Consider the following 57,671-nt stretch of genomic DNA (forward strand, 5'->3'; position numbering starts at 1 on the left):
CACCTGGTTGATCCTCGGTTCGGTGCTGGTCTTCTCCGTGGCGCTGGCGCTCGTCCTGCCCCGGGTGATCGGGGACGGCGGCGGCCCGGCTGGTTCGGACAGTGGCGATCCGGGTGTGGCCCACGCTCACGGGCTCGGGATCGACCCGTCCGACGGGACGCTGTACGCCGCGACGCACTTCGGTGTCTTCCGCATCCCGGAGTCCGTGACGGCCACCCGGATCGCGGACCGATACCAGGACACGATGGGATTCACGGTCGTCGGTCCACAGCACTTCCTCGGCAGCGGGCACCCCGACGAACGCGAGAACAAGCCGGCCCGCCTCGGGCTGATCGAGAGCGCCGACGCCGGGCAGACCTGGCAGAACCTGTCGCTCGAGGGGGTGGCCGACTTCCACGCGCTGAAGGTCGCGCACGGTTCTGTCTACGGCTTCGATTCCGGCACAGCACGGTTCATGGTGAGCAACGATCGCCGCACCTGGGAGGACCGCAGCGGCACGCCGATGCTCGACTTCGCCGTCAGCCCCGCCGCTCCGGAAACAGTCCTTGCCGCCACGGAAGAGTACGGCCTGGCGCGCAGTACCGACGGCGGCCGTTCCTTCGCTCCCGTCAAGGACGCGCCACCTGTCGCCTATCTGGCCTGGCCAGCAACGCAGCTGCTGTACGGCGTAACCGTCACCGGCGCGGTGATGATGAGCGCCGATGCCGGTGCGAGCTGGCAGCAACGCGGCTCGCTGGAAGGCCAGCCTCAGGCACTGGTTGCTGACGGCAAGCAGAGGGGTGTACGCCGCCACCGATTCAGGAATCCACGCGTCCACCGACGGCGGACGCACGTTCGCCCTTCGCTACCGCGGTTGAGAGAGGTCGTGTTGTCGTGAGCAGCAAAGGCAAGCAGTCCCGTCGGCAGCTGATCGAGCAAATGCAGCGCGACCAGGCCCGCTCCGACCGACGCCGTACGATCCTCATCATCGCTGTGTGTCTGGTCGTCGGTCTGGGCATCGTTGCCTATCCCGCCATCAAGCTCGTCCAGGACTCCCGCGCCAAGTCGACGCCGACCGCCGAAATCGGCGTCCCCGCTGACCAGGCCTCCTGCGGTGACATCGTCGAAAGTGCAGCCAGCGGGAGCAGCGACCACAAGCCCGACGGTACGGCGATCGCGTACGCGACCTCGCCGCCTTCATCCGGCCCGCACTACCAGACGTGGGCGCCGTTCAGCCGGAAGTTCTACACCGCCGACGACCGCCCGGCGCTGGGCAACCTGGTCCACAACCTCGAGCACGGCTACACCATCCTGTGGTACAACGACACGATTGCCGGCGACAGCGAGAAGACGGCCGTGATCGAACGCCTCGCAAAGTCCTTCGGCGACTCGCAGACGCAGGCCGGCAAGTTCATCGCCGCGCCTTACACCACCAAGGACGGCGGCGACGCCTGGCCCGCCGGCAAGAACATCGCCTTCGCCCACTGGAGCGGCGGACCCCCGGAAGCCCAGAAGGCCAATCGCCAGTACTGCGGCGACATCAGCGGCGCGGCCCTGAAGACATTCATGGACAAGTATCCGGCTGACGATTCTCCAGAACCGAACGCCGGCTGACGGTCGCCAGCCGGTCGTCACGTGCCCAGCTACGACGGAAGTTAGTACATGCACGGCGACGGATCCACTCCGAAGCAAGGGCGAGCCGGGCAGATGACTGGGATCATGCATGGCGACATGTGGGCATGGATGCTCCTATGGGCGGTAGCCGGCGTGGTGATAGTCGTGGCCGGTGTGGTGACGACGGTGTGGATGGTGCGCCGTGCGAGCAACGCCGTTGACGCCCCTCCCGGCCGGCCTGAGGTCGAGAGTCCCGAGGACATGCTGCGGCGCCGTTACGCCGCAGGTGAGATCGACGAGGACGAATACCTGAAGCGCATATCCGGTCTCAACCAACACGGGTGATTCAGCGCTGTCAGCAGGTCCCAGGGGGTGCCCGGCACGGCATCGCAGCCTCTGTCCCTGGTGCTCCCTCGTGCCCGAGCGGCTTGACTCTCCTCACCCTACTGCCCGGGCCTACCTTCTTGAAGAGGACCGTTAGTCAGCGCCTTGACGACCTACCTGGCGTCGCGTGACACGCCGCGCAGCGTGTCCGTCGCGACCGTTTGGGCCGTCAGCGCCGTTCTTGCTGGAAACCCCTGGATCCCTTGGGGTCCGACAGATCCTTGCGGTCCCGAGGTTCAGTGGGTGAGACCTGACTTGTGCCAAGTTAGTGCGCACTGTCGTGGCCGTGGATCGTTCGCAGGATCTCGCGCAGTTCATTGGGTCGCGGGTCGGCGGCAGTGATGGTGTGAGCGCCGGCCTGGATCTCGATGGTGCGGTAGCGGCGGGCAGTGCGGACGAACTTCTTGATCGACCAGCCCGTGGTGTCCTCGATCCAGCGCGAGACCGCGGGGGCGGCGAAGACGATGGTCAGGTGGGCCTCGATCGAGTCGCGCTTGTGGTGATAGATCGGTTGCGCGGCGAGGTCACGGTTGACCTTTCTTCGTCCCGCCGGTGACGCTGACGAACCTGTTGCGCTTCACCGAGGCTTTGCCCGCGACGGTGACGGCGCTCGTCTGAATCTCCCCAGACCTGCTCACTGAATTTCCCCACCCCGTGTGGCTCCACCGGATGTGGTGGGGCCCCTCGAGATTGGCGGTCTCTGACCACGCGCCGGCTATTCGAAGGGGCCTGGCCGGGAAAGCGACGCCCGTTCTCACCCGTGTAGTCGGCTCCCGCCCATTCGGCAAGCGAGTCGTCGCGGCCTCCTCCCCGCGAGCGAAGGGAAGATTTGACCGTGGATCTGACGAGCGCACAGCAGGCCATCAGCCTGTCGGCGGCGCTCTAACTCTGGTCGTTTCCGGCGGTTGAAAAGTGAGCGGTTGCGGCCAGTCTAGGACTCGGTTCCGCCTCGCCCACGACTGGAGCCAGCGCGACGCTGCCGACCAATGGAACCAGCACTGGCCGGACGACCCCAAGACCTTCAAGAACTTCTCCTGCTGGGAGCAGTGGCCCGCGTCGACCGGCTGCGCACCCTCCCTCGACGTCCTCACCCGCCTGGCCGAGTTGCACCAGTGCTCCGTCGCCGACCTCGTCATCGATCTGGCCGACCACTCGGACCTCGATACAGCGCGCGCCACCAGCGGCAACCTCAGCGGCCTCTGGCTCTCCCGGTACAGCTACTTCTCCTCCGGCCGCGACGCCAACCTGCAAGGCGAACACACCATCCGCCTCCACCACACGGACAGCCGGCTCCACGGCACCAACGATCCCGCCGACGGCGAATCACGATTGACACTCGACCTGTCGGTCAGCGGAGCCATCGCCACCGGAACCTGGAAAGAGCGAACAGCATCCACCGGCTACTACCGCGGCGCAGTCTACCACGGCACCATCCAGCTCGTCGTCAGCCCGCACGCCCGCGGCATGAACGGCCGCTGGCTCGGCTTCGGCAAGAACTTCATCGTCAACTCCGGCGACTGGCACCTGGAGTGGCTCGAAGCCTAACCAATGTCCGGCACGTCGCCGGACCCGCTGATCAACCCCACGATCGTTGTACCCCGCGGGAACACGCCGCGCGCCACCTGATCGACCAGCGCGTACATCATCTTCGCCTCGTACACCCAGTCCAACCGCAGGCCGTGCCGCGCCTCGAAGTCGTCAACGAACTCGTCGAGCTCCGGGGTCCGCTTGGCGTAGCCGCCGAAGTGGTAGTCACACGCCAGCCGCCACGATCCGGTACGCGCGCCGTACACCTGCTCCTGCAGCCGAACGATCTCCTCCTCCAGGAACCCGCCACCCTTCAGTACCGGAACCCCGACCACCAACTGATCCGCGCGCACCCCGGCCGCCACACCAGCGAGCGTCCCACCGGTCCCCACCGCGCAGAACACGACGTCCACGGACGCGTCCAGCTCCGCCGGCAACTCCGCACACCCGCGTACGGCGTCCGCGTTGCTCCCACCTTCCGGGATCAGGTAGAAGTCGCCGAACTCTCGATGCAACGCATCGATCACAGCATCCGACGTCTTCGCCCGGTACGTCGTCCGGTCCAGATACGTCAGCCGCATCCCGCACGAGACCGCGTACTGCAGCGAGGAGTTGAGCGGCAGGTGTTCGTCGCCCCGGATCACTCCGATCGTCTCGAACCCGCAGTACGCCCCCACCGCAGCCGTCGCTCGGATGTGATTCGAATACGCCCCACCAAACGTCAGCAAAGTCCCGAACCCGCGCTCCCGAGCCGCCGCGATGTTGTACTTCAACTTCCGCCACTTGTTGCCCGGCACTTCCGGATGAATCAGGTCATCCCGCTTCAGCAGAACCCGCACGCCCGAACCCCGCAGCCGGTGATCCGCAATCTCGACCACCGGCGACGGCAACCGAAGCTCCCCGAGCACGCCATCCTCCACCACGCCAGCATCGCATGTGAGGACGAGTTCAGGGCCTCGAACGCACACCACCTCGTCGCCGGTCAACCAGGTCTACCTCAACCCCCTCCCCCTCGATGGCCGCACCACGACTTTCCCGCCGAGCCGAGCAGGGTGACCACCGGCACAGACCCGTGAATCAGATGTTGGAGCGCAGGCACGTCAGCGCGTCGGGCTTGCCCGACACGCTTTGGGGTGGCTGGGTTATGCGATGGGGTCGAGTTGGACGCTGTGTCCGAGTCTCTCGAGTTGTGCGACGAGGCGTCGAGTGTGCGCTTCGTCGTTGCGGCGGCCGAGCCAGTCCGCGCCGAGATCGCGGTAGGGCTCGTTCCTGGCGAGCATGTGGAACACGGCGACGAGGATGGAGTGCGCGACCGCGATCTGCGCTCGACCGGCGCCACGACGTTTGGTCAGCCGGGCGTGCTGCGCGGCGAGATAGTTCTTGCCGTGCATCCGGCCCACCGAGCCAGCTGCCTCGACCAGCATCGCGGTCAGCCACTTGTTCCCGTGCCGCTTCCCGGTCGGGGTGCGCTTACCGGCCGACTCATAGATCCCGGGCGCGACACCGGCCCAGGCCGCGAGCTTGGCAGCCGAACCGAACCTCGACATGTCCGCGCCGGTCTCGGCCACGATCACTTGGGCGGTCCGCTCCCCGACGCCGGGGATGGTCTGCAGCAACTCGATCTCGTGCGCCCACGGCCGGCACTCTGCCCGGATCGCCTCATCAAGGTCGGCCAGCGCGTGCTCGACCAACTCGAGCCGATCCAAGATCGCGCCGGCCATCCGTGCATGGTGACCATCGAAGTGTCCCTCGAGCGCTTGAGCCAGATCAGGGATCTTCGAACGCATCCTGCCCTTCGCCATCTCGGCCAGCACCCGCGCGTCGCGCTCACCGTCGATCATCGCCCGCAACATGGCCCGCGCCGAGACCGTCGTCACCGACGACGCGACCGCTGACAGCTTGATCGAGGCGTCCTCCAACATCAGCTCCAACCGAACGGCCTCGCGGGTCCGGTCGCCCATCAGCTGCATCCGGTAGCGGGTCAGCATCCGCAACCGACGGATCGGAGGCGGCGGCACGAACGACGGCGACAACAGACCGTGCTCGAGCAGCTGGGCGATCCACTCCGCATCACGCACGTCGGTCTTGCGGCCCGGCACCGCCTTCATATGCGCGGCGTTCAACAGCCAGACCTCCATCGACTCCTCAAGGCAATAGAACGGCGGCTTCCAATACGTCGACGTCGACTCCATCGCCGCGACCGTCACCGCGTTCTCGAGCAACCAGTCGCGCATCACCTGCAACGACCCGGTCGTGGTCTTGAACGTCCGCGTCACCGACGACCGGCTCCCCTGCCGCTTCCCCGGAATACGCACGCAGACCGTGACCGACGCCTTGCCGACATCCAGACCCGCCACCCGTTCGAACAACACCTCCATCGAGCACTCCCTCCGGCACAAACCCCCGCCGCGACACCCGCGACCTGCGCCGTCCGGAGGGCCCTCTGCCAGGACACAGACCCACGTGCTCGCAGCAACAATCCACCGGCACCCGAAGACCCCGCGCCTTACACTTCTGCGGGCTCACCCGCACCAGTGTGACTCGACGTCGCCGAACGGCACCCACAATTCTCATCCCGCCGCCGCAGCGACGAAGTCGCAAGCCGTTACACTTCTGGCACTTGAGGAGCTTCTGTCGCCGAAACGATTAGATGCGATCTGGCGACGGTGTGAGATGAGGCGGGTTTCCGACGTTCCCGCTGGTCAGCGGAGAGTCGATTTTCCGCGGTGCGGGTGTGACGCTATCGGACTTCGTACTGATCGGGAACCGCGATCCTTTGCTGGGTTGGGGTCTTCACAGCGGCTCGCATCTGATGCGATGATCCCGCATCCGATGCGGGCATGTGGAGAGTGGTTTCGGTGGACGATCGCGGTGACATCCCGGGCGCTGCGGGCTTGGTTCTGGTCGATGGGGTGTCGCTGTTTCGCCCTGAGGATCAGGTGTTCGAGGCGATGCTGGAGGGGTTCGCGAACCAGCAACTGGCGAGGAACCTGGCCTACTCGACGGTGCAGGCCCGCGAGCATCAGTTGCGTGCGTTCGCCGGTCATGCGGAGGCGTTTCCGTGGCGCTGGTCGGCGCATCTTGTCGATGAATGCTTCGGTGATCTGCGCGCGGTGCGCCATGTCGCACGTTCGACGGTGCGCAGCTACCAGGTCGCGATCCGCGGCTTCTGCAGCTACCTGACCGACCCCGCTTACGGCTGGGTTGCCGAGTGCGAGCGACGGTTCGGGACGCACCCGATCCAGGTGATCCACGAGGTAAACGCGGCCGCGCACGTGGCTGATTCCGAGGCCGAACCGACGCGACGGGCGTTCACTCGCGACGAGTTGCAGGCGCTGTTCGACCACGCCGACGACGAGGTCGCCCGCAAACGCGCCCTCGGCCGGAAGGGCTGGCTGCCGGCGTTTCGGGACGCGACGATCTTCAAGATCGCCTACGGCTACGGCACCCGCCGCACCGAAACGGCGATGCTGGACGCCGCCGATTTCGGCCGCAACCCCGACGGCCCGGAGTTCGGAGAGTACGGCGTCTGCTACATCCGGCACGGCAAAGCACAACGCGGCTCACCACCCAAACGCCGCTCCGTGCTCACGGTCTGGGCCTGGACCAGCGAGGTCCTCGAGCAGTGGTTCACCGAGATCCGGCCATGCTTCGGGCTGCCCAACAACCCGGCCGCCTGGCCGTCCGAACGCGGTCTGCGGGTCGGGCCACAGCAACTGAACAAGCGCCTGGCCGGCTACCGCGACACGCTCGGAATGGACCCCGCGCTGGAGTTCCACTCGCTGCGGCGCTCCTACGTCACGCACCTGATCGAGGACGGCTGGGACCCCCGGTTCGTGCAGGAACAGGTCGGCCACAACCACGCCTCGACCACCTCGATCTACACCTGCGTGTCGTCTGACTACCGCACCCGCATCCTGCGCCGCGCCCTCGACGCCCTAGTCGCCGACGCCCTGAAACCAACCGAATCGAACCCCACGGGAGGCACGCGATGAGCGGCCAGAAGCGGCTTGTCAGCTACCAGTGGCGGCTGCGGGAGGTGATGGCCGAACACCAGATGTTCGCCACCACCGAACTCGTCCCGCTGCTCCACGAACGCGGCATCAACCTGTCCGCCTCCCAGGTCCACCGCCTCGTCACCGGCACCCCCGAACGCCTCTCCATGGCCGTTCTCGCAGCGTTGTGCGACATCTTCGCCACCAACCCCAGCGAGCTCATCACCACCGACGCCGTCAATCTCGGCGTCCGCAAAACCGCCACCGGCGAACGCCCACCAGGCAAGACAGCCACCGATCTGCGACCGCGACGCGCCCGCATCACCGACCAGACATGAACCTCAACCCGCCAAAACAGCGGACCCAGACACCGAACCAGACACCGGACCAGACACGGTGCGCACGCTGCCACCGGCCCCTTCGCGGCGCCACCCCGCCCCAACCAGGCGAAGCACCGCCCACGGGCCGAACGGTCGTGGCCACCAAACACTGGCCAGAAGGCCCGATCTGCTCAGGCTGTTTCGTCAAAGCCTGTGAGACCTACGGCGCCTGCGCCAGTTGCGGCGTCGACCGGATGCTGCCCGGCATCAGCCCCACCGGCCAAGGCTTGTGCACCGACTGCGCCGGCGGACTCGGTGACTACATCTGCACCCGCTGCGGCCAGGAGGCATGGCGCCACTACGCCGGCATCTGCGGCCGCTGCGTCCTCACCGACCGACTCACCGCAGCCCTCAACGACAGCACCGGCACGATCCGCCCCGAACTCCAGCCACTGTTCAACTCGATCCGCACCATGAACAGACCACGCTCCGGCATCCTCTGGCTGTCCCGACCCCACGTCCCAGCCATCCTCCAAGCCCTCGCCACCGGCCGCGTCCCGCTCACCCACGACGGCCTCAGCACCCTCACCCCCTGGCGATCGGTCGTCTATATCCGCGACCTGCTCATCGCCTGCGGAACCCTGCCACCCATCGACCGCTACCTGTTCTTGTTCGAGCAATCGCTCCCCCGCTGGCTCGACACCATCGACCACCCCGAGCACCGCAACCTCCTCCACCGCTTCGCCACCTGGCACCTCCTGCGGCACCTGCGAACCACCGCCCAAACCGGGCCGATCGGCCACTACCGCAACCAGAGCGCCCGCACCCAACTCCGCACCGCCGCCGCCTTCCTCACCGACCTCGCCGCCCGCGCACACACCCCGCAACCCACCCTGCAGCACTGCACTCAAGCCGACCTCGACCGCTGGTTCGCCACCACCAACAACACCGCAAAGCTGAGCCTGCGGGCGTTCCTGCGCTGGGCCATCGACCACCACGCCATGCCCCGCCTCACCCTGCCACCAGTGGTCACCGGCCACCGCGCACCCATCAGCAACAACCAACGCATCGACCTCATCAGACGGATCCACACCGACCCCGCCATCGCTCCGATCGACCGAGTCATCGCGATGCTCATCCTGCTCTACGCCCAGCCACTCCCACGGATCGTCGGCCTGACCCTGGCCGACATCGTTTACAACGGCGACCAGATCCTGATCCGGCTCGGCGACCCGCCCGTCCCGGTCCCCGAACCCTTCGCAAACCACATCACCACCTACATCGCGAGCCGGCCCAACCTCGCCACCGCCACCAACCCCGGCCGCCAACTGCTGTTCCCCGGCCGCCGCGCCGGCCAACCCATCCACCCCACCAGCATCCGGCTCCGCCTGCACAACCTCGGCATCCCCAACCTCAACGCCAGAACCCGAGCCATCCGCGAACTGTTGCTCCAGGCACCAGCCCCAGTCGTCGCAACAATGCTCAACTACACACCCCACAGCGCAGAACGCATCGCCGCCCACGCCGGCAACACCTGGAAGACCTACGCCACCGGCGACCACACCCGCCGACCCACACCACCACAGCGGCCCTGACAACAACCACCACCAACGCCAACCGTTGAGCACCGACGATTGACGACAGACGAATAGGACTCGCTACCGGTCTAGCCCGGCTGTGCGGGTGCGATCTAGCCTTGCAGGGCTGCTTCGTTGAGCGGCCATGGGAGATCCAAGGTATCGCACGCAGCGCCCTCTGACCGATGTGCAGCCATGCTGAGCATCCATCGGTTGACCGCTGGGGATGGCTATCAGTACCTGCTGCGCCACATCGCGTCTGGCGACGTCGACCGCCGTATGGCTACGTCGCTGACGGCGTACTACACCGCGTCCGGATACCCGGCAGGGCGATGGATCGGCAGCGGTCTGAGTGGGCTCGGCGGTGGTCGACTCGTCCCGGGGAGCGAGGTCGACGAGGGGCAGATGGCGGCGCTTTTCGGGCGGGCTCAAGACCCCCTGACCGGCCATGCGCTAGGTCGCCCCTACCCCACTTTCAAGAGCCCGTCGGAACTGGTTGACGAACAGATTCGCGCGCTCGACCCGGCCCTGAGTGAGTCCGAACGGGAGGTGGAGATCGAGCAGATCCGCAGGCGCGTGATGCGTCGGAAGACGCAACAGGCAGTCGCCGGATTCGACCTCACCTTCTCCCCCGTCAAGTCGGTTTCAGCCCTCTGGGCGACCACGGATGTCGGCACTCAAGAGCAGATCGTCGCCGCGCACCACGAGGCGATCCACGACGTCCTGGAGCTGATCGAACAGCACGCTTCCTTCACCAGAACCGGTGACCAAGGCGTCGTCCAGCTCAACGTGCGCGGCCTGATCGCCGCGGCGTTCGACCACTGGGACACCCGCAGCGGCGACCCCCAACTCCACACCCATGTCGTGGTCGCCAACCGCGTTCAGGGCCTGGACGGTGAGTGGCGCACGCTCGACAGCCGGACGCTTCATCGCGCGATCGTCGCTATGTCGGAGGTCCATAACGTCCTCCTCGCAGACAACCTGAGCCGCCGTCTCGGCGCGAACTGGGAGTTGCGCGAGCGCGGTTCCCAGCGGAATCCGGCGTTCGAGATCGACCTGATTCCCGACGAACTGATCCGCGAGTTCTCGGCAAGAACCGAACAGATCGAGGCCAATTTGACCGCGCTTCTGGACGAACGGGGCGACGATCTCCATCCACCGAGCCGCCGCGAAATGTACGTCCTCCGGCAGCAGGCCACCCTGATGAACCGCCCACCTAAGCACCTGTCCCGGCCGCTTGCAGCGATGATGTCGGAGTGGCGAAGCCGCGCCGAGCGGGCCATCGGGCTCGTGTCGATTGCCGCCATTGAGCGTTCACTCGATCACTCCGGCGACCGGAGCCTGGTCGCGGCGGACCTCAGCCCCGAGACCATCGAGGCGTACGGCGCCGCAACCGTCCTCACGATCCAGACCAAGCGCGCGACCTGGAATCGCTGGAATCTACTGGCCGAAGCCGCGCGCCAGACGCGGATGCTGCGCATCGTCTCATCCAGTGAGCGGTTCGCCGTGCTCGAATCCGTCGTCCAGTGCGCCGAACGCCACTCGATCAGCCTCAAGGCACCCGACCTCGTCTCAGCGCCCGTGGCGCGGACAGACGGCGAGAGTGTCTTCACGATCCACAACGGCCAGATCTACACCTCACCCGTCATCCTCGGCGCAGAGTCTCTCCTCCTCGAGGTTGCCCGAGACTCGGCAGGACCGAGGATTCCGGCACCGCTCAGCGCCGGACTGAGCGCCGATAAGGTCCGGGGCCTTCACCGCATCGCGACCAGCGGCCAGAAGCTCGAGGCACTGGTCGGGCCAGCCGGAACAGGCGAGACCAGCCTCCTGTCCGCGCTGACCTCCAGCTGGGAGATCGCGTACGGCGAAGGCTCTGTCATCGCGCTGGCGCCGTCCTCGGCCGCAGCGACCATCCTGTCCGACGCCATCGGCATCCCCACCGAGAACATCGCGAAGTGGATCTACGAATCCGCCGGTCTCGGCGCCGAACAGCGGCGCGACATAATCCAGAAGACCGAGTACGCCGCCAACCTTGCCCACCGAGACCGTCGCAAGCGCCGCCACGCACGCCTTACCGCTCAACTGGCAGCAATGCACGCTGAGCACGACAGGTGGAACTTCCGCACCAACCAGCTCGTCATCGTGGACGAGGCCTCCATGGCCAGCACCATGGAACTCGCCACCCTCGCCCGCGCCGCCAACACCGCCGGCGCCAAACTTCTCCTCGTCGGCGACGACGCCCAACTCGGAGCGGCCGACACCGGCGGCGCCTTCCGCCTCATCGCCCAAGACACCCAAGCCGCCGAACTCACAGACGTCTGGCGCTTCACCAACCCCTGGGAACGCGACGCCAGCCTCGCCCTCCGCGCCGGAGACCTCGCCGCCGTCGACGCCTACGACGACCACCGCCGGCTCGCCGCGGGCTCATCAGAGGAGATGGAAGACGCCGCCTACAAGGCCTGGCTCACCGACACCAACAACGGCAAAACCAGCTTGCTTATCGCCGCCGACAACGCCACCGTTGCCCGCCTCAACGCCTGTGCCCGCCTCGATCGCATCACCACCGGAGAAGTCGAACCCGACGGCATCGAACTCCACAACGGCAACCAGGTCGGGCTCGGCGACCATATCGTCACCCGCCTCAACAATCGCCGCCTCCCGTACGGTCACCGTCAGTTCGTGAAGAACGGCGACCACTGGACAGTCATCCACCGCTGGCTCGACGGCTCCCTCACAGTCCAGAACCACATCGGCGACACTGTCACGTTACCTAGCGCCTACGTGCAGGAATCCGTCGAACTCGCCTACGCCACCACAGCCCATCGAGCCCAAGGCGCCACTGTCGACACCGCCCACCTCCTCGTCACTGAACAGCTCACCCGAGCTCTGATGTACGTCGGTATGACCCGTGGCCGCGACACCAACAACGCCTACATCGCCACCCACCAAACGAGCTCCGATCTTCACGAACCCCACCCCGAACAGACCATGCAAGACGTCCTCGAAGCCATCCTGAACGACCCCGGCGTCGAGCAATCCGCCCACGAAGTCATGCGCCAAGAACTCGACAACGCCACCCGGCTAGACCGGCTGATCCCCATCCACGAACACCTCTGCCAACTCGACGCCAAGAGGCGCTATCAGCCCGCCATCAGCGCGTCCGGCCTCGATCGAGCTGACCAGGCAGCACTTCAAGCCTCCCGCGCCTACGGCCCACTGATCGCCGAACTCCGCCGCGCCGAAAACGCCGGCCTCAACATCACCTACGTACTCCACCGCGCCGTCACGCAGTCGCCCCTCGCCACCGCCCACGACATCGCAGCAGTACTCCACGGCCGAGTCGAGCACCTCGTAACCCGCATCGCCCGCCGCACCACGACGATCGCCGGTCTCGTCATCCCGGCAGCCCGAACCACTGATCCGACGCTGCTCCCCGCTCTCCGCGAACTCGAAGGCCAAATCGCCGACCGCGCCGACTGGCTCGGCCGCCAGGCCGCCATCAAACACCCGATGTGGTACGAGGCCCTCGTCGAGACCACTGCTGGCTCCCCGGTCCCGAGCACGCTGGTACGTGAGATCGCCGCCTACAGAGAGCACTACAAGGTTCGCGGAGACACGGTCCTCGGCACGGCGCGTCCCCAGACCGCAACCCGCCAACACCAGCACTACACCCGCCTACTCATCCAGCTTCAGAGAGTGGCCCGCAGTCCGATGGAACAAGCCCCGCACTCCACCGTCAGCATTGGAGATCAGCACGCTAGAACCCATGACCCCGGCGCCGAGTAGCAGGCAGATCGACCGCGGGCGGCGAACTGGCCGCGGCACGAGAGACCAATCGCGAGCTCATGCCCACCTCAACACACAGTAGAGCCGACCAGAGTTCACGGCAACAGCTCAGAGGTCGATCTGTGCGGCATTCCTGAAGGCGATCAATCGAACCTCAAGCGCATGTCGTAGTTGGGAAGATTTTCGCCGCGAATCCAATTCTGATCGTTCACCCGCTCCACCTCGAAGCCGAAACGCTCGAACGCGGGCCGCGCCGTTCGACTCGCGTGAGTGTGAAGTTCGGTCAGACCCAACTCGCGGGCCCTGGCGACGACCGACTCGACGAGGGCCTTTGCAACACCCCGGCCACCGACATCCGAGTGCACGAAGAGCATGTCGAGCAGGCCACCATCGGTAACGTCGCTGAATCCGACGACCCGCTCCTCGATCACCGCGACGAAGGTATGGGCGGCCAGCCGCCGTTCGTTCCACTCCACCAGATCGACCGACTCCGGCGCCCACGCGGCAACCTGCTCTGGCGAGTAGTGCTCCGAGGCTGTGTCGCGAATCGCCCGGAAGTACGACTCCCAGGTCGGCTCCGCATCGCCAGGTTCATAGGCGCGCACGCTCACACTGACACTCACAGACACGACGATACCCATGACCTCGGCCAATTCCTGCCTCGCTTTCCAGGAAGTGCGAAAGCAGACAAGCTCAGTGCAGGTGGCCGTCCTGCTTCGATTCACGCTTCGACCCACCGGGCAACGCGCCTTAAGAGGCACCGACTCAACGGCCGTCCCAGCTCGACATCGACCGACCCAGACATCTCCGTCACCACGCCACAGTCCGCGACACCCGTCGCGCACGACGGGCGAACGCCGTGCAGCGCGCTGGCCCGGCACAACGCTCGCACCCCTACAGAACGGACCTTGGCCCAGTCGCGGCGGCCTGGTTCGTACCTGGTCGACGCGCTCTGGCGATCAGGCCCTCGATCCCGCTGGCCTTGGACGCCGCGAGCCATTCCCGCGCCTCGGCCGGGTCGTCGGTGGCCCGGAGCTGTAGCGTCGGACCGGCAACATCCCACCTGGTGGGCCAACAACCGCTCGTCGAGGTCGAACTGCTGAGATGATCGTGGTAGGTCAATCGATGGAACGGATCCCTGCTGTGCCGCAACACTTTGTCGTCTTCGATGCCATGGGAGTCCTCTACCGTCATGGCAACATCGTGCGACGCATGTTCCTCCCCGACCTGCATGACTGCGGCTGATGTTGCCCGGCCGATTACCCGGCGGGAGCGGCTCAGCGAGCGCTGGGGGGGAGCCGAAACGCTACGGCGCAACCGCTCAGCCACCCGGTGCGTCGTAGATTGGAGGCTCGACAATCTTCAGGATGGTGGCTCGTGGGGCAGATCGATGGGGAGCGGCCGTGGGACGCCCAGGACGTCACGCCGGCGCTCACGATTCCCGCGTTGCCCTGGAGTCCAGGCTTTGAGGGCAGCGGCGCGAGATCGTGGCCATGGGTTTCGATACTCATCAGCTGGCCACTTGGGCTCGCCTACTGTGCGGTCACCGCCGTGCCATGGTGGCTGACGCTGGGCACACTCTTCTACTTGTGGCCCCTGTACGCCGAGCTACGAGGTCCCTGCGATCAGCTCACGGTGACGGCAGTAGGTTTCGAGATCCGTGGCGTCCTCCGCAAACGCGCCTTCCCCTGGTCAGCGATCGAGCGACTTCAGGTGCGGCGATACGAGATCAGCGTTGGCCTTGGCTGCTACGGCCGTGAGATCTGGCGATTTGACGGTCAACATGGACGACCATCGGCCCTAGAGGTCGCCGCTGTGCTCGAACGGCTCCGGCTCGAGGGCCGGAGCACAGCAACGCCTCGCCGGACCACTCCGTCGTGGGGTGCTGCGGTGCTCTTGGCAGGCACCACAGCGAGCATCGCTGCCGCAGTAGTCGGCCTCATCAACGACCTCGTGTAACCGGGCGCCGAACGACCCGCGGTTCGACTCGGACATGCCATTCGGGCGAACCCGTCTTGCCGGATGACGCCCCGCCGCCGACACGTGCACATGGCGCCGGATTCGAGGTCGATGGGTTGTGACCTTCCCGGCGAGCACCTCTACGCCGTTCGCCGCGAGGATGCGCCGAATGGCCCGCTCACGAGTCGCCACGGTCTCGGATCGTGCCGCTAAACTTCTTGGTGGTGCACGCCGACGACGCGCACTGCTGAGAACGACAACAGGTGCCGGCTGCCAGCAGCGACTTCGTGCTGGTGAACCTGTTCCAGCGCCACTCGGCGCAAGGATGGGGCCAGCAGCGGTGACCGAGCTGCTGGCCGCGCTGTCGCGCCGAGCGGGGACTCAAGCGGCCGACTCACGCGTTCGCGAGCAACGTGCTGGTTGCTGGCGGCACCTTGGACGAGGCGCAGGCACTGCTGGGACAGGCCAGCCTGGCCTCAACGCAGGTCTACGCATACCCAGCACCAGAACGGCTAAGAGCGGCGGTCGATTGGCTCGCCCGGCACTCCAGGGGCGCCGATGAGCAGCCCGCGTCCCGCACTCGTCCCAGCCCCTACTGTCAGCCCGGACGAGCTGCGACTGTCGCTGCTGGAGACCTTGCTGGATCCGCTGTTCTTATCCGAGGCGGGCCTTCGGACTGTTGCTCGGGTCGGCTTCGTCTCCGCTTCCATCCCCCATCGCTTCGGATAGTGCGTAAGTCACTTCTGCGCCACGGCGAGGTCTGCGGTGACTCGGGACCTGAAGCGGCATATGCATCCGCAGGATGCAGGGATGCAACCCCGGCGTCTCCGGTTTCCGTATTGACGGAGATCAAGAGAGAGTGGGAGGCACGATGGCGGACCGTGACCAGGGTTATGTCGAGTTCGTCGAGGTGGCGAGTGCATCGCTGCGGCGGACGGCCTTCCTGGTCTGCGGGGACTGGCATCGCGCGGACGACGTGGTGCAGGACGCGCTGTGCAAGCTGTACCTGTCCTGGTCGAAGGTAGATCGCGGCGGGAACCCGGTCGCGTACGCCCGCCGTATGGTGGTCAACGCGGCCCTAGACAGCGGTCGGCGCCCCTGGCGCCGGGAAGTACCGACCGATGTCCTACCGGCCGATCGGGTCCACCAGGACGACTCAGCCGTAGGCCTCGCCGACCGGGACGAGCTTCTCAGGGCACTGCGCTCGCTCGGACCGCGCCAGCGCGCCTGCGTCGTACTGCGGTACTACGAGGACCTGTCGATCGAGCAGACCGCCGAGATCCTCGGCTGCTCGGCCGGCACGGTGAAGAGCCAGGCGGCCCGCGGTCTCGAAGCTCTCCGGGACACCATCGACCGGGCCCAGCAGATCGGCCGGACCAGATGAAGGAGAACCAGATGGACGACGTCCGGGATCTCGGCGCCCAGCTGCACCGGTTAGCCGCTACCGACCCCTTGGATCCGATCGACGCGACGGCCCTGCTCGAACGAAGCCGCCGACGAAAACGCCGCCGCAGGCTCCGCTCGATCGGCGGCGTGACCGCCGGCGTAGCTGCAGTCGCACTGGCAGCAAGCCTGATGCCGAACCTTAGCACCGCGAACGACGACCCCCGCGTCGCAGGCTCCGTCACGCCGAAGCCCGTCACCATCACGAAAGCCGCAGGCGACTCCTTCACCTCGGTCCCCGGTGTCCCTCGCGGGGAGGCCGGACTGGCAGGACCGCTGCCGATGGCCGAGACCATCCGGCGGTGCACATTGCGCTACCCACAGAACAAGCGCCCGCTGAAGCACAAGGGCCAGTGGGCGGTGGGGGAAACGCTGCCGTACGTCCTGCAGCCCGGAGACCGCCCGATGATGTGCACGATTCCCGGCGGTGACAAGCCGTCGGACCAACTGGTCGCGGCCGCGCGGCGCGATCCGATGCCCAGCTCGCCGGCCGCGCAGTTGCGGAACTGTTCGGTGCTGTTCTGGTCGGACCTGACCAACTGGCGGGTGGTGGCGTCGGAGACGGCGCCGGGAGTCGGAACCGCACTGATGGCGTTGTCACCGTCTGGCCGCAAGGTGCTCAACTGCCAACTAGGCCCGAAGACCGGCGACAATGCGACCCCGCTCGGAGCGGGGCCTGGAATCTATCCCGCTACCAACTACGACACAGCGAAGATCGAACCATGGATTGGCGGCCACCTCGACTGTCCGACGTACGGCGTGCCGTGCAGGGGATTCGCCTACGTGGGCGCGGGACGCGTTTCCCCTAAGGTCACAAGGATGCGGATAGAGCCGACCAACGGCACGCCCGGCCATGACGTGATGGTGCGGGACGGATGGTACGCCGTCGCCTGGTTTGCCAAAGGCAACTTCACCGAATGGGGAGCCCAGCTCACGGCCTACGACAGGACCGGCAACGTGCTCAAGACGATCACCCGCTGACCGCGACCCGGTAGTTGGGAGCTGATCATCGGTTGAGTGTCGACAGCCAGATCGAATGCCCGGCTGTCTTGTGAGTACTGCGCCCAGGTGTATACGGTTCTCGGAGAGATCCCGAACAGGTAGCTGATCACGATCGCGGAAGCGCGCCCACCCGAGTCCGGCTGCGGCCCACTCCCGTTCTCTGTGGAGAAGCCAACCCGCACTACCACCGTCCGAGAGCTCATCGCCTTGGCCTCCCACCAAAGCACAATAGGCACGTACTTCGCGGCTTCGCAGACCACAGGCGCGGCGGCGGGCTGAGACGGTCAACCTAGATTTCGGGGCGGTGGTTCATCCGACTGCATCCCAGGAGCGAGCTCCAGTCGCGGAGGCGGCGGAGGGCGAGGGTTAGGTCTCGGTGGAAGGCGAGGGGGTCTGAGGGTGCGGCGTCGGGTTGGTAGCAGGCCTCCCAGAAGGTTCGGAGGGCGGAGAGTTCTTCGACGATGGCGCCGTGGTGGGACCAGCAGGGTGGGATGACTTTGTGGTCGAGGTTGTAGCGGGTGGTGGCCCAGGTGACCCAGTCGGCGAGGCGTTCTAGTTCTTCGGTGGTGCTGGTGGGGTCGAGGTCGCGCCAGCAGATGACGCACGGGTCCGTGGGTGGGGTGAAGGCGAGTGCTCTCGCGAGGTCGTCGTCGGGATTCATCGGAGGAGGGCTCGGCCGATGCTGTCGCGGATTTGGTCGGCGTCGGGGCGGCCGGTCCAGGGGGTCATGGTCAGAAGGATGGGCGGCGCGGTGCGGGCGAGCAGGATGCCGGTGCCGAAGGGGAGGGTGCGGATGACGTCGGGCGGGAGGATGGGGATTCGACGGGTACTGGTGGACGTGGTGCGGCCGCCGTCGGGTCCGCGACTCCAGTTGCGGATCTCTTCGTCACGTTCGCCACAAACTGCGGCGAGGTCTTGGAGGTCGCGGGGCTGGGCAGAGCCTCCGAGGATGAGGCGGAGGGTGGCGGCGTCCCACATGGCGGCCGCGGCTTGTTCGCCCCAGCATTCGCGGGCTTGAGCCAGAGACTGGATGACGACGTGCGTGGAAATGCCTGAGCCACCGCCGTCGGCCATGAGCCCCGGCAGGGACGGTACGGCGCACAGGTTGGCGATCTCATCGAGTACGAGTGCCAAGGGTGGTTCGAGGCGACCGCCAGGGTTGTGCGCGGCGAGTTGGCGAGCGGTCTCGGTGATGTCTTCGAGGAGGGCGGCGATGAAGGCTGACGTTGCGCTGGCGCCGGCTCCGGTTCCGAGGAGGTAAATGGTCCCGCGTTCACGGATGAACTCCGCAGGTTCCAGGCCTTCGCCTCGTGGTGGGTCGAAGGAACGGCGTACGGCGGGATCGGCGAGCGCTGACAGTGCGGAGCGAACGCCGGCCCATATTGCGTCGCGGGTGCGGCCGTCCATGCGGACGATGCCGTCGAGGGTGTCGCCCCAGCCTTCGGCGGCGTCATCCGAGCGGTTGAGGATGGTGACGGCTTCGGTGGCGGACGCTGGCTCCAGGCCCCAGCGGTAGAGCTGGGCGATGCCCGCATCATCGATGGCCGCGGCGTGGAGCAGCCCTCGCAGCGCCATTTCGGTCTGGCCATGCCAGAAGGCCCCGTCAGTCACACCACCCTTCGTGAAGCCGGCGCCAGCGGCGAGACCGCTGGCACGCACCATCGCGGTGGTTGGGTTCTCGCAGCCGCGGACAGGAGACCATCTGATCCCCTCGACGCGTCCCAGGCCTTGCGGATCGAAGACGGCGACTGGCCCGATCTTCCGTCGGAGCTCCAAGGTGGCGGCGAGATTGTCCGGTCGGGTCGACGTGGTGACGACAGCACCTGGTGCGTCGATGATCGTGCCGATGATCTGGTGCAGGCCTTTCCCGGAGCGGGGTGGTCCGACGTCGACGCGGGAGTCCTCAACAGACGCCCAGCATTCGCGGCCCCGCGAGGTGCCGAGGAGCGTTCCGACCTCGGCGGGCGAACTTGTCGGCGCTTGCGGTCGGGCTGCGCGCCCTCGTCGTACGACTTGTCTCCGCCCGACCGCGGCCTCGACCTCAGCCGCCGTAGCCAGCCCAGGTCGCCCGGCGAGGGCTCGGCGTCTGCTCGCGGACGTCGACCTGCGGGTTTGCCACAGCCTCGCGCCGAACAGGCCGATGGCTACCGGCATCGCGACGACGACGGCGAGTGCTGTCCAGTAGGCGACGGGCCCGAACTGTGCGGTGGTCATGCCAAATGCGATCGCTGGATCGCGTGGGTGCAGCATGACCTTGGCTGCGTCGATCCACGCCGACTTGGGCCATCGTCCGGTCGCGAACAGCGACGCTAGGCCGCCGGCCGCGTACAGGACGCCAGTACAGCAGAACAGGACTCCGGCGACGACGAAGAGGATCTCAGTGAGGTCTCGAGGTGGTCGTTGGCTCACGGGGCTACATCCGGGCGTCAGTGTCGAAGAGTTCCGCTTCACGGGCGTGGCGGATGAGTTGTACGACGAACGACCGGTTGGGCAGTCGCCAGAGTGCTCGGCCCTTGGGGAGCTTGGCGATTGTCGCGATCTCGACGTCCGTGAGCCCTAGCAGGCTGGCAGTTCGGGAGAGCTGGTCGGGTTCCTGCCGGAGCATGATGCGGGTTGAGCAGTCGGCCAGCAGACCTTCGGCCAGAGCTCGGGCTTCGGAGCCGAGGTCGCCGACAGCGGCGAGGTCGGACAGGCGGTGGACGATGAGGATGTTCGAGACGCCCCAGGCTCGCGAGAGTTTCCACTGCTCCTGCATCCGTCGGAGCAGTGCGGCGTCACGCATGACACGCCAGCCCTCGTCGTACACGATGTAGCGATTGCCGCCGACGGGGTCGGCTACCGCGGCCTCGAGCCACGAGGAGGCGCACGCGAGCGTCAGGCGGAGTGCCTCGTCGTTGCCGCCGCTGCCGAGCCACGAAGAGTCGAGCGTCACCATCGGCAGAGTTGGGTCGAACTCGGTCGTCGATGGCCCATCGAACATCCCCGACAGGTCGCCGTGCACGAGGCGGCGGATCGCGTGTGCGACGTCGCGGCCGTCCTCGGTCAGGCTGGCCGGCTGCAAGCCGGCGCGTTCGGCGAACGCCGGGTCGGGTGTGAAGAGGGCGACCACGACATCCGGGATGGTGGGCGCCTCGACTTGGGCGGTTACGGTTTCTAGTGCGAGGTCGAGGGCAGTGTGTTCTACGGCGGCCATGGGGCGACCGAGGGTGGACTCGGCGAGTGTTCCGAGTAGGGCACGGCGGCGGGACCAGACGATCCGCTGCCACTCCCCTGCCTCGACCGTCGAAGGTCGTGTCCCCGCGTCCAACGGGTTTAGCCGGGTGGGCAGGCCAGGGCCGAGCTTGATCGTCGCTCCCCCGATCGCCTCGGCTACCGAGGTCCACTCCCCCTTGGGATCACACGGAACGTAGGCCTTGTGGCCCAGGGCAACCGATCGCGTGATGAGGGCCTTCGCCGTTGATGACTTGCCGCTGCCGATCACGCCGGCGAGCAGGATGTTGGGGTTCGTGATGACGCGCGCTTGGTAGAGCACCCAGGGGTCGTAGACGAACGATCCGCCACTGAAGACGTCCGAACCGATGTACGTGCCGTCGGCGCCCAGTCCACCCTCGGCTAAGAACGGGTAGGCCACCCGAAGGATCCTGGTCGTCGCCCGGTGGGTGTCGACGCGCAGGCGTCGCGCTCGTCCGGTACCCGACTGGTCTTCGAGAGCATCGATCCGCGGCTTACGCTGTTCATTGGGCGTCGTACGCCGATTGGCACGCCTAGTGGACCGGTCGCTGCCGTCGAGCTCGAAGTACGCCGAGTGTCGTGTCATCCGAGTCCAACTCCAAAGGGAAGCGCGGCGGCGATGAAGCCTTCCAGCTGCTGACCGACGAGTCGACGCAGGTCGAGCAGCGCCTGCGTGGCCGCGATCTCGATCTCCATGCATGCGTCGTCGAGCGCATCTTCGCTATCGGCCGACACGACGAGCAAGCCGAGCCAGCGCACGTCGCCGTGGCCTGCCGCGAGGTCACGCTCGCGTTGTGCCACGTCGGCATCGAGCTGGCGGTCCGCCTCGGTCTCCAGTTGCCCGATCCTGGAGCGCGTCGCCCGGTCACTGACTCGCTCGACCTGGTGACGCCTCGCGTCCCGCAGCGCCTTGGCCATCGGGATCGGCTGCAACACGATCGTGAACGTGCGGCGGATGCCGGGCTTCAACAGCAACGGGCTGAGGAACGATGGTGTGGCGCGGATCCTCGGCCACTCGGTAACGACGTACACCCGGTGCAGCGATGAGTCCGTGCGCAGTTGGTCCCAGCTCGCATCGACTGCTAGGGGCCCGGCGTCCACCGCGTCCAGGCCACGCGGATCCGGGATCGTTCGCGTCGCCACTGGATCGAACGCGGTGCGGAGCCCGAATGCCAGCTCGCCAGCGTTCAGCCAGGCACCAGCGACTCCTGCCGCCGCCAGCGAGGTTTGAAAGGCTCGGGCTTCGGACTCGAGGACGGCGGCCGCGCCGGTGAGGCCGCCGCCGTTCTTACGTACGTCGCGGGACACGGCGTCGAGATTCACGGCGAAGCTGAACAGCGTCTCGTGCCTCGCCGCAGTCGGGGCTGCCTGGGCCAGCAGGTCGGTGTAGATCGCTCCAGCCGGCGTCCGTGGGTCCAGCTTCCGCTTCTGGGCCCACTGCCCGAGCTCATCGGCAGGATCGGGGAGCGTGCGTTCCAGGATCTGCGCCCGCGCGATCCGGTTGCCCTGGCAGAGCCCCGCGATCAGCCGCCCGTACGCCGCCACACGACGGTCCTGCTCGTCCGCGTTCTGGAGCAGATGCGCAGGTCCCTCGATTCGTGCTACGGCGACCAGCCGACGCCGTCGTGGATCGTGGACGACGCCGAGACCAGAGGCAGACGTGATGATCCGCATCGTTCCGTTCTTACCCGGCAACTGCAGGCGCCCGTGCCGCCGTGGCTCCGCGACGCGAGCACGGTACTTCTGCTGGCCACGGACCGATCGCCAGGCGTGGATCCCACGGAGAGTCAGCCATCGGTACACGGGCAACTCCTCGGCCCGGCCGAACGCGACTATCAGGCAGACGGGGGCCACAGCGAGTCCGCCGAGTCTCGCGATGGCTGACATCTGGATGACGAAGGACAGCGTCACTGCACCAACCGCCGTCAGCAGCAGGGCGATCTGCACAGGGCGAAGGCCGAGCATGACCGCGTTCTGCTCGGGCCGCGGGAATCGGGTCGAGAGAGCATCGGGATTCGTCACTTCGCCTCATCACTGTGTTCGTCGCGACGCTGGCCTTGCCCTGCGGACGGCTCGCCCGTGTCCTGTGTCGCGTGTGCCGCATCCGCCGGTGCAGTGGTCGGCGAGGCATCCGGTCCGAGGTCGCCCACAGGCTGGCCCTGGGTTGCGGTGTCGTGGCTCGTCGCAGGGTCGGCTGGCTTCTCGTCATCGTCGTCACCGCCCACGATCGAGCCAGGTCCTGGCTGAGAACGAGAACCGGTGAAATCGAAGGCGGCCCAGCGGTAGGCCTGTTCCGCCTTCTGCCTGATGGCCGCCGCGCCCGCCGAGCCCTGCTGCAACGCGTAGAGCGCCGTCTGGCTCTGATCGCCGGCCCAGTGGATGAACGAGTAGGTGGCCATCGGTGCGAAAGCAGCCATCGCGAACAGCAGACTTCCGGCCAGGAACGTGCCGAGACTCGTTCCCCCGTACTCGCTCGAGTTGCCCATGGCCGACAGCCCGAGGGCGAAGATCACGGCCATCACCATCTTGGAGAACAACAGCGCCCCGACGAGCTCGATCCAGCGGCGTAGCCAATGCCGCGTAGCGGACCAGGTCCAACTGGCCATGGCGATGGGTGCCAGTACGACGAACGCAATGAGCGCCACCTCGCGCACGAGCAGGACGAAGTACAACGCCATCGTCGCCAGGATCGCGAACTGGATCGCCGTGACCATCAACCCGCCCTGCGGGTTCATCGTCGACAGCACCTTGGTGATGTCGATGATCCGGCGGAACCCACCGGTCGCCGACGCACTGTTACCCAGGATCGTCGTGGACAGTTGATCCACCATCCGGCCGCAGGCGCTGATCACGGCGACGGCGAACGGTACGCCGGCCGTTCCGAGAAGTGCCCCGAACATCGCTTGTCCGAGGCGAGCGGGCTCTCGCCGGATCGCCGCTGCCGCGCACTGCAGCACGAAGGCGATGACCAGCAGCGGTAGTGAGATCGTGACGATCAGATCGAAGTTGTCCCGCCACCACCGCTGACTGAAGTCTGGCGTCGTACTCGCGCTGACCTTCTCGAAGACCTTGACCGACATGTCCGTGAGACCCTTGGCCAACCAGTTCGCGATGGAGTCCCAGGCCGTTTGAGCGATTACATCCTTGCCGCACTCTTTAGGATCGAGCAGGCATTCCTTCCAGGCCATGCGATACCCCGATCAGCCGATGATGATGCCGCTGAAGAAGCGGATCAGGCTGTTGGCCGAGCCGATCAGGATCGCTGCACCCAGCGATGCGATGACGCCGATGCGGCCTTTGCTCGCGTAGTGTGCGTTGCCGTTGATGTTGCCCAGGGCCCATGCCGCGGCGGAGATGATCAGGGCGACGACACAGGTGACCAGTGCGAAGGTGATCGTCGCGCCAGCCAAGCTTCGTACTTCGGGGAGCCCTGGCAGTCCGTTGGTGTTGGGGCTGACGCCTGGGTCTTGCAGGATCACCAGGTGGCGGGTCCATGCGGCGCATCTGAACACGTCATTGTCCTTCAGGTAGTTGAGTAGATGGGCGGGGTCCAGCCGAGGTACATGGCACCCCACTTGGACTCGATGAGGCCGAAGTCGACGAGGTACACACCGCCCTCACCGGGCACCTCGTCGCCGATGTCGTTCGAGACGATCTGACCGCCGCCGACGTACACCGCGACGTGGCCGTACGGCCCGCCGGTCTCCCAGAACACGAGCGCTCCGGTGGGCGGGTGGCGGTCGCCTCGGTGAGCGTTGTTGGTGGCGACCATCTGGCGCCACTGCGCGGCGGCCGAGAAATACCCGGCTCGTGGCCGGCCCCAGATGTTGGCTGCCAGGCGGGCGCACAGCTGGTAGTAGCCGTGCCTGCCGACCAGGCGCTGAGCCCGCGCTATGGCCACGTCAGCGCCCGGCAGCGCACCGCCAGCATCGGCCGGCTTCCTGCAGTCGGCCGACGCCACCTCGGTCGACGTCGGAGTACAGCCATCGTTGCCTCCCGCGGCTAGTGCGATCGGTGTGATAAGGGCTGATCCAGCTAGCAGAACAGAGGCCAGCGTGACTTTGATGATCACGAGGACACCTGTGCGGTCGCGGACCAGAACCTGCAGGTCGGTGTGCAGACGACTGCAACCGCGGCCTGCCGGTCCAGGAACTTGGTGCCGGTGTCCGTGACCACGGTCTGTTTGCCGTAGACCACGTAGGCGTGCCATCCAGGCGGCGCCTGACCGCGGTGCGGCATGGCGTTGAGCTCCGGCGTGACCTCGAGAGTGACAGCTGTGGTCGTTGCGTGAGCCTTGTGCTGTTGGAGCTGTTCCCATTCCGCCCACTGCGGCAGCAGGCTGGTCGCGACCTGCGGGGCGACCGAGCTGGGGTCGGCGTACACGCTGACCGCGTTCTGCCAGTCGGTGTAGCTGTGCCGAGTTGTGTCATAGGTCCAGATCGCCCGGGCATAGGCGATCGCGAACTCACGGGGATCGGTCGTCGTCGGGCGCCGCCAGACCTCAAGCTCCTTGGGCGCCTCCGCCCGGAAGGTCGTCGCGCCGGAGGTCAACCTTTCTGGGCTGCTCTCCGCGCTCTTCCAGCGGGCGGCGAGCATGGCGGTCAGCGCGACCGCTCCGACGACGACCAGGACCGCGAACACGATTCTGGACCGGTTCGATGACCTCACAGCATGTCCTCTCCTGGAACTCCGGGTACGGCGCCGGGAGGCGCCGACTTCATCGGCGAGTTGGGCGACAACGCAGGCCGCGGCGAAGGCGCCGAACGCGACTCTGACCGGCGCGCGGAAGCACCGAGCGAACTGGTGGTGGGCCGGTGGTCGCAGGTAGTTCTGTGTCATGAGTGACCTCAACGGTTGAGGCCATGAGACTTTTCGTCAGGCAGCGTGGAGCCACTCGACTCCAGCCGCTCGGCGGTGGCCGAGGCGGCTTGGTCCGCCGAAAAACCGCAGGTCACGGCCGGATGCGGCCCGGATCCAATGCTGTACGACCGGATCGGCGAACACGGCCGCCGGCGACTCCCCCACCGCCAGCCTGGCCAGCGCCGACCGTTGTCCGGCGCCTCCGCGCAGTAGCCAAGCCAGGGCCTCGGCCTGCGCTTTCGTCGCACCGGCTCGCCGCACCCGGACGACGATCCCGGCTCGGTAGAACGGCGGTCCGTCCGCGGCGGCGTGGATCAGGCGCCGGCAGGTCTCCGACGAGAGTCCCGCGGCGGTCAGCTCGAGCGCGATCCGGTCGAGGTGATGACCGAGAACCGACCCCTGCTCGACTTCGCTCTCGGGCGGCTGGTGGGTCAGTGGATGGCGGCGTCGACGGATCACCTCGGCCCGGAGCGCGTCCTGCAGCCGCCACCGCACCAGATTCGCCAGGTACCCCCACGACACGCCGCCCTCCGGCGGGTCGACGGCCAGCTCGAGGCACCGCTCCCAGGCGATCACCCGCGCCAACTGCGCCGCCTCATCAGACCCGAGCGCCCACCGGAGCCTGCCCGACAGCGGTACGACGATCCGCGCCTCGATCCCGTCCGCGAGCCGCCGCGACGGGCCGGGCGCCCAGCCCGACTGCTCGGCGTCGGCGATCAGTACCTCCAGGTCAACGTCCATGCCACAAATCTGCTGGTCCACAGCCCGTCCCTGAACCTGGATCACAGAATCAAGGACTCCTGGAATAGTCCGGCGGATCGAGCTCGACGTCGACGACGCTCGCGCCTCGCTGCTGAGGCCTGCGCGGTCTCGGTCCCAGTCGTTGCCCCGCCGCGGCAACGACCTCTTGCGACACGATCTGCTCGTCCAAGTGCACCGCTCGTGCGACCCTCGCGATCTCGCTGGCAACGCGGCGGGCCGGCAGGCTGGCCACCAAGGGCGCGACGGCTCGGACGGCGTTGACCTGGCCGCTGAGGTGATCCAGAACGTTGGCCCACTTGTCCAGCTCGACCTCGATCGCAAAGTCGGCCAGTGGACGCGCGGATGCCAACGCATCGCGCAGCAGAGCTCTGTCGGCGGCGTGCAACGCTGCCGGATCCTGCTTATCCGGGATACGCGCGAAGAGCACCTCGTCGAACACCTCTGACAGCACCGGCAGGCTGCGCACGGCCCCCAGGCGGCCACCCGCGTCACCATCCAGAGCAACCACGACCGTGTCCGTCCAGGTGGGCGCACGCGCCATCAGAGCTTGCTCGTGAGTAATCGCCGTACCGCAGCAAGCAAGGCCTGCCCACTCGTCACCGGCGAGGCTGACAGCTGCCGCGTCCATCGTCCCCTCGACGAACACTGGGACCGCACCCGCCTGCAACTTCCCGATCTGAGCATCGAGGCCGACCAGAGTCCGAGCCTTGGAGTAGATCTCCGTGTTGCGGGTGTTCAAGTAACGCAATCGGTTACCCGCCGAACGGCCGATGAAGCCGACCGGGCGGACCTTGTGGTCATGCGCGGCGAACATGATGCGGTCCCGAAACCTATCGACCAGATAGCCGTTCTTGGTCACGAACGCCAGCCCTGCCCCAACGATCTCCAGATCATCGAATCCGGTTTTACGCAAGTGACCGACCAGCCGCGACCAGCCATCAGGTGCGTATCCCACCCACCACCTCGAGTCCGGCGCCAGCACCGCGCCCAGTCCGCGATTGCACAGATGCTCCGCTGCCCAACCGCGGGGTCTGTCGTGGAGCTGCTGGCGATAGAACGACTCAGCCTCCGCGTGCGCCTCGTACAGCCGAGACTTCACAGACCCGGGCCACGGCCAGGCGACTCCGGCCTATAATCCAGATCGGCAGCTGCCCTGCCGCCGACGCCGTAGGTCAGCACCGGCCGGCCCGTCGCCAACACGTCGTTGAAATACTCCGGACCGAACTCGACGGCCGCGAGCGTGCTCGGGGCGTAGGGCATCACGACCGCCCGGACACGGTCGTAGTACAGCGAGAGATCGAGTAGGTACCCCGACGCCAGCTTCCGGCGATGCTCGTCACCGACCGCTATGACGATCGCGGTATCCCCCAGGCTGAACTTGCGGAGCATCCTCACCTGCGCGGTCGACAGTCCGGCGCCGAAGGCAGGGATCCCTGCCCACCGACCGTCGAGCTGCCGACTCACGTTCGACACCGCGATCGCATCGACCGGGTCGTCCACGATCACCGGCGTCGCACCACCCCGCAGCAAATCCAACTGCTCCTCGATTCCGACGAGAGCATTCGACACCAGTCCCGATGACTGGACCTGCCCATCGCGTCCGACACCGATGAACGCTGCCGGACGCAACTGCGCGTCCCTGGCAAGCAGGACAAGCTGGTCGCGGAAGCGATCCACGACATCCGTCTCACCGCTGCGAACGACCAAGCCCGCCCGCTCCATCGTCGAGTAGGAGAAGTTCTCGGCCGCCAGATGGTCGACCAGACTGGTCAGAGTGTCCGGGGCGTACCCAATCTGCCACACCGAGTCAGCCGACAGCACCTGCTCGATCCGCGCTTCCTTCAGGTGCTGCACCGGCCAATCGCCCGGCGCTCGCAGCAATTCAGCTCGAAAGAACTGCGCGGCGACGACATTTGCCTCCAGCAACCGCCGCCGCCCGTCAGCCGTCGTAACCTCAGGATCACTCACCAAAACCTCCGAGAGCCGTACACTTCAGGCCTCGAAGATCTCGTCAGATCACTCGCAAACGAACCCGGATCACGACTTCCAGGATCTCGGGTCAGAGGTCTGGTGCCGGCGGATCCAAGTCAGCACTCTGCAATGTGACGAACCCGCGGCCGGTCGCCCGGTAGGTCATCAAAGGACGCGCGTCACGCAGTACTTTGTTCAATCCCACCCCGCCATGCTCTTTCTGCGCCAGGCCTGCCAGGGAGTCCCCCGCTGGCAGCTCAAAGCCACGGACCCTGTCGAAGAAGAAGGCCAAATCCAGCACATAGCCAGCCGACCGATCCTGCTCCGCCCGACTGCCGCCCAGCGCAACGATCACCTTGTCGGTGGCGCTGAACTCCTTGAGCGTCTTTACATGCGACGTCGACAAGTCACCGCCGCACAGCGGGATGCCGGCCCACGACCCGCCGGCCTCCATCCCGGCGTTGGACACCGCGATCGCATCCATAGGCGAATCAACAATCACCGGCACCGCGCCGCGAGCCAGCAGATTCCGTTGCTCGTCGATCCCGACGAGAACGTTGGCTGGCCGATGAATCGCTGTCACAGGGCTCGCCGACCGTGCGTTGCCATCCGGCCCGATTCCCACGAAACCGACCGCAGCCAACCGCCGATCGCGTGCCACGAGCATCAACTTGTCTCGATGCTGATCCACCGCTTCGTCATGCTCGTTCCAGGTCATCAACCCAGCCCGCACCAACGTCCCGTACCCGAACCCCTGACCTCGCAGATGATCGACCAAGTTCGACCAAGCCGACGGCGCATACCCCACCTTCCACGGCGACGCCGCCGACAACACCGACTCCGCGCCGTGTGCCTTCAGGTACTCCAACGGCCACCCATCCGTTGCCCGAAGCAACTCCCACCGGTAGTACCGAACAGCCGCAGCATTTGCCTCCAGCAACCGCCGCCGCTCATCCATCGACAACCCGAGATCCCGAGAGCTCACAACAACCTCCGAAGCAGAATCTGTACCTGACTGCCTCGAACCTCACCGCGCTCACGACAACGAGAGAACCTGGAACCCGACATCAAGGAGTACACGGAAACGCCTACGAATCTTCGTCACAGCAGACTGACCCCGTAATCCGTGTCGGGCTCCTCCGGTCGCGCTCCTGAGGCCGGACTCCGCCTCACGGGCGGCCGGTGGACATCAGCGATCGGGCTCGCCGAGTCCGCCCAAAGCCCACCCGAGCGAGCCAACTGTGCACCCGCCGTATCGATCGCTTCGTCGATCAACTCGATGAGCTTCCGGACGCTCCATACGTGACCACCATCTGGTTGAGCTTGCTCGCCCTCCGCATTGTCCTGACCAGAACCCGGCACCTCAGAAGTCATGGTCCCGAAGATCGCCCGTTCCGCCGTCCCGGAGAACCGTGAACGCGCCATCCAGGAGTGCGCGTTAAGGAGCAAGTCGCCACGGACCAGGACCGGAGGCACCACTGGGCCTGACCCGTTGACGGACATCCGAGATCAGGAGCGAAGTCGGCCATTGCCGAGGCGGCCAGCTTGGGGTCGTCGCCGAGCAGCACCGCCACCAGGGTCGCCATGTCCCGAGGTCCGACTGCACGGCGACGCCGGCTCGGTCGTCATACGGGATGCTGCGGGCCGCGGCCCTGCTTCTGTCGGCGGTCCGCAGACCGGCGACCTCTCGCCGGAGATAGGCGGGCCCGCTGCGTCCTGCACCCTCAATCTTTCTGGTCTTGACTCTCACCGAGCTGCCCGAGCCTTCGATCGACTCCGTACAGAGACCGGGCAGGTCGCGGTCGAACACCAATCGAGTGACGGGCGCCCAGTCGTGGCCGACCTGCTGCACCGACGACGTTGGGTCGCTGACCGCCAACCGCGAAAGGCCCATCCAGCACCGCCTCGCGTCGCTGGGACGTCAACGGATGATGCACAGCTATTCCTCTTGCGGTGTCAGTGCGGTGCAAAACCGCAGACGACTTGTGCACCTACGTGCGCGCAACAAATTCGAGCCGCGCCCTCGTCGGAAGCAAGACCTCTATCGACCCACAGATCACCCGTGGGGTTCGAGCACCTTTCGAGCACCAGCGCGTCGTCGTCCAGGCACGTCGGAACAACAGGCACCTTCCAATGCAACGAGACTGCGCCGCCAAGTCACGCAGAGCCCTTCATCGCTGAGCCTTGCTGGCTCCCCCAGCGTCCGCAGGTCCGCCGCACCGCTCGGAGCCGCAACCTCCGTCGATCGGCTTCTGGCCTGCTGGTCGATCTGCGCGCCCCGGCTGATGGGGCGACAGTTTGATCACAGTCGAATTGAGCTCCTTCGTCCAACTTTGGTGGTCTACGCCGTATCTAGGAGTTCGTATGCGCTACTAGCGACAAGCAAAGAGGGGAACGACCTTGAATACCCGACGAACAATACTCCACGCCAGCCTCGCGCTGGCGAGCGCAGCGGTGCTGGGCGCCGCGGCGTTCGGAACGCCCGCACAGGCAACCTCCACGGCCACGAACGTTGCCTGCTCTCTGGGCGCCGGATCGGTCACCGCCGCCGGTGCGCAGACGTCTAGCCAGGTAACTGCCGGCGCGCCTCCGACCAAGAGCACAGGCCAAAGCGTCGCAGGCGTCTACCAGCCCGGGAACGTTCGAGTCACCTCCTCGTACACCACCGAGCCGAACATCTCGGGTGCCGACATCGCCGGTTGGGTCATCCAGGGCGGCAGCCTGTACCGGCACACCTACTGGGTCACGGGCGGCGGCGACATCGACCCCAGCGTTCCCAACTCCTTCAAGCGAGTCGGCGGTGGCTGGACGAGCTTCATCGCGCTGGAGACCTCGGCGTACGAGGGCCAGAACCGCCTGCGGGCTACGGCGTACGGGCTGCGCAACGACGGGACGATGTTCCGATGGAACAACTCCGCCCCGTCCTGGCGCGCGACGGGCTCCGCGGCTGGCTTCTCGTCGATCAAGTCGATGGCGTTGATCAGCAAGACCTACACCTATGACACGTTCCTGGCGAACACTCGCGGCGGGGCGCTTTACACCATCCGGATTCCCGCCGCGTCGCCGATGAAGCCGATCGTCACCAAGGTCCGCAGCTCGGGCTGGCAGAGCTTCGAGAAGCTGATCGCCAGCAAATGCGGCCAGTACGGCACGCTCCTGCTAGGCATCGACAAGGACACCAAGTCCGGCTTCCTCTACGCCGTAGGCCACGCAAACGGCGCCTCTACCGTCATCAATCCCCTAGGCAAAACCACCGGCACCTACCCCGACCCCACCAACTTCCGCTGGGGCCCGGCCAACTACCTCGACAACCTGAACGGCGACTGACAACCACCTCTGTGCCGTAGGGCAGGCATCCCTGGTTAGAGGTTGCCTGCCCTTCAGAACGTGGACGAGTATTTTCATCTCCGCGTGAAGCTCCTCGGTGGTGGGGGCGGCGGAGCCGACTCTAGGCCGGGGGTCATGGTTCGCGGCCGTCGACGTCGCCGGCCATGTCGAGACTGACCTCGGCGCCCCGGACAAAGGCGACCTTGTCGTCCGATGGCTGCTCTCCTTGCCAGCCGAATTCGGAAACCGGATCTCCGACTTGCTCCTCCCATACGTCGGAACGATCGACGAGTGGCGTCAGCGCTTCGCCGCTCTTGTCCGCCGGCCGATCGGCCGTGGCGTCTGCCGAGAGGTTTGGTCGAGATCGCGCATCATCTGTGCGACCTTGGGCGGCTGCCGCCCAAGCATGGCGGCGATCGCGTCGAATTGGTCGTGGACATGTTCGGCGTCAGGTCCACCCGGCCGTGTGAGGTTCGGCGATGGATGACCTCGGGTAAAGGGGATGTGCGCTTCTCGATGCGAAGCGCCCAGTTGCCGTCGGGGCGCTTCAGCCATTGGCCGATGCTGATGCTGTGGCCGTCGTCGGTCTCGACTTCGAACGCACCGCGCAACCTGTGGCGTCGGCGGTCCCGTCGAAAACGATGTCGATCGCCTGTACGGATCCGGTCAGGGTTCCAGAGTCCATCCGGCCACTTGCTCATGTCGCCGTGTGGAGACCGATTGGGCGGCGACAGCGAGCTGCCTTCGGCGGCTAGCTTGGACCTCACTGCGTCCTCGGAACGCCCCAGCTCGACGCCTCGTCATGCCAGCAGGGGCTGTTTTCGTCGGCAACGTCTCGCGCCGCCACCACGCCAACGGATGGCCAGGTGAGGTCGAAGGCATCGACCCCACCTCCACCTTCTGCCGCAGCAAACGCACCCAGACCCACCGATCTGTCAGCCTCGGTATGCCACCCGTTCCCAAGGCCGGCCTCGAGATGGGTGAACTCTGAAGACAACCCAAGCAGCGCCATCGCCAAGCCGACAGAACCGGCTGGCGGCCAGGCTTCGCTGCTGCTGGGCAGCGCGGCCGGGTTGCTGCGTGGCGTTCTTAATGGAAGCCGGTCGAGGATCGCGCACCCTTCTTGTCGGCAACGCTCGAAGATGGGGCCGATCCGTCGCTATGGCCTCGTTTTCAAGCGTCGTCGACACTTCTGAAGTCTGCGGCAGTACGGACAGTGCCTCGACTGTGCACACGGTAATCGCGCGGCGACCACCTCGAACGTCATCAATCTCGAGGTCGACGCAGCGTTCCTGCTGGTTGCGCCCGTCTCTACGTCGTGTGACCCATCGGCCGGATCGCGGCCACCGGTCAGGGTCGTCGGAGGGGAAGTGGAGCGGAATGGGTTCTGTAAGGGAGTTCGCGGGCGTCGACATTGCGGTGATCGTGCCTTGTCACAACGAGGTCGTTGCGGTGGGCAAGGTCGTTTCCGAGTTGCGAGCCGCGTTGCCGTCAGCGAGCGTCTACGTGTACGACAACAACTCCACTGACCGGACGGCTGCCGAGGCTCGTGCTGCCGGTGCGATCGTGCGGCACGAGTCGAGGAAGGGTAAGGGCAACGTCGTACGGCGTGCTTTCGCCGACGTCGATGCCGATGTGTACCTGCTGATCGATGGCGACGACACCTACGACGCGTCGCGCGCGGGTGACCTGGTCCGGCTACTGCTCGACGGGCCGTACGACCATGTCGTCGGTGCGCGGAGGCACTCGAACGTGGCTGCTTACCGCCCTGGCCACACGCTCGGCAACCGTGTGCTGACCAGTGCGGCCGCCACGTTGTTCGGCCGGGAGATCAGCGACATGCTCAGCGGATTCAGGGCGTTCTCGCGGCGCTACGTCAAGTCGTTCCCGGCGTTGTCGCGGGAGTTCGAGATCGAGACCGAGTTGACGCTGCATTCGCTGCACCTGCGAGTCCCGGTGGCGGAGATCCCGGTGGGATACAAGGAGCGCCCGAGCGGTGGTGAGAGCAAGTTGCGGACCTATCGGGACGGGCTGCGAATCCTGCGGTGGATCATCGGCGTGACCCGCGTGGAACGGCCTACTTTGTTCCACGGTGTACTCGCCGGGGTGCTGGGAGTGGTGTCGCTGATCCTCGGCGTGCCGGTCGTAGCGGAGTACCTCGCCACAGGTCTCGTCCCGAGGTTCCCGACGGCCGTCCTGGCTTCCACGATCGGTCTTGCCGCCATTCTCCTGCTGGCACTGGGTTACGTGCTGTCCGCCACCAGCCACGCCCGGCAGGAATCAGCCCGGCTGGCCTACCTCAGGCAGGCGGCACCACAGCCTGTCGAGGTTGACATCCCGATCGAGTCATCGGGCGCCACGGCAGCGGGTTCTCTGGCGTGACGATCAACGAGCGAGCCGGCCGTGGTTTCATCGCGCGGTGGCGGCGATGGTCTCCGATTCCATGCGCGGCACTGGTTGCGGCCGCAGCCTTCGTGGTCAGCGGAATCGTCCGCGGAACGTATCCGTTCGGGGACGTTTCGCGAAACACCAACGACCTTGGTCAGCAGTTCATCCCGATGCATGCGCACCTTCGTGACATCCTGACCGGGCAAGCCTCCGGTGACCTCGTCTTCAACTGGTCCAGCGGATTCGGCGTCCCCTTCGTCGGTGACTTCATGGCCTATGTCGGCACGAGTTTGTCCTGGCTGGTCCTGCTGTTCCCCCGTGAGCACATCGATCTGGCGCTCTTCGTCATCGCCACGGTCGCGATCGCGCTCGGGGCCGCGGCCATGACGGCGTACCTGCGGTATCTGCGCCCGTCCGGTCCGGTCTGTCTGGCTGCCGTCGCCGGGGTCTCTTACGCGCTGTGCGGGTGGGCGATCGACGACGCAGCGTATATGACGCAATGGCTCAACGGCATGGTTGCCTTTCCAGTGATCTGCCTGCTCTGCGAATGGATCCTGCGGCGGCGATCCCTCGCGGCGATGGTCGTCACGCCGTTCGTCGTGGCGCTGCTGTGGGTCTCGCACTTCTACACGGTCTACATGGCGACCATTGGCGCGGCCATCGTCGTCGCGGCGCGCCTACTGTCCTCCGACGGGAGTGTGCTCTGGCGGTATCGGGCCTTCGGCGGGTTGCGCTGCACGATCGCCGTCGCTATCGGTGTCGGGTTGTCCGCGCCACTGCTCGTGCCGACGTTCCGGGCTGTTGGCGCCGCCAGGCCCAGCCCGAAGACGGAGTTCCGGTCGATCGACTGGCTGGACTTCCTGTCCCGGCTGCTTGCCGGGTCCGAAGGCGTCGGGACCACTCCGGGTCTTGCCGTCGGCACGCTGATGATGCTGCTGGCGTTGAGCCTCCCGTTCAATCATGGAGTCGCGGCCCAGGAACGGATCATCTGGACCACGACCGTGGTGCTGACTCTGCTCAGCATGCAGGTTCGGGTGACGCACGAGGTCTGGCACGGCTTCGACTCGCCGAACGGAAGTCCGTTCCGTCAGGCATTCGTAGTCGCGGGAATGCTGGTCATCGCCGGGTGGATTTCGCTCGCGTCGGGCGTGCGCAACGTCGCGACTCTCGCAGCTCCGCTTTTGCTGCTTGCAGTCTTGTACGTCTTGACGTACGACGCTCGCACGATCACGACGACCACTCGCGTCGTCGTGCCGACCGTTTCCGCGATCGTGGTTCTGGCGTGGTTGCTGGCACACCGACGGCCAAGCCTGTCACCAGGGGTCCGAGTTGGTGCGGCCGCGATGCTGATCGGCGTCGTGCTGGTCGAGGTCACCGCATCGGCCGTCGCGATCGATCAGGCCCGCGCAAAATTCCTCAGCGCCAAGCCGGCCTGGAGCCAGCGGCACGACGAGGCCCGTGCGCTGGTGCAATCCGCAGTCGGCTGGCCCTGGCAGCGGGTGTCTCCCGGTTCGACCGCTACGGTGAACGATCCGATGCTGATCGGCGGGCAAGGACCGCAGTACTACTCGAGCACCATTCCGGATGCGCTCTCGAATGAGCTGATCGGTCTCGGGTTCGGCTACAGCTCCTACGGCCGTGCGACGATCGACCCGCAGAACCCGGTCGTCGACGCGGTGTTCGCCGTCGGCGCCCGAGTGGTGGTCGACGGCGGTGCCTCCTCGACCGGCGACTTCCGGCTTGCGAAGCGCCCTGTGGGCCCCCTGGTAACAGTCCGCCCTGGCAAGGCCTTTACCTCGGCCGATTCCGGCCCTTTCGGCCTCCAAGAGACCGCACTCGGCGCCAATGTCTACGCCGTCCCGAAACTGAAGGCCGTGGCAGGCCCCGGCGTCAGCGTGTCCGATAGGCGAAAGAAGGAGTTGCTGATCGTGCCGCCACCTGGTGCCGCGGCACCGGCCGAGGTGCGGCTCACCACATCCTGCCGTGCAGGCGCCGAGATCTGGCTCGCGGCGCCGGCATTCGTGGGCGACGTACAGGTCGACGGCCAATGGCGGTCAGTGCTCGATTCGAAGGCGAAACGGCCCGGCGTGTACAGCGGGGCGCCCATGCTCCGGGTCGGAACCGCCGGCGTGGACGGTGCCGTCGACGTGCGGCTTCGAGTCAACGGTCGCGCCCGGCTGCCCGCCTCAGCGATCGGCTGCCTGGAACTCGACCGGCTGAGCTCTGCCATCGACCAGCTCAAACGAAACCGCCCGACGGACATCGACGTCGGCGGTCACAGCATCGTCGTCCGATTCGCCGCCGCAGCGCCCGCCACGGTGGTGTTCGGGGTGGTAAGTACTCCGGGTTGGCACTGCACGGCCGGCAACGGCCCTGGCCAGGCGCCCGACACGGTGGCGGGCCTGATCGCCGTTCGCGTGGACGGTAAGGCCACGAGAGTCACCTGCGACTACCGGCCGCCCGGCGCGCAAGCAGGTCTGATCGTGGGTGCAGCCGCTGTCATCATCTTGTGTGGAGTGGCCGGTGCGCTCGCCCTATCCCCACGCAGGCGGAGACGATCCCCTTAGACCGACATGACGTACCGCAGAGGTACGTTAGCTGAGAGCACCGACGGTGAGCCTCTCACCGAATCTACGGACGAACGTTTCGGCCAGCATCGAATTCTCGAAGAACGGTCCTTCGGCGCCCCTACGGTGGAGCCGATTGATTGTCCGAGGGCATCGATCCTGGCGTTCAGGACGAGCCTGGCCAGTTGAAGGGAATGGAATGATCTCGATCAAGTCGGCACGGAGCCGGCTTGTCGCCACGCTGGCCGTGGGTGCCACCGCCGGCAGCGCCCTGCTTGCTTGCCACGGTCCTTGATACCGCAACCCCGTCGTCCGCCGCGACGACCAGCACGACTGCCGGGTCGTCGGAGAGCGGCACGACCGCAGTCTCCTCGTTCCTCACGCGCGGCCAGTACCTGAAGCCGGGCCAGTACCGCCGTTCGCCCAACGGGGTCTACGCGCTGGTCATGCAAGCCGACGGCAATCTGGTGCTGATCAAGGGCCGCACGGCCATCTGGTCCAGCCAGACGTACCGCAAAGCATCGACTGTGGTTATGCAGCATGACGGAAACCTCGCGATCATCTCCGGCCGAACGCCGGTCTGGGCCACCAACACGGCCGGCAGCACCGGCGCGTACCTCGCGGTCCAGAACGAGTCCAATCTGGTCATGTACAACGTCCGCAACAAGGCGGTCTGGCTCCGTGCCATGGTGCTCGGCACCCTCGGAGCCGGCCGGGTCATGAACCCGCTCCCGATCCTGTACTCGATGAACCGGATCTACCGTCTCCAGATGCAGCCCGACGGCAACCTGGTGCTGGTCAAGTACGGCAAGACGCCGCTCTGGAGTACCAGGACCGCCAGCAGGGGCCCGTTCGCCGCGATGCAGGCCGACGGCAATCTGGTCGTCTACAGCGCGACCAAGCGGGCCTTGTGGACGAGCAGGACAAGTGCGCGGGTTCCGTCCTGCAGATGCAGAACGACGGCAACCTGGTGATCATCCACGGGCGTACCGAGGTCTGGTCGACCAACACCACTGACCGCAGTTGACAGCGTGGGGCCAAGCGCTGGTTGCCACGTCGGAACGTCGGGCATCAGCAACGTCGAGTAACCGCTATCGGCGATGCGGCGCACGCGGTCCCGCTACGTCGGCACGTCAGAACCGATCGGCGCAACGATCCCGAAGCGGAACAGTCGGGTTGCTCGCCTGGCCTGGTGGCGCATCGCAGTTCTCTCCTCGAGTCCGGGGACCTCGTTCGGTCCGGTTGTTTTATCCACGAACCGGCCACCCAGAATCCGTCAACACTCGCCCAAGAACTCGACACTTCGATCGAAGATGGACCGCCGTGACCGACGATCACTCCGCAGATCGCGAGACCACCGGGCACCTTCCCCCGGAAGCCTACCCGACGGACGATCCCTCCACTTCCGAGAGTTGACTGCCGATCAGCCGAGCCCACCCTGGACGCCGTGACCCAGGTCGACGGCATCTACCGGCCGACGTCGACGTTCCTCACCGGCCTCGCCGGAGAGCTCGACGTACCGGCCGGGTACCCTCAAGCGGATCCACACCGACCGCCCAGACCTGTTCGACGCCAACTCAACGGCTGGCTGACCGGAAGCAAAGCCAAGACCCGCCTGCGCGACGACCGCCACGAGCTCATCCGTGAGGCGGCGCCCGGCATGGCCAACTCGTTCCTGCTGCGGACCTTCCAGGACAGGGATGGGCCGGGACTCGGCCGGGCGTTCCTCAGCGAGCACTACAAACTGATGGACAACCTCGACGCGCTCATCGCAATGCTCGCCGGGATCCACAAGGCAGGGGTCGAGATCGATATCCGAGGCTGCGACCTGACCGCTCGCGGATGTACGTGCGGATCCGGGCCCGGAAAGCAGAGCCTTCGCACCGGCCCTGCTGAAGGGCTACCGATCCCCGTGCACCGGCGCAAGCGGCGACGAATCCGACCGTGTTCGCCGGGTTCGTGATCTCCAACAGCGAGGGTCGGCGGCGGGCTACTGGGATTTGCGTCTGTCTGGCGAGCTATGGCAGGACGCATCGCCCTCTCGGGTTGCTGCTCTGGCAGCCGGCCGGCTCAGCATCGCCGTAGGACGGTCGGTGCGGCGGGCCACGGGGTGGATGGAACCGGTAACTGGGGCCCGTGCTGGGTGATGCCAGCCGGCGGCAGGTTAGGTCAGGCAGGAAAGGAGCAAGTCGACCACCTTGCGTGAGAAGGCATGTTCGTGGGGATCAGCCGGGGTCACCACGCTCATTACGACGGCGTCCTTTGCCACCAACCGCCGCAGGTCTCCCGACTCAGACACATAGCCGGTCCAGGCGTCGTGCGCGCGTACGAGATCTACCTCCCAGCTCAAGTACGGCACTCGACGGTAGAAGACGCCGAACGGACCCTCTCCGTCGGGCATGACGGCGTAGCCGTGCTCGGTCCAGAACTCGTCCATCTCTGCGTCTCTGGCAAAAGCGAGGAGCTCAGAGTAGGCCCCGTCGCAGTCGCGACGGACCAAAGCGTCGGGGTCGAACTCGGAGAGAGGGCGCTCTTCGAAAACTGCCTGCGGCCACATCTGCGCCACCCTTCGGACGAACTCCACAAGGTGCCGGGGCTCAAAACCGCAGGCGACGACTTCCGTGCCGAATCCGGTGATCTCCATCGTGTCCCTTCGACGATTCCGGCAGCCGCCCAGACAGGCCACGGGCACTCTACTATCGCTGTAACGAGGTCGCTGCGGCGTATCGGGATCGCGGCAATGCCCCTGCGCCAGGTGCAGTCCGGCAAGCGCGCGGTCAACTGGGCCGAGCCGCCTTCGGGGTTGGACCCAGCCGCTGCCGCGGGCAAATCGCCGCAGATCGATTGTGCAGAGAAGGTCGTGGCTCTCGATCCAGTTCCTCGGTGTGATCAGCACGACGCTGTACCGGGTGGTGCTGACACTGGCGCTCTTGTCGGTCCTCGGGGTGTTCTTCCACCAGGCGGAGACATTCCTGGCGAAGAAGTGGTGGCGGTTGCGGGGCCCGTCCGAGCTGGAGCTAGGCCGCATGGCCCTGCCTGGCTGTAGCTGTGCCAGGCCGCCGGCGTCGCCCCGAACAGATACCGGATCTGCATTCACGAAGGGCCAGGCACGACCGTGGAGCGCAGGGCCAGCTCATCGGATGATTCCTGAGCCGACGGCTCGCTGCCCGCGAGATCGTCGCCCTCGGCGAGATATCGCCGTCGCGCGCTGAGTGTCGAGGCAGTGTGCAGCGGCAACACTGCTGATGGAGAAGGACAAGGCCGCCACCGGGGTCCCCAACTCCTCCGGCTCGAACGAGCCCACGGCCAGGTGCAGAGAATGCTCAAGTAAGGCGTCAGCCGAGAGACCGAGCAGTTCGTCGCCCTGCGCAACGAGATCCAGCACCTGGAGGCCGCAATCGCCATGCGGATCGAAATCTACGGCAGTCCGTTCCGAATGCAGATCAGGAACCTGCTCCACAACCAGTCCACTAGGATCCACGCTGGCGAACGTCGCTCGAATGCGCCTCTCGGCCAATCGCAGGCCCTTCAAAATTCCTCATTCGAGGTGCAGCGTTTGAGATCGGGCCTTCCGTCTTGAGGGGGACATGGAGAATGGAGGCGCGGATGGCGGAGCGGGACAAGGCGTTCGTCGAGTTCGTGGCGGCGGCGAAACCTTCACTACGAAGGACGGCGTACCTGATCGGCGGCGACTGGCACACGGCGGACGATGTCGTCCAGGAGACGCTCTACAAGCTGTACCTCGCCTGGCCGAAGGTGCAACGGGCAGGCAACCCGTTCGCCTACGCCCGCCGGATGCTGGTCAACGTCGCGTATGACGGTGGTCGGCGTCCCTGGCGCCGGGAGGTGTCCAGTGCCGTGGTCCCGGAGTACGCCGTGCACAGCGGCGACTTCGCGGCTGGGCACGCTGAGCGTGACGAGGTGCTCGAAGCGCTGCGAGCACTGAGCCCGCGGCAGCGTGCCTGCATCGTCCTGCGGTACTACGAGGATCTGTCGGTCGAGCAGACCGCGCAGATCCTCGGGTGCTCGGAGAGCACGGTGCGAAGCCAGGCCTCCCGCGGCCTCGAAACTCTCCGCAAGGCCAACGATCGGCGACGGAGCCCAACGCCGTGAAGGAGAACGAGATGGAAGACACCCGCGAGGTCAGCGCTGAACTGCGACGCCTGGTCGACAGCGAACCCCCGGACCACTCCGACACCGGAGCGATCCTCACCCGAGGCCGCCGCGGCCTTCGCCGCCGCCGCCTCCTGAGCGCGGGCGGCGCCGTCGCCGGCGTCGCAGCGGCAGCTCTCGCTGTCACCTTCATCCCCAATCTCACCACCGCCGACGAGGAACCCGGCGTGGCCAGCACCCAAACCGAGAACCCCCAGTTCAGCGCGGTCCCGGGTGTCCCCCGAGGAGAGGACGGCGCCGGCCAGCGGATCTCCAGACAGGAGGCCGAACGCCGCTGCGCGCTGCGGTACCCCGGGCCGAAGTACCCGCTGATGGCACACACCGGCCGCTCGGCCGGCTTCCGGTCCGTGAGTACTGGCCGCTACGACATGAGAAAGGGTCCCGTACCCGCAGGCCACCCTGGTGGACCTTGCATGATCCCAGGCGGGGACGAGCCGTCGGCAGCACTGGTAGCTGCCGCCAAGGCGGATCCGTTCCCGAAGAACCCTGCCGACCAGCTTCGCAATTGCTCGGTCGATGCGTGGGTCGACATGACCAAGTGGCGCATCCAGGTCTCCGACCGTCTGGAGCAGGCTCCCGAAGAGAGGTACCCCGCCTTCAAGGAGTCAGTGCTAGTTGCGATCTCGCCGTCGGGCAAGACAGCGATCAGCTGCGGCACGATGGGGGTCACCGCCGTGCGTCTCGACGACCTTGGCACGGACTACCCGCGGATCGAGTGGCCCGACGGGACACTGGGCAGGGAGATCGCCGCCATGCTGCTTGGGAGTTTCGACTGCGACCCCACTGGCAAGTTCTGTGACCGGTCGCTGCCCATGGGTTGGGGACGGGCACCGGAGAACACGACGAAGGTCGTCGTGCAGGTTGGCTCCGGACCGAAGTACGAGGCGCCGCTCAACGATCGCTGGTTCGCCTTCACCGCGCTCGACAAGACGAAGCACTCCAGCCGCGATCGCATGACGGTCAGGGCGTACGACAAGGACGGAAAGCTCCTCAGCAAGCTGTACCCCGAGAAGTGATCGAGACGCCGGCGGGGAGCGGGGCGCTTCGTCGTCGCGATTCGGGAATCTGGAAGCTGACGGATTGCCGGCCGAGAAGGCGACATACAAGTTCGCCACAACGGGGTCGCGCACCGACACGGCGTACTCGGCGCGGACGGATCTGATCGTGACCTTCAGCTCGGCGGCTACAGAACAGCCAACCGCATGGCCGGCTCGCACAGTGCGGTACCAACCGGCGGTGGACAACCGGAACAGGGTGAAGCGGACGCCCCAGACAGTGCTGCCGTTGGTGCTCGACGGAACGCCGGGCGCCGCGCTGCTGGCGGTCAAGAACGTCGAGGTCCAGGTTTCGGGCGATGACGGCGTGACATGGAAGCCGACCGCCGTCGTACGCTCTGCGACCGGCTACACGGCGCTGTTCGATACCCCTGGCGGCCCAACGGTCTCGCTCAAGTCGCGCATCGTCGACACGGCGGGGAACACGACCGAGCAGACCGTGATCGGCACGTCAATGCGCCGACTCTGGCGATCGACCATCGGAGGCGGGTCACGGCAGTACGCCGGGCCCGCCGCCGGTGGATCAAGACTTGCGCGATCCGAGTCTTGGACACGCGAATCCAGCATGTGCCGTGGAGCGAGATGATCGAGAACACCGGGCTGCGCGCTGCGAAGGCCAAACCCAACACCGCGGGAGACCATGCGTCAGGCGGCCCAGGCAGGTCGTCCCGAAGACGACCTGGTGCACAGATTTCCGTTCGTCTCCGACCATTCCAGCCGCTTCACGCCGAAGCGGGTGGCGAGCTCGTCGGCATCGAGAAATGGTCGTACTACGCTTGACTGAACGCCTCCCGCCTAGATCGGGCTGCGACCGACGCGGCGCGCCGGCAGAGCGGATCCGGGCCGTCCACAACCAGGACAAGGCTCAGGTTTTCCAAGATCACCGCGGAGCTCAATGAAGGCATCGGCCCCGAGGATAGGGTGTATCACAAGGTGGTTGCCCGGGTGGTGCGCGAACACGACACCGTTCGCTACCCGCAACACCGCAAGATCCGTGCCACGGTACCCGAGCCAGTCGATCCCAGGGTGCCCGACCTGCTTCACTGGGACCGCACCGGCCCGCCAGGAATCAGCGCTACGTCGCCGACACCACCTGCCTGCTGCTTTGCCGACGGCAACAACCTCTACCTGGTCACCGTCATCGACTACTGCTCCCGCCGTCAGGCCGGCTGGTCAATAACCGACCACATGCGCACGACTGCTCGAAGACGCCCTCAAAGCCTCTACCCGCGGTCGTCTCGGGCGCGGTCTTCCAGAGCGGCCACGGATCGCAACGCCGACTCGTGCACACGCTCGACGACTAACTCCTCGACCAGGTCGAACACACCCTCCCAGACGCCCGCGCCCATCTCGACGCCGCCCGCGAGCGGATTCTGGTCTTCATCGCGTATCCCGAAGACCTCTGGCTCCAGGTCTGGTCAACCACCCCCAACGAACGCCTCAACGTCGAGATCCGCCGCCGCACCGACATTGTCGGCAGTTGCCTGGCCGCAACGCGATCATCCGCCTTGCCGGCTCCGTCCTGGCCGAACAGCACGACGAATGGCCGACGGCCGCCGCTACCTCGGCCTCGATCTCCTTCACCGCAACCGACTCGTACTCATCACGACTCCCCCGGGAGGGAAGCATAATCCACACGCGTGACCAGCATCTAATCGACCAGCGGCGAATCACCAAACGCCGCACACCAGGACTTAACCCGCGGGTGCGCATGGACCTGCGGGTCCCGACAGTCGGTGTGGCATCCCGGGAGTTTCAAGCCGCGGGTCTTGTCGTCAGCGGGATCGCCCATCCACAAAGTTAACGCAGGGGATTGGTTTTCGGTCCGCCGTCCTTTGCCGCGGGGAACTGCGCGACGAGCTTGCCTTCGGCGTCATAGGCGAAGACATAGGAATCCCGGACCGCCAGGACGGCCTCGTCCTTGGGGTGCTCGTACCGTGCCACGGACATCATCCAACCGGGCGCGGCCGCAAGCCGGTACAGCTTTGCCTCGTAGTACTTGTCCCCGTCGGTGTAGATCACGCGCCGAGCGTCGCCGCGGAACACACTGGTCACCACCTTGTGGCCGTTGGCGTCACTCGACGCCTGTATGCCCGGCACGCGACCGTCCCCGATATTGGCATTGCCGACCGTGCCACGGCAGCCGAAAGGTTCGTTGGTTCCGCTCGGCGAATCGCTGGTCTCAGTGATGCACCACTGCGTGCCGCGAGTCTCGAACCAGTACTTCGCGGCGATCTCGACCTTTCCACCAGCAGGGATCGTGCCGATTGGCTTTGCCCCGACTGGTCCGCCGGCCGCCCAGCTCGATCGCGGCCTTGGGATCGGCTGCGAGAACTGCGTGCTCGGCACTACCTTCCCCTGAACGGATGGAGATGCTGAGGGCTTCGGCAGGGTCGGCGGTGTCGACGGCTCGGTCGAGACGACACTTGAAGGCCCACCCAACCCGGCGACCTGCGGTTCCCCGCCGCCAGCTCCAACGGCCACCAATCCGCCGATCGCGACCGAAGCGACTGCCCCTGACGCGATAGCTGTCATAGCCAGGTTGCGCGAGCGGCGCCGCTTCGCTGATGCAATCACCCTGGCCGGGTCCAGTCCCGAGGTGTCATCGTCGCCTAGTTCGCGCAGCGCCTGTTTCGCCAACGTTTCCTCGTTCACGCGTGTCCTCCTACGTTGATATCGAACAGTTCCGGTGAACAGCGCAACTTCGCCAGGGCCCGCGACGACGTGCTCTTGACCGTCCCGATGGCAACGCCCAGCATCGCTGCGGTCTCGGCTTCACTGAGGTCCTCCATGTACCTCAACACCGCCACCGCCCGCTCCCGCCGCGTCAGCGTGGCCAGCGCAGCCACCACCGCTGCGCGACGCTGCACTCCATGCGCAGGATCGTCAACGTACGACGTGACGCTTGGGTCCAGCTCTCCCGGATCACTGACCTGTCGCTCTCGCCACGGGCGCCGCCGGAGCCAGGAGAGGTGTTGGTTGACGACCGCCTGCCGGACGTATCCGAACGGGTCGCCGAGCTCGATCCGGTCCCATCGCAGATACGCCTTCTCGAGTGCGGTTTGCACCAGATCCTCAGCCAGGCCAGGATCGCCGCACAGCATGCGCGCGATTCGCACCAATTGGCCGGACCGGGCGACGACGAAGGCTGTGAAGTCCTCGTCGCGATTGGCGTACTCCGTCATCCAACGCTCCTCAGTCAAGCTGTTCGGGCTTAAGGACGCGGAGACTGCGCAAATGGTTCTATCCACCTGGAAGGAAGTCACCCGATCGCCGGTTCTCTGAAGCGGTGCTCTGCACCTACGAGCTCACTGCTGCTTCAGCATCGGCCGAAACTCAAAGTCACGGATCTAACGAAGACGCGTCGCTCGAACCTGGACAAACCCGCGACGGCGCCACCGCACCGACTCGAAAGCGGTCATCACCTGCGCGATGGCCGCCTGGGACACGATCGCGTCCGCGCCATCACACCAAGTGAACCAGTGCCCCCTGGCCACACACGCAACGAGGCGTGGCGGAAACCAGAGCAACCGTGACGCACACTCCAGTTGCCAGCTAGAGCTAAACGGTGCCGGGATGATCCCGGCGGCGAACCAGCTCGCGATCGAGAACGCTTAGGTGTCGTTCATTCTGGACACGAGCACACCCGCGGCTCCCTACATCGTGAACGCGTGGCGCAGGGCGCACCCCGAGCAGGACATTCCCGAAGGGCACGTGTCCATCCGGCCCCAGGCCGGCGTCGAGGCCAAGACCGCGAGCAAGACGGGTTGAAGGGCTACCAACCCTGCTTAGCCCGCCACCGGAGTTCGTGATCATTGCCTACTACCGGCCGCGGCGGATCGCCCTTGCTGAGCGCGGTGGCGATCGCGGTTGAGAAGTCGTTCCGGGTGCCCAAGCACGACCTGGAGGAGCCTCTGAGCTACCACCACAACCAACCACGAGTCCATCGATGCCCACCTGACCATCGTGTTCGGCGTACCGTCCAGATCCGCACTAGCCATTGATCTGAGATCTTGGATTTCAACGCCTGGACCTCGCCTGGTGGCGGTCCCACCGCGAACGACGCGTTACCTGTGGCAACCGGCGCAGTGCTGCTACAGAATCCGATACATCCGGTGATCGATGCGGCCGTGACCGTATTCGCCGTAGCCGACCACGACTAGTCCGCACAACCATGAGTAGCGCTCGTCGGATGTCTCGAACCGCGGCGTCGGTCGCACGTAGCTCTGGTCGACCGAAAGCCGCTCCCCATCGGCCAGACGCTGTCGACCATCAGCCGGGAACTGGAGTACTCCGTTCGACTCGTAGTGGATGAGGACGCCGTCGTGGGTGCGCAGGGTCGCGCGAACGTCCATGCGACTGATCCCGTCGGCTCCCAGCCATACCCAGTCGCCGCCTCCGGGCAGCATTTCGCCCCGGAATCCCGGCCCGTCGAAGCGGCCGCCCTTGGTCACGAAAGTCATACGGGTTCCGAGCGGGGTCGAGATCATCTGGGCGGGCTCTAGGTCGATGCTGAGATCGCAAAGATGCTCGACGGGCAACGCATCGAGCAGAGCTCGATCGAACAGTGGCGTGGTCGTGTCGGCGGCACTCATGCGGTCGTACCTCCGAACGCGGCCTTCAACTCGGCGAAGTCGAAGAAGGTGTCCTTCCGTGCGACGAGACCGTCGGACGCCACCTCGACGACGTCGAGGCAATGAACACCCCGACGATCTTCACCGGGCCGCTGGAACGTCAGCGTCCAGTCCAGAACCCAATGGCCGCTACCGAACAGCAGGCGTCGCTCATCAAAGCCGAAGCCCGGGTAGAGCTCAAAGACCTGCGCGAACTCACGACCCAGGGCCTCGCGCCCATGGACTGCGGCACCGCGACCATGGGCCTGGAACTGCGAGTCGGGTGTGTGTAGAGCAACGATCGCGTCGATGTCGTGCGCCTCCCAAGCGGCGAAATATCGCTTCGCGATCGCGGAAAGATCCAGGGTTGTCGACTGGGGTGCCATGACTTCTCCTCAGGTAGGGGACACCAACACTAAAGGGTACGAGTGTACATTGCAATACGTATGGTCGTATTAACCGATACGAATGTATCGATAGCTCATCCAGGCGACGCACGGCGATCGTCGAGTGCGCGATGCACACCGTCGATCGAGGTCGAGGGTCTGAGGCTCGGATGCCTCGCGGCGGATCTGCGCACCAGCAAGGGCGGCATCCAGTCCCTCCTCGGCACCAAGCAGGAACTCCAACTCTTGATCGCCCCTGCCGCATCGCAGGTCTTCGAGCGCGAGGTTTCGCTGCCCGCCGCGCGGCTGCCCGCCGCGCGGCTGCCCGCCGGGACCGCGCGACTGCGGGCGCTGACGTCGCTGTGGATCGACTACCGGGAGACATTCGAGGGCGGATACTTTTCGTTGCTGCCGCAAATGAACTCGACGGCGCGGTGTTCTGCTGAACTGTCGCGACAACAGCCACGAGTCAGAGGCCAAGAGCCACAGCCCGCAGGCCAGGAATGAGTGTCGTCCCGGTCAGATCGAAGAGCCGGTGTTAGGTGCGAACTGGCCGGCAGCGAAGGGTGCCCAACCCGCAAGCTCACATGGTGCTGCGAAGTAGGAGCCTGCCTGGCGATAGCCACTCCGCGGCGGAACCCGTGGGCAACTCCCCGCGTCGTACTGTTCGTCGGCCCACAATCGCACCTCACGGCCGAACGTGATCAATTCGACTGTAGTCAAACTGTCGGCTTGGCGAGCTCATGGTCCCTTACTCTGGGCCCGTGAGTGGCGATGTCCAGGTGTGGGTGGGTCCCCCGACAGAGTTGACCCTTCAGGTCGTCATCGGCCTTATCGTGGGCATGGCGGCACTCGTGCTGCTCGTGGTCGCACGGCGTCAGGGCAGACGATTTCGTATGCCGCCACCCCTGCCTCAGCAGGGGCCGCCGGCTTTCCCATCCGGGTCTGCGCCAGACGGACAATGGTTGCCGATGGCATCCGGTTTCCAGCAAACTCATACCATTCTCCCTCCTGCGCCGAGGAATAGGTCCCTCCTCACAGGCATCACGATCGCGGGCTTCATCGTCAGCGCCGCACTCCTGGGCTTCCATGTCGACACCGACGCATCTCCGGCAACTGGAGCGCAAGGCGGCTATCACATCGTCATCGCCGATACGGCCGGTGGTCTGCCGCAGGTCAAGCACGCCCCAGCGGTCGCTGCGCAGGCGGAGAAGCAGCGCCAAGCCGGATCACCAGTGCAGTGGGCCACCTACGCGCATCCGAAGTACCTTGCCTCGAAGGAAGGCACTTCGGTACCGCGGGCAGTCTTCCGCGGCGCGGACAGTGTCACAGATCCGGAGACCTTCGCTCGAACCTTCTTCGACGGACTCCGCGAGAAAGCTCCTCTGCTGAGTGGGGTCACCAGTTTCGATGCGGGACCACACGGCGGTCTCCTCCGTTGCGGGACCGTCGCAGTTCAGCAGACGACCGAGGCGCATTGTCTGTGGGCCGATACAAGCACATTCGGTCATTTGGCGATCACCGAGCTGACCGAGCGGGAAGCTGCCCAGCTCCTCGTGAAGATGCGGTCAGATCTCGAGAAGCCGCGATAGTAGACAGCCCCAGCAGGAATGGACACGGCAGGCATTCCTCATGTCGGAGCCTGCCCTGGCGTTCGTCGCCCAGAGGGTCGACGTCATTGCGACAATCTCAAGGGCTCAGATCGAACGGGCTCGACGCGCTGAGATCGGCCACCCGATCACCGAATCGGTGCGTGACCGCGATGCCTGGACTGTGCTGTCCGTGCTCGGCCGGATCGCGTTGCCGACTGGCGACCGCGAGCATGCCAACCAGTTGCACGAATGCGCCCGCCGCGCGAGCCGTCGCACAGGGCTGCAGGCTCCGCGGGGAGTTCAGCGAGCTGGGACTGGCCGTACGCGCACGGCGACAGAGACGGCTCGACGAGGCCGAGGCCTGGTTGCACAAGTGTCTGATCCAGGATCGGCGGCTCGAGTCCGACACGGCGATCTTCCTCATCCTAGCCGACTCACCATCGTTGTCAGCAGCAACGGAACGTGTACGCCGCCGACGAGCGAGCTCAACCTCCAACCGGGCCCGACTGAGCTCAGTGGCCAGCCGTGATCGGCATTGACAGACAGCGGTCGAACCTCGCAGCACTCTGCCCCCGCCCCGTTCAGCCGCCCCGTCTCCTGAGGCCGCCGCTGAAGACGACTCGCTTCCCTTCGGCGTCGGTGTAGCAGCCGTCCATCTGGGCGGTCCATTTGCATTGCGTCTTCGGTGTTGCGTAGATCTGCTTGCCAGCAGCATCGTACGCACGCACCGTGTAGGTCGGTGGAGCATCAGAGGTCTTATGGTCGTATTCCATCGGGTAGGGATCAGTCGTAGGCGACGCTCTGGCGCATTGCCGCGGCCCCATGCAGTGGGCGGCCAGGGATCACTTTCGCGCGGCGTAGTAGATGGCCCTGCCGATCATGAACGCAGCCCCAAGGCCGAACAATCCAGTCAGCGACAGGTACAGCGTGTCGTACTCCTGGAAGTCGCCGATCGCGACATCCTTCGGATCCGCAGGATCGTACCGGACCACCACCTCGCGGCCGACCACTCGGTCCTCGTATCCGCACTCGGAGGTCTTGGCGCTGAACTGCCGGCCGTCCGGCAGGACGTACTCCACCTTGATCGACCGGCGCTTCCTATGTTCGACAACGTCCACCACCGTTCCCCGGACGGACGGGGCATCCAGCGGAACGGACGAATCCAGCGCCAAGACAAGCATCCACGCGGAGACACCCACCATCAGGATCAGTCCCATGAGTTGAGCCCGAAAGCCGGGCGCGGCCTTGCCCAGCGACTGCTTTGCCATGGCTGGACACTAATGATCGCAGGGATCACACCCTGCTCCACCGAGGAGCAAAGTGACATGCTCTCCGGTCTTCGCCCAGGCCAGCCTGGTTGGTCTATCTGCGTCAACGCGACGACGCCCTCAAGGAGGTTGATTCAAAGGATCCACAGCCGGCAGGGGCCCCTGTGAATGCACCTGTTGTGCACCCGAATCAAGTCACCGCCCTGTTCTGCGATCTTCTTCAAGACGCGGTCCAGGCGCGGGATGCCGGGCTTGGTGACGCGCAGCATTTCGCGCAGCGCCTGTGCGGTGTCGTGCAGGTTGCGCAGCGCCGCAGAGAGCGCTCTAAAGAGGCGCACGATCAGGGCCCGTGGCCAGTTCCCGACCGGGCAGGCCGCGCTGACGTATCTCTACCTCGTAAGCCGATCACTGGCCCCAGTGGCGCCGGCCAGCACCATAGGCGATGTGGTGGAACCAGCGATCAACGCGTTCGCGATCACCTTCGGCGACGATTGTCAGCCGCCGAACCCACTAGTCAACCGCCGGAAACACAGTTGGCTTCACATACCCGGGCTGACCAACCGCGTTGCGCGGGTGCCAGATCTTTTCGAGCAGATCTGAAGTGTTGGCGAAGCTGCAGTGGAAATGGCAAGTTCTCCTGTGCGTGGCATCGACGCCGGTGTCCGACGTCGAGCCTGCGGCCGCAGGTGCTATCGGTGGAGGTGAAACATGAGTTCCAACCGCGACATGTGAGCTGTCTTGCTGGTGCAGGCCGGACTCGACGTCCGGCCTTCACCAATCGTCGATCGGCGAACCGTCGCGACGCACGGCGCTGAGTCGGCGGTCGCCGCGCTACTAGGAGGAGCAGGGCATGCTCGGCTCCGTGCGCACCGCCGGCGGTCATCGAGAGCACCCGGAGTGTGCAGTGCTCAGGTGATCCTCGTCCAGCAACTGTTCGCGGCCGGTCTCCACAGCGAGAAGATCCTAGAGAGCCTTGCGTGCCGCCACAGGTTCTGCGAACGAACAAGCAACGCCAAGCGCACGTACGATCTGAATGCTGCCGGATCGACGCGACGATCAGTGATCTGATCCGCTCTCGAGTGCGATTCTCGGCGACATCATCCGCGCCGCGTCGGACACAACGGCAGCACACCGGTGACCGCCGGCCAGGACGGCCTGTGCGTCGAAGCTCGTTGAGCCGGCGCGGAGCACCCAACTCATGAACACCGGAGCGACGAATCGCTCGATACGCGGCTGATGTTGCCTGAGCCATGCCACATCACCGCTAGCGGGATCGCGGCCAGGACTCCGGCGAGCCCGAACCACCCGACGGTCTGGACCGCGTCGGTGCGGTCCGCGATCGCGCCCGCCAAGAGCGGGCTGAGGCCGGTGCCAGTTGTCAGGCCTGCATTGGACAGACCAAGGATCTTGCCGCGCCGGGAGTCAGGGGTCCGGAGGGTGATCGCCGCAGTCGCCTGCATCACCACGCTCGTTCCCAGTGCACCGGCGAGCACAAAGAGCATGACAGAAAGAAGCAGTCCAGGCCTCAACAGGCAGATCGCCACCGGCACCGCGGCGGCGACGACGAGTGGCCCCAGAAGTTTGCTGCGCCACGACTCTGGCACCCATCGGCTGAAGGCTACTGCGCCGACGATGCTGCCTAGCGGATCCGCAGCCAGAATCAGCCCAGCAGTGACCGCGTCTCCCCCGAGCAGAACGGCGTACGGAACGGCCAAGCCTTCGTAGACAGTCACCAACGCCATCAGCCAGAGCATCAGTACGAGGGTTCGCATCTCCCGCTCACCGAACAGCAGGCGCCAGGACTGTCGCATCGATGCTCGCGAACTCCACCGCCGACTTGACAGGTCCTCGGCCGACCGATCGGCGGCGGGCCGTGGTGTGAGCAGGATTCGAATCAGCAAGGCCGAAGCGAAGAACGACAACCCATCAAGGACCAGCACTACGTGGGGGTTGAACAGAGCGATCAGCAACCCGCCGCCGGCGAACCCGACCATCTGAAAGAACTGGATGGTGACGCTGCGGATCGCCAGACCGGTCAGATAACGCTCCTCGCCGAGCACCTCTGGGAGCAACGCCAGCTGCGCGGACTTGAACACTGGCTGCAGTAGCGACACCACCCCAACCAGCACACAACACGTCCAGAACGGCATTCCAGGGATCGCCACCGGCAGAATCAGGGCACCCCTCAGTCCGTCGATCCATACCATCAACTCGCGCCGCGGGACGCGATCAGCCAGGCTGGTCAGGGCAATCCCGCCGAGCAAGGACGGGACGAACGTCAACGCGTACGCCAGTGCGGTCAGAGCCGCCGAGCCAGTGTCGGAGAAGACCAGCACCGACAATGCGACGCGAGCCAGCTGATCACCAACGACAGACTGACCTTCCGCGAGCCAGATGGCGCGGAACTCGCGCACTCCGAACACTTCCCGGTAGCTGACGTTCGGCGCCATCAACCGCTCCTCACTGCTCTTCCCCTCTCTGCGCTCGCAGGGTAACTGGGATGAAGTCGACTCGACCGTCCTTTCGACGACACTCGAAGAAACCCACGACTGCGACAGCCGCGGATCATCCTTGCTGCCCAGTCCCGGGCGTCCCGGCTTGTCTGGAGGCGTGCCAGTTCGTCTCCGGGAGCTCGGGTGGGCCGGGGAGGAGTTTGCGGACGGTGGTGGCGCCCTCGGCGTACGCGGCGTCGGGCAGCTCGCCGAGAACGTCGGCGTACACGGACCGGATGACCTCGGCCTGCGCGGCCCAGGAGAAGCGGTGCAGCAGGTGCGGGTCGTCGGCGATGCGCTTCGCGATGCGGTCGCGGTCGGCGAGGACCGTCCGGACCGCCTGCACGAGGCTGTCCACGTCGCCCGCGGTGTGGACCGCGCCGAGGTCGAGTTCGCTCACCAGGTCGGCCTGCGCCGGGGTGTCGCTGGTGATGATCGGGAGCCCGGCTGCGATGTACTCGCAGAACTTGTTCGTCACCGCGATGTCGTGGTTGGGCGCGTGCAGCAGCGGGCTGAGGCCGATGCTGGCCGAGCGCAGGTACAGCGGCACGACCTCGGCCGCGACGAACGGCGCCAGGTGCACGCGATGGCTCACGCCCAGTTCGGCGGCGCGGGCCTGCAGTTCCGCGGTGACGGAGTTGGCCTGCGCGACGATCGCGAGGTGTACGTCGGGCAGCTGCGGCAGGGCCTCGACGACCGTTCCGACGCCGCGCGCACGGTTGACGCCGCCGCCGTACACCAGGAGCGGGATGTCCTCGGACAGCTGCAGCAGGTCCCGCAGGCCCTTGACGTCGGCATCCTCCGGCGGCTCGACCGGCGCGTTCAGGACGACGTCGGGCAGACCGGCGAGCTTGTGGTCGCGCTGCAGCCAGTGCGCCAGCGGCTCCGACACGGTGATGACGCGGTCGGCGTCACGGATGAACTCGCGCTCGAGATCGGCGTACGCCGCGACCCGGCGCGGAGCCACCACCGGTACGCCGGGGATGTACTCGTGGGCGTCGTAGATGATCTTGATCGTGCGCCCGTCGAGGGCCGCCCGATGTGCGGCGCGGGCCGCGATGCCGAGCATGAACACGTCGTGCACGTGGATGACCTCGATCATGAGGCGGTCGAGCAGCGGGCCGAGCGTCAGCTCCTGGTCGACCAGTTCCGGCATCACCCGTCGCCAGCGGCCCGACGGGAGGCGGCGGTGCAGGGCGAGGAGCAGCTCCCGGCGCTTGCCGATGCCGAGGTCGGTGAGGTCGGCCGGGGCCGTGGGGCGGCGGACGAAGTACGCACGAGCCTGCAGTACGGCGCGGTGCAGCCGCAGCGTCCGCCAACGCACTGCCCGCTGGAGTCGATCGAGCAACGAAACCCCACGGAGGCCGGAACGCGCGGCGCGGTCGTGGTCGCGGCGGTCGCGGCCGCGTGCGGCGCGCAGCTCGCGGCTCGCGTACTGCCAGCGGCTGTAGGCCAGCAGGTACTCGGCCTCCGAGCTGAACCACGGCTTCAGGTTGACCTTCAGGCTGGCCCGGACGTTCGCCAACCGCTTGCGCCACCCCGTCAGCAGCACCCGCGACGGGATCGGCGGGCACAACACCTGCACCTTGCCGAACTGGCGCACACCCCGCAGCCTGCGCCCCGGAATGCCGATGCACGTGACATCGAGATCCCAGTTCGCCACCGTCTGCGCGTACTTGAGCACCCGCGAGTCGCTGACGATGTCGTTGCCCGCCATCATCACGACCTTCGGCCGGATCCAGGACGGCCTCCAGCCGGCCGGCACCGGCGTCGACTCCTCCACGAACGGCGCCAGCGCCTCGGCCGACCAGCGGCCGTCGTGCACCCGCTCGACGTACGCCGGCCCGCGCGCGGCGATCTCACGCGCCTTCGCCGGCTGCGCGATCAGATCGAGGACCACCTGCTCGACGGTGTCCGGCGTCGCACCGACGATCGGCAGCTCGAGCCCGGTGCCGGCAGCCACGCGGTCCCGGACATGCTGCGCGATGTGGCCCACCACGACCCGCCCCGCCGCCATCGCCTCGCACGCGGCGACGCCGTAGCTCCCGATCCGGAACTGGTCGAGGACGATGTCCGCGTCGCGGTACACGGCCGGCATGTCCGCCGGGTCGACGCCCTCGACCCGGCGGTACGTAATGAGACCACGCTCGGCCAGCCGCTCCATGATCGGATCGATCAGCTCCGAGCCCTTCATGTGCGACTTGCTCGGCGCATGAGCCACGACGGGCTTCGCGCGCTCGAGCACCGGCGCGTCGCTGCGCCACGTGTCGACGTCGACGATCACCGGGCACCACACGGCGTTCGGAACGTAGTCGAACAGATCAGGCGTGGAGACGTACACCGGTCCCGGGTACGACGTGAACAGCTCGACGGCCCGCGTGGCGTTGCGTTCGAGCAGGTCGACGTGCTCGTCCTCGAGGTCGGGGAACGGCGACCACGGCTCGGTCTGGACATGCCGGCTGGGAATACGTACGTCGGACCCGTGCGCAATGAGTCCCACCCGCAGCCCCTTCGCGAGCAGGTGCGGGATCTCCGAGGACCCGTCCGGCCCGTGCAGCGGACCGAAGATCGGGCGGGCCGCCTCCATCAACACGTGCGTGTAGTGGCCCACGACATGGTTGTAGAAGTTCAGCCGCCACCGGGGATTGCGCCGATACGTCCGCGCCGGTACACCGTAGTCCACCGGGTAATCCAGAACGCCACGGAAGAACGCGAACGAGGTCGCCTTGGCACTCGGCACCCGCCCCTCGATCGCCCGCGCCCACCGACTGCCCTGCCCCGCAAAGTTGGCCGGACCCACAAGCACCCGAACCGCCGCATCCAGCCGCCCCGGCATCCCGTCCCGCCGAGCCGGCCTCTCGCCCCGGCCAGCCGACGCACCACCCGCAGCCGCCGCCCCGACATCCCGGCGCCCGTCGTTCTTCCGCCTCACGGTCGTGTCCCCCACTTCTCAAGAGATCGCTCGGCCGGGACAGCGGCTGCCGACCGGTCCGTGAGCTGAAGACGGCGGCCCACATGATTCCCATGTCGACACCATGCAGTGCGATTGATCAGCATCCGCCTCCGAGTCCACTGGCCAGAAGCCCCTCGGACTCACCCAGTTAGATGTCGCGGACGTCCTCCTTCGTTGCAGGGCCGCGTTCGCTTCGACCTGCATCTAATCGTTTGGCGACTGTGATATGGCCCGATTCAAACTGGCGACGTGAGCAAACTTCAGCTTCAAGCCGACCCCTGGGCAGACAAGGACCGGCACTGCTGACGGTTCTCTTGTCAGCAGTGCCGGCCGTCATCGTCCTCAGGACTGCTTCGCGGCGGAGGTGCCGGTGGTGATGGGTTCTTCGGCCTGACGAGTGCGGAGCGTCACAGCGGCGATCACCGCACCCACCAAGGCGATCAATCCCGCCCCGAGGAAGGCGAACGAGAAACCGTCGGTGAGCGCAGCCACGTCACCCAACTGGTCAGCGCCATACGAAGCCGCAACGGCGGTCATGGCAGCCAACCCCAATGCGGAACCGACCTGGTAGCTCGTATTGACGATTCCTGCGGCGAGGCCGCCTTCCTCGGGCCTGGCGGACGAGATGGCCGTACCGAGCGACGGGATGAAGGCGAGCGACATGCCGAGCGCGGCGACCAGCGAGGCCGGCAGTACGTCGACCCAGAAGTTGCCGTTCGGCCGGATCAAGGACAGCCACCCCATCCCGGCAGCGAGGACGACCAGACCGGTCACGATCATTGCCTTGGGCCCGAATCGGTTGATCGCTCGCGGCGCCAGGGCGATCATCCCGATCATGATCAGAATGGTCATCGGCAGCAGCGCTGCCCCGGACGGAAAGGCACTGTAACCAAGAACCTGCTGCAGGTACAGGTTGAGGAAGAACCACATCGGGATCCACGCACCGCCAAGCAGCACCTGGGCCAGGTTGGCCGCACCAAGGTTCGGAGTACGGAAGATGCTCAGCCGCATCAACGGTTCACGACGGGACGCCTGGACTGCGAGGAAGATCCCGAGCAGGACAACCGCGCCCGCGAGAACGCCCCACGTCTCCACGGATCCCCAGCCCACCTCCGGCGCTCGGACGATGGCGTAGACCGCCGCACCGAGACCTCCCGTGACGGTGAGAGCGCCGACCACGTCGACGGCACCTCTCGCTCCGAGACCACCAGCCGGCATCAGCGCCGGCGCGGCGATCAGCGCGATGGCCGCGATCGGGATGTTGATGTAGAAGACCCAGGGCCAGGACACGTACTCAGTGATCACGCCGCCGAGGAAGACGCCTGCCGTACCCCCGGCCGGGGCCGCGGCGCCGTACAGTGCCAGCGCCTTGGTCAGTTCGCGGGGGTCCGAACCGAACAGCATCATCAGCAGGGTGAGCGCCGACGGCGCGATGAGAGCGGCGCCGACGCCCTGGACGGCGCGGCCGGTCAGCTCGACGCCGACTGTGCCGGCGAGACCGGCAACGGCGGACCCGATCAGCAGGATCGCCCAGCCTGCGCTGAACATCCGACGGGCGCCGAAGAGATCGGAGAGGCGACCGCCGAGCAGGAGCAGGCCGCCGAAGGCGACCACATAGGCATTGAAGACCCAGGACAGATTCTCCTGCGAGAACCCGAGGTCTTCCTGGATGCGGGGCAGGGCCACCCCGATGATCGACGTGTCCATGATGACCATGAACTGAGCTGCGGCGATGAGCGCCAGAGCCCACCACCGCCGCGAGGAAGGAGGAGATGCAACGGACATTTTGATTACCTCTTACCAGTAAAGGGGCGCCTGACAGCTTCTGGTCAGGCGGGTATTGATTTGAGGGCTTGGGACCTGGATCGACTGAGCGTCGGCGAGACCGCGCGATGATACCCTACCAGGGTACCGTTATAATACAACCGTGCGCCAAGGCCGGGGCTTCACGGACTGGGACGAGTCCAGCGTCGAGGCGCGGCACTTCCGGCGGATGCCTTCTCTGCTTCTGGATCATCCGCCAAGCCGGACTCGTTGCCGCCTACACAGCGATCTGTTCGTCCCGATCGCGGGCTCCTTTATCCGGCGTGCTGTGGCTCGACGAGCCCGTGCCACCCGGCCTGATCCTCGGCGCCACCGTCATCCTCACCGCGGTTGGCCTCCTGAAGGGTTCCGCCCGCACGCAACACCAGTCCGCCGGCGGTCCTCAACAAGGAAAGTAGCGCCGCAGGTGAACCGCGGGGAGGTTCCCTATCCCCGTATCCTGTAAACCCAGGGAACGGAAGGGACCAGGATGAAGGACGCGAAACACGCTCACCATGGCTACATCGACAACAAGGAGGACTACCTCAAGCGACTCCGCCGGATCGAGGGCCAGTCCCGAGGTCTGCAGCGGATGGTCGAGGAGGAGCAGTACTGCATCGACATCCTGACCCAGGTGTCAGCCA

At 66.2% G+C, this 57,671-nt stretch carries 46 protein-coding genes and 3 pseudogenes (2 of these 49 running past the window's edge); 23 read left to right on the forward strand and 26 right to left on the reverse strand.

Annotated features, from left to right (window positions below; genetic code table 11):
* The 3 genes from ABD255_RS19135 to ABD255_RS19145 all read left to right on the forward strand — a co-directional run.
* Nucleotides 1–877 carry the 3' portion of a F510_1955 family glycosylhydrolase gene (locus tag ABD255_RS19135; protein ID WP_344215729.1) on the forward strand. Its footprint begins 80 nt before the window's first position, so 877 of the gene's 957 nt are visible here — the last part of the coding sequence; its start codon lies beyond the left edge, outside the window; it ends in the stop codon at nucleotides 875–877.
* Entirely contained in the window at nucleotides 874–1,593 is a 720-nt protein-coding gene (locus ABD255_RS19140) for a DUF3105 domain-containing protein (RefSeq protein WP_344215731.1), read from the forward strand. The genes ABD255_RS19135 and ABD255_RS19140 overlap by 4 nt, the downstream gene beginning before the upstream one ends.
* 93 nt (nucleotides 1,594–1,686) lie before the next feature.
* On the forward strand, nucleotides 1,687–1,938 hold the full coding sequence (locus ABD255_RS19145; protein ID WP_344215733.1) for an SHOCT domain-containing protein: 252 nt from the start codon (nucleotides 1,687–1,689) through the stop codon (nucleotides 1,936–1,938).
* A 304-nt stretch (nucleotides 1,939–2,242) separates the two neighbouring features.
* On the opposite strand, the pseudogene ABD255_RS19150 reads toward ABD255_RS19145, so the two are convergent.
* Nucleotides 2,243–2,518: pseudogene (locus tag ABD255_RS19150) on the reverse strand (IS1634 family transposase); the annotation flags it as partial.
* 371 nt (nucleotides 2,519–2,889) lie between these two features.
* Here ABD255_RS19150 and ABD255_RS19155 point away from each other — a divergent pair.
* The gene (locus ABD255_RS19155) at nucleotides 2,890–3,522 is read left to right on the forward strand and encodes a hypothetical protein (protein ID WP_344215735.1); all 633 of its coding nucleotides are present in this window, start codon (nucleotides 2,890–2,892) and stop codon (nucleotides 3,520–3,522) included.
* Here ABD255_RS19155 and ABD255_RS19160 read toward each other — a convergent pair.
* Together ABD255_RS19160 and ABD255_RS19165 are read right to left on the reverse strand one after the other, a co-directional pair.
* The gene (locus ABD255_RS19160) at nucleotides 3,519–4,427 is read right to left on the reverse strand and encodes a 1-aminocyclopropane-1-carboxylate deaminase/D-cysteine desulfhydrase (RefSeq protein WP_344215737.1); all 909 of its coding nucleotides are present in this window, start codon (nucleotides 4,425–4,427) and stop codon (nucleotides 3,519–3,521) included. The genes ABD255_RS19155 and ABD255_RS19160 overlap by 4 nt on opposite strands.
* 219 nt (nucleotides 4,428–4,646) lie before the next feature.
* On the reverse strand, nucleotides 4,647–5,882 hold the full coding sequence (locus ABD255_RS19165; RefSeq protein ID WP_344215739.1) for an IS110 family RNA-guided transposase: 1,236 nt from the start codon (nucleotides 5,880–5,882) through the stop codon (nucleotides 4,647–4,649).
* 480 nt (nucleotides 5,883–6,362) lie between these two features.
* Between ABD255_RS19165 and ABD255_RS19170 the strand changes: the two genes are divergently transcribed.
* From ABD255_RS19170 to mobF, 4 genes are all read left to right on the forward strand, one after another.
* Nucleotides 6,363–7,499 carry a tyrosine-type recombinase/integrase gene (locus ABD255_RS19170; RefSeq protein WP_344215741.1) on the forward strand — a complete coding sequence of 379 codons (1,137 nt, stop codon included), beginning with the start codon at nucleotides 6,363–6,365 and terminating at the stop codon, nucleotides 7,497–7,499.
* On the forward strand, nucleotides 7,496–7,837 hold the full coding sequence (locus ABD255_RS19175) for a helix-turn-helix domain-containing protein (RefSeq protein ID WP_344215742.1): 342 nt from the start codon (nucleotides 7,496–7,498) through the stop codon (nucleotides 7,835–7,837). The genes ABD255_RS19170 and ABD255_RS19175 overlap by 4 nt, the downstream gene beginning before the upstream one ends.
* 137 nt (nucleotides 7,838–7,974) lie before the next feature.
* The gene (locus tag ABD255_RS19180; protein ID WP_344215744.1) at nucleotides 7,975–9,414 is read left to right on the forward strand and encodes a hypothetical protein; all 1,440 of its coding nucleotides are present in this window, start codon (nucleotides 7,975–7,977) and stop codon (nucleotides 9,412–9,414) included.
* Between the two features lie 177 nt (nucleotides 9,415–9,591).
* Nucleotides 9,592–13,182 carry a MobF family relaxase gene (gene mobF, locus ABD255_RS19185; RefSeq protein ID WP_344215746.1) on the forward strand — a complete coding sequence of 1,197 codons (3,591 nt, stop codon included), beginning with the start codon at nucleotides 9,592–9,594 and terminating at the stop codon, nucleotides 13,180–13,182.
* A gap of 143 nt (nucleotides 13,183–13,325) precedes the next feature.
* Here mobF and ABD255_RS19190 read toward each other — a convergent pair whose 3' ends face one another.
* A complete protein-coding gene (locus ABD255_RS19190; protein WP_344215747.1) occupies nucleotides 13,326–13,823 on the reverse strand; it encodes a GNAT family N-acetyltransferase in 498 nt (165 codons plus the stop codon).
* Nucleotides 13,824–16,012: 2,189 nt separating this feature from the next.
* On the opposite strand from ABD255_RS19190, the gene ABD255_RS19195 reads away from it, so the two are divergent.
* Together ABD255_RS19195 and ABD255_RS19200 are read left to right on the forward strand one after the other, a co-directional pair.
* Nucleotides 16,013–16,525 carry a SigE family RNA polymerase sigma factor gene (locus ABD255_RS19195; RefSeq protein WP_344215749.1) on the forward strand — a complete coding sequence of 171 codons (513 nt, stop codon included), beginning with the start codon at nucleotides 16,013–16,015 and terminating at the stop codon, nucleotides 16,523–16,525.
* Nucleotides 16,526–16,536: 11 nt separating this feature from the next.
* A complete protein-coding gene (locus ABD255_RS19200) occupies nucleotides 16,537–17,565 on the forward strand; it encodes a hypothetical protein (protein ID WP_344215751.1) in 1,029 nt (342 codons plus the stop codon).
* A 310-nt stretch (nucleotides 17,566–17,875) separates the two neighbouring features.
* On the opposite strand, the gene ABD255_RS19205 is transcribed toward ABD255_RS19200, so the two are convergent.
* The 12 genes from ABD255_RS19205 to ABD255_RS19260 form a co-directional block, all read right to left on the reverse strand.
* On the reverse strand, nucleotides 17,876–18,247 hold the full coding sequence (locus ABD255_RS19205; protein WP_344215753.1) for a hypothetical protein: 372 nt from the start codon (nucleotides 18,245–18,247) through the stop codon (nucleotides 17,876–17,878).
* The gene (locus ABD255_RS19210) at nucleotides 18,244–19,995 is read right to left on the reverse strand and encodes a type IV secretory system conjugative DNA transfer family protein (protein ID WP_344215754.1); all 1,752 of its coding nucleotides are present in this window, start codon (nucleotides 19,993–19,995) and stop codon (nucleotides 18,244–18,246) included. The genes ABD255_RS19205 and ABD255_RS19210 overlap by 4 nt, the downstream gene beginning before the upstream one ends.
* A gap of 4 nt (nucleotides 19,996–19,999) precedes the next feature.
* Complete coding sequence (locus ABD255_RS19215; RefSeq protein WP_344215755.1) at nucleotides 20,000–21,403, reverse strand: ATP-binding protein; 1,404 nt, start codon at nucleotides 21,401–21,403, stop codon at nucleotides 20,000–20,002.
* Nucleotides 21,400–22,839 (reverse strand): SCO6880 family protein, encoded by a 1,440-nt coding sequence (locus tag ABD255_RS19220; RefSeq protein WP_344215757.1) that lies wholly within the window; start codon nucleotides 22,837–22,839, stop codon nucleotides 21,400–21,402. The genes ABD255_RS19215 and ABD255_RS19220 overlap by 4 nt, the downstream gene beginning before the upstream one ends.
* Nucleotides 22,836–23,897, reverse strand: a complete 1,062-nt coding sequence (locus ABD255_RS19225) for a TrbL/VirB6 family protein (RefSeq protein WP_344215759.1) — start codon at nucleotides 23,895–23,897, stop codon at nucleotides 22,836–22,838. The genes ABD255_RS19220 and ABD255_RS19225 overlap by 4 nt, the downstream gene beginning before the upstream one ends.
* A 120-nt stretch (nucleotides 23,898–24,017) precedes the next feature.
* Nucleotides 24,018–24,392 (reverse strand): DUF6112 family protein, encoded by a 375-nt coding sequence (locus tag ABD255_RS19230; protein ID WP_344215761.1) that lies wholly within the window; start codon nucleotides 24,390–24,392, stop codon nucleotides 24,018–24,020.
* Nucleotides 24,341–24,889 (reverse strand): CHAP domain-containing protein, encoded by a 549-nt coding sequence (locus ABD255_RS19235; RefSeq protein WP_344215763.1) that lies wholly within the window; start codon nucleotides 24,887–24,889, stop codon nucleotides 24,341–24,343. Before ABD255_RS19235 ends, ABD255_RS19230 begins: the two co-directional genes overlap by 52 nt.
* On the reverse strand, nucleotides 24,886–25,485 hold the full coding sequence (locus ABD255_RS19240) for a hypothetical protein (RefSeq protein ID WP_344215765.1): 600 nt from the start codon (nucleotides 25,483–25,485) through the stop codon (nucleotides 24,886–24,888). Before ABD255_RS19240 ends, ABD255_RS19235 begins: the two co-directional genes overlap by 4 nt.
* 207 nt (nucleotides 25,486–25,692) lie before the next feature.
* Nucleotides 25,693–26,418 carry a hypothetical protein gene (locus ABD255_RS19245; RefSeq protein WP_344215767.1) on the reverse strand — a complete coding sequence of 242 codons (726 nt, stop codon included), beginning with the start codon at nucleotides 26,416–26,418 and terminating at the stop codon, nucleotides 25,693–25,695.
* Between the two features lie 49 nt (nucleotides 26,419–26,467).
* Nucleotides 26,468–27,538 carry a toprim domain-containing protein gene (locus ABD255_RS19250; protein WP_344215769.1) on the reverse strand — a complete coding sequence of 357 codons (1,071 nt, stop codon included), beginning with the start codon at nucleotides 27,536–27,538 and terminating at the stop codon, nucleotides 26,468–26,470.
* Entirely contained in the window at nucleotides 27,535–28,407 is an 873-nt protein-coding gene (locus ABD255_RS19255; protein ID WP_344215771.1) for a hypothetical protein, read from the reverse strand. Before ABD255_RS19255 ends, ABD255_RS19250 begins: the two co-directional genes overlap by 4 nt.
* Nucleotides 28,408–28,498: 91 nt before the next feature.
* On the reverse strand, nucleotides 28,499–29,368 hold the full coding sequence (locus tag ABD255_RS19260; RefSeq protein WP_344215773.1) for a hypothetical protein: 870 nt from the start codon (nucleotides 29,366–29,368) through the stop codon (nucleotides 28,499–28,501).
* A 1,442-nt stretch (nucleotides 29,369–30,810) separates the two neighbouring features.
* Here ABD255_RS19260 and ABD255_RS19265 point away from each other — a divergent pair.
* The 5 genes from ABD255_RS19265 to ABD255_RS19285 all read left to right on the forward strand — a co-directional run bounded on the left by ABD255_RS19265 (nucleotide 30,811) and on the right by ABD255_RS19285 (nucleotide 38,655).
* Nucleotides 30,811–31,737 carry a hypothetical protein gene (locus ABD255_RS19265; RefSeq protein ID WP_344215774.1) on the forward strand — a complete coding sequence of 309 codons (927 nt, stop codon included), beginning with the start codon at nucleotides 30,811–30,813 and terminating at the stop codon, nucleotides 31,735–31,737.
* A gap of 1,380 nt (nucleotides 31,738–33,117) precedes the next feature.
* Nucleotides 33,118–34,119, forward strand: coding sequence for a glycosyltransferase (locus ABD255_RS19270; protein WP_344215776.1), 1,002 nt, complete (start codon nucleotides 33,118–33,120; stop codon nucleotides 34,117–34,119).
* Nucleotides 34,116–36,692, forward strand: coding sequence for a YfhO family protein (locus tag ABD255_RS19275; protein WP_344215778.1), 2,577 nt, complete (start codon nucleotides 34,116–34,118; stop codon nucleotides 36,690–36,692). Before ABD255_RS19270 ends, ABD255_RS19275 begins: the two co-directional genes overlap by 4 nt.
* Nucleotides 36,693–36,943: 251 nt before the next feature.
* Complete coding sequence (locus tag ABD255_RS19280) at nucleotides 36,944–37,666, forward strand: hypothetical protein (RefSeq protein ID WP_344215780.1); 723 nt, start codon at nucleotides 36,944–36,946, stop codon at nucleotides 37,664–37,666.
* Between the two features lie 473 nt (nucleotides 37,667–38,139).
* Nucleotides 38,140–38,655 (forward strand): hypothetical protein, encoded by a 516-nt coding sequence (locus ABD255_RS19285; RefSeq protein ID WP_344215782.1) that lies wholly within the window; start codon nucleotides 38,140–38,142, stop codon nucleotides 38,653–38,655.
* A 201-nt stretch (nucleotides 38,656–38,856) separates the two neighbouring features.
* On the opposite strand, the gene ABD255_RS19290 is transcribed toward ABD255_RS19285, so the two are convergent.
* Nucleotides 38,857–39,336, reverse strand: coding sequence for a hypothetical protein (locus ABD255_RS19290; RefSeq protein WP_344215784.1), 480 nt, complete (start codon nucleotides 39,334–39,336; stop codon nucleotides 38,857–38,859).
* A gap of 962 nt (nucleotides 39,337–40,298) precedes the next feature.
* On the opposite strand from ABD255_RS19290, the gene ABD255_RS19295 reads away from it, so the two are divergent.
* The 4 genes and pseudogenes from ABD255_RS19295 to ABD255_RS19310 all read left to right on the forward strand — a co-directional run.
* The gene (locus tag ABD255_RS19295) at nucleotides 40,299–40,805 is read left to right on the forward strand and encodes a SigE family RNA polymerase sigma factor (RefSeq protein WP_344215786.1); all 507 of its coding nucleotides are present in this window, start codon (nucleotides 40,299–40,301) and stop codon (nucleotides 40,803–40,805) included.
* 11 nt (nucleotides 40,806–40,816) lie between these two features.
* A complete protein-coding gene (locus tag ABD255_RS19300) occupies nucleotides 40,817–41,881 on the forward strand; it encodes a hypothetical protein (protein ID WP_344215788.1) in 1,065 nt (354 codons plus the stop codon).
* A 268-nt stretch (nucleotides 41,882–42,149) separates the two neighbouring features.
* Nucleotides 42,150–42,506, forward strand: coding sequence for a hypothetical protein (locus tag ABD255_RS19305; protein WP_344215790.1), 357 nt, complete (start codon nucleotides 42,150–42,152; stop codon nucleotides 42,504–42,506).
* 718 nt (nucleotides 42,507–43,224) lie between these two features.
* Nucleotides 43,225–43,564: pseudogene (locus tag ABD255_RS19310) on the forward strand (transposase); the annotation flags it as partial.
* A 156-nt stretch (nucleotides 43,565–43,720) separates the two neighbouring features.
* On the opposite strand, the gene ABD255_RS19315 reads toward ABD255_RS19310, so the two are convergent.
* Both ABD255_RS19315 and ABD255_RS19320 read right to left on the reverse strand, forming a co-directional pair.
* Entirely contained in the window at nucleotides 43,721–44,575 is an 855-nt protein-coding gene (locus ABD255_RS19315) for a hypothetical protein (RefSeq protein WP_344215792.1), read from the reverse strand.
* Nucleotides 44,572–45,105 carry a SigE family RNA polymerase sigma factor gene (locus ABD255_RS19320; protein WP_344215794.1) on the reverse strand — a complete coding sequence of 178 codons (534 nt, stop codon included), beginning with the start codon at nucleotides 45,103–45,105 and terminating at the stop codon, nucleotides 44,572–44,574. Before ABD255_RS19320 ends, ABD255_RS19315 begins: the two co-directional genes overlap by 4 nt.
* Before the next feature lie 433 nt (nucleotides 45,106–45,538).
* Between ABD255_RS19320 and ABD255_RS19325 the strand changes: the two genes are divergently transcribed.
* Nucleotides 45,539–45,691 carry a hypothetical protein gene (locus tag ABD255_RS19325; RefSeq protein ID WP_344215796.1) on the forward strand — a complete coding sequence of 51 codons (153 nt, stop codon included), beginning with the start codon at nucleotides 45,539–45,541 and terminating at the stop codon, nucleotides 45,689–45,691.
* Between the two features lie 323 nt (nucleotides 45,692–46,014).
* On the opposite strand, the gene ABD255_RS19330 is transcribed toward ABD255_RS19325, so the two are convergent.
* Together ABD255_RS19330 and ABD255_RS19335 are read right to left on the reverse strand one after the other, a co-directional pair.
* Nucleotides 46,015–46,515, reverse strand: coding sequence for a DUF3237 domain-containing protein (locus ABD255_RS19330; protein WP_344215798.1), 501 nt, complete (start codon nucleotides 46,513–46,515; stop codon nucleotides 46,015–46,017).
* Nucleotides 46,512–46,919, reverse strand: coding sequence for a nuclear transport factor 2 family protein (locus ABD255_RS19335; protein WP_344215800.1), 408 nt, complete (start codon nucleotides 46,917–46,919; stop codon nucleotides 46,512–46,514). The genes ABD255_RS19330 and ABD255_RS19335 overlap by 4 nt, the downstream gene beginning before the upstream one ends.
* 60 nt (nucleotides 46,920–46,979) lie before the next feature.
* On the opposite strand from ABD255_RS19335, the gene ABD255_RS19340 reads away from it, so the two are divergent.
* Together ABD255_RS19340 and ABD255_RS19345 are read left to right on the forward strand one after the other, a co-directional pair.
* Nucleotides 46,980–47,426, forward strand: coding sequence for a hypothetical protein (locus ABD255_RS19340; RefSeq protein WP_344215802.1), 447 nt, complete (start codon nucleotides 46,980–46,982; stop codon nucleotides 47,424–47,426).
* A gap of 257 nt (nucleotides 47,427–47,683) precedes the next feature.
* The gene (locus ABD255_RS19345) at nucleotides 47,684–48,511 is read left to right on the forward strand and encodes a hypothetical protein (RefSeq protein ID WP_344215804.1); all 828 of its coding nucleotides are present in this window, start codon (nucleotides 47,684–47,686) and stop codon (nucleotides 48,509–48,511) included.
* A gap of 581 nt (nucleotides 48,512–49,092) precedes the next feature.
* Here the strand turns inward: ABD255_RS19345 and ABD255_RS19350 are convergent.
* The 5 genes from ABD255_RS19350 to ABD255_RS19370 all read right to left on the reverse strand — a co-directional run bounded on the left by ABD255_RS19350 (nucleotide 49,093) and on the right by ABD255_RS19370 (nucleotide 57,009).
* On the reverse strand, nucleotides 49,093–49,284 hold the full coding sequence (locus ABD255_RS19350; protein WP_344215806.1) for a hypothetical protein: 192 nt from the start codon (nucleotides 49,282–49,284) through the stop codon (nucleotides 49,093–49,095).
* A 69-nt stretch (nucleotides 49,285–49,353) separates the two neighbouring features.
* On the reverse strand, nucleotides 49,354–49,779 hold the full coding sequence (locus tag ABD255_RS19355) for a DUF3592 domain-containing protein (RefSeq protein ID WP_344215808.1): 426 nt from the start codon (nucleotides 49,777–49,779) through the stop codon (nucleotides 49,354–49,356).
* A 1,196-nt stretch (nucleotides 49,780–50,975) separates the two neighbouring features.
* Nucleotides 50,976–52,229 (reverse strand): MFS transporter, encoded by a 1,254-nt coding sequence (locus tag ABD255_RS19360; protein WP_344215810.1) that lies wholly within the window; start codon nucleotides 52,227–52,229, stop codon nucleotides 50,976–50,978.
* Nucleotides 52,230–52,344: 115 nt separating this feature from the next.
* Nucleotides 52,345–55,203, reverse strand: coding sequence for a glycosyltransferase (locus tag ABD255_RS19365; RefSeq protein WP_344215812.1), 2,859 nt, complete (start codon nucleotides 55,201–55,203; stop codon nucleotides 52,345–52,347).
* Nucleotides 55,204–55,566: 363 nt separating this feature from the next.
* A complete protein-coding gene (locus ABD255_RS19370; protein ID WP_344215813.1) occupies nucleotides 55,567–57,009 on the reverse strand; it encodes an MFS transporter in 1,443 nt (480 codons plus the stop codon).
* A 508-nt stretch (nucleotides 57,010–57,517) separates the two neighbouring features.
* Here ABD255_RS19370 and ABD255_RS19375 point away from each other — a divergent pair.
* Nucleotides 57,518–57,671, forward strand: a pseudogene (locus ABD255_RS19375) (metal-sensitive transcriptional regulator) (it continues 150 nt past the right edge of the window).

The sequence above is a fragment of the Kribbella sancticallisti genome, assembly GCF_039530625.1.
In the GTDB taxonomy this organism is placed as follows: domain Bacteria; phylum Actinomycetota; class Actinomycetes; order Propionibacteriales; family Kribbellaceae; genus Kribbella; species Kribbella sancticallisti.

Excerpts from the sequence above, each read along its gene's own strand:
- ABD255_RS19335 (WP_344215800.1), bottom strand. The coding sequence starts at position 46,919 with ATGGCACCCCAGTCGACAACCCTGGATCTTTCCGCGATCGCGAAGCGA.
- ABD255_RS19300 (WP_344215788.1), top strand. The coding sequence starts at position 40,817 with ATGGAAGACACCCGCGAGGTCAGCGCTGAACTGCGACGCCTGGTCGAC.
- ABD255_RS19225 (WP_344215759.1), bottom strand. The coding sequence starts at position 23,897 with ATGTCGGTCAAGGTCTTCGAGAAGGTCAGCGCGAGTACGACGCCAGAC.
- ABD255_RS19145 (WP_344215733.1), top strand. The coding sequence starts at position 1,687 with ATGACTGGGATCATGCATGGCGACATGTGGGCATGGATGCTCCTATGG.
- ABD255_RS19165 (WP_344215739.1), bottom strand. The coding sequence starts at position 5,882 with ATGGAGGTGTTGTTCGAACGGGTGGCGGGTCTGGATGTCGGCAAGGCG.
- ABD255_RS19175 (WP_344215742.1), top strand. The coding sequence starts at position 7,496 with ATGAGCGGCCAGAAGCGGCTTGTCAGCTACCAGTGGCGGCTGCGGGAG.
- ABD255_RS19370 (WP_344215813.1), bottom strand. The coding sequence starts at position 57,009 with ATGTCCGTTGCATCTCCTCCTTCCTCGCGGCGGTGGTGGGCTCTGGCG.
- ABD255_RS19260 (WP_344215773.1), bottom strand. The coding sequence starts at position 29,368 with ATGGATGAGCGGCGGCGGTTGCTGGAGGCAAATGCTGCGGCTGTTCGG.
- ABD255_RS19190 (WP_344215747.1), bottom strand. The coding sequence starts at position 13,823 with ATGGGTATCGTCGTGTCTGTGAGTGTCAGTGTGAGCGTGCGCGCCTAT.
- ABD255_RS19355 (WP_344215808.1), bottom strand. The coding sequence starts at position 49,779 with ATGGCAAAGCAGTCGCTGGGCAAGGCCGCGCCCGGCTTTCGGGCTCAA.
- ABD255_RS19360 (WP_344215810.1), bottom strand. The coding sequence starts at position 52,229 with ATGGCGCCGAACGTCAGCTACCGGGAAGTGTTCGGAGTGCGCGAGTTC.
- ABD255_RS19295 (WP_344215786.1), top strand. The coding sequence starts at position 40,299 with ATGGCGGAGCGGGACAAGGCGTTCGTCGAGTTCGTGGCGGCGGCGAAA.
- ABD255_RS19200 (WP_344215751.1), top strand. The coding sequence starts at position 16,537 with ATGGACGACGTCCGGGATCTCGGCGCCCAGCTGCACCGGTTAGCCGCT.
- ABD255_RS19245 (WP_344215767.1), bottom strand. The coding sequence starts at position 26,418 with ATGGACGTTGACCTGGAGGTACTGATCGCCGACGCCGAGCAGTCGGGC.
- ABD255_RS19350 (WP_344215806.1), bottom strand. The coding sequence starts at position 49,284 with ATGGAATACGACCATAAGACCTCTGATGCTCCACCGACCTACACGGTG.
- ABD255_RS19290 (WP_344215784.1), bottom strand. The coding sequence starts at position 39,336 with ATGGAGATCACCGGATTCGGCACGGAAGTCGTCGCCTGCGGTTTTGAG.
- mobF (WP_344215746.1), top strand. The coding sequence starts at position 9,592 with ATGCTGAGCATCCATCGGTTGACCGCTGGGGATGGCTATCAGTACCTG.
- ABD255_RS19270 (WP_344215776.1), top strand. The coding sequence starts at position 33,118 with ATGGGTTCTGTAAGGGAGTTCGCGGGCGTCGACATTGCGGTGATCGTG.
- ABD255_RS19215 (WP_344215755.1), bottom strand. The coding sequence starts at position 21,403 with ATGACACGACACTCGGCGTACTTCGAGCTCGACGGCAGCGACCGGTCC.
- ABD255_RS19340 (WP_344215802.1), top strand. The coding sequence starts at position 46,980 with ATGGTCGTATTAACCGATACGAATGTATCGATAGCTCATCCAGGCGAC.
- ABD255_RS19330 (WP_344215798.1), bottom strand. The coding sequence starts at position 46,515 with ATGAGTGCCGCCGACACGACCACGCCACTGTTCGATCGAGCTCTGCTC.
- ABD255_RS19205 (WP_344215753.1), bottom strand. The coding sequence starts at position 18,247 with ATGAATCCCGACGACGACCTCGCGAGAGCACTCGCCTTCACCCCACCC.
- ABD255_RS19320 (WP_344215794.1), bottom strand. The coding sequence starts at position 45,105 with ATGACGGAGTACGCCAATCGCGACGAGGACTTCACAGCCTTCGTCGTC.
- ABD255_RS19195 (WP_344215749.1), top strand. The coding sequence starts at position 16,013 with ATGGCGGACCGTGACCAGGGTTATGTCGAGTTCGTCGAGGTGGCGAGT.